General features: G+C 60.9%; 37 protein-coding genes (1 of these 37 running past the window's edge). 10 read left to right on the top strand and 27 right to left on the bottom strand.

Annotated elements, in window-relative coordinates; all coding sequences use genetic code 11:
* Positions 1 to 125: 125 nt before the first annotated feature.
* The 11 genes from HX824_RS23640 to HX824_RS23590 all read right to left on the bottom strand — a co-directional run bounded on the left by HX824_RS23640 (position 126) and on the right by HX824_RS23590 (position 11,186).
* Positions 126 to 1,103, bottom strand: a complete 978-nt coding sequence (locus tag HX824_RS23640) for a LysR family transcriptional regulator (protein ID WP_003211527.1) — start codon at positions 1,101 to 1,103, stop codon at positions 126 to 128.
* Positions 1,104 to 1,154: 51 nt separating this feature from the next.
* The gene (locus HX824_RS23635; protein ID WP_177055172.1) at positions 1,155 to 2,090 is read right to left on the bottom strand and encodes a peptidylprolyl isomerase; all 936 of its coding nucleotides are present in this window, start codon (positions 2,088 to 2,090) and stop codon (positions 1,155 to 1,157) included.
* Positions 2,087 to 2,575, bottom strand: coding sequence for a YbjN domain-containing protein (locus tag HX824_RS23630; RefSeq protein WP_087694073.1), 489 nt, complete (start codon positions 2,573 to 2,575; stop codon positions 2,087 to 2,089). The genes HX824_RS23635 and HX824_RS23630 overlap by 4 nt, the downstream gene beginning before the upstream one ends.
* 20 nt (positions 2,576 to 2,595) lie before the next feature.
* Positions 2,596 to 3,222 carry a DNA repair protein gene (locus HX824_RS23625; protein ID WP_177055170.1) on the bottom strand — a complete coding sequence of 209 codons (627 nt, stop codon included), beginning with the start codon at positions 3,220 to 3,222 and terminating at the stop codon, positions 2,596 to 2,598.
* 17 nt (positions 3,223 to 3,239) lie between these two features.
* Entirely contained in the window at positions 3,240 to 4,937 is a 1,698-nt protein-coding gene (locus HX824_RS23620) for a putative porin (RefSeq protein WP_177055168.1), read from the bottom strand.
* 41 nt (positions 4,938 to 4,978) lie between these two features.
* Positions 4,979 to 5,686: an energy transducer TonB gene (locus tag HX824_RS23615; protein ID WP_177035728.1), complete on the bottom strand. Its 708-nt coding sequence runs from the start codon at positions 5,684 to 5,686 to the stop codon at positions 4,979 to 4,981.
* 3 nt (positions 5,687 to 5,689) lie between these two features.
* Positions 5,690 to 6,115 carry a biopolymer transporter ExbD gene (locus tag HX824_RS23610; RefSeq protein ID WP_003211540.1) on the bottom strand — a complete coding sequence of 142 codons (426 nt, stop codon included), beginning with the start codon at positions 6,113 to 6,115 and terminating at the stop codon, positions 5,690 to 5,692.
* 11 nt (positions 6,116 to 6,126) lie between these two features.
* Positions 6,127 to 7,926 carry a DUF2341 domain-containing protein gene (locus HX824_RS23605; protein ID WP_177055166.1) on the bottom strand — a complete coding sequence of 600 codons (1,800 nt, stop codon included), beginning with the start codon at positions 7,924 to 7,926 and terminating at the stop codon, positions 6,127 to 6,129.
* 24 nt (positions 7,927 to 7,950) lie between these two features.
* Complete coding sequence (locus tag HX824_RS23600; protein WP_008430334.1) at positions 7,951 to 9,549, bottom strand: ShlB/FhaC/HecB family hemolysin secretion/activation protein; 1,599 nt, start codon at positions 9,547 to 9,549, stop codon at positions 7,951 to 7,953.
* A 59-nt stretch (positions 9,550 to 9,608) separates the two neighbouring features.
* Entirely contained in the window at positions 9,609 to 10,202 is a 594-nt protein-coding gene (locus HX824_RS23595; protein ID WP_087694077.1) for a transposase, read from the bottom strand.
* 519 nt (positions 10,203 to 10,721) lie between these two features.
* Positions 10,722 to 11,186, bottom strand: coding sequence for an Lrp/AsnC family transcriptional regulator (locus HX824_RS23590; RefSeq protein WP_032899475.1), 465 nt, complete (start codon positions 11,184 to 11,186; stop codon positions 10,722 to 10,724).
* A gap of 159 nt (positions 11,187 to 11,345) precedes the next feature.
* Here HX824_RS23590 and HX824_RS23585 point away from each other — a divergent pair, with 159 nt between their 5' ends.
* The 4 genes from HX824_RS23585 to dkgB all read left to right on the top strand — a co-directional run bounded on the left by HX824_RS23585 (position 11,346) and on the right by dkgB (position 17,677).
* Positions 11,346 to 13,172 (top strand): tyrosinase family protein, encoded by a 1,827-nt coding sequence (locus HX824_RS23585; protein ID WP_177055164.1) that lies wholly within the window; start codon positions 11,346 to 11,348, stop codon positions 13,170 to 13,172.
* Positions 13,169 to 14,905 carry a hypothetical protein gene (locus HX824_RS23580; RefSeq protein WP_177009740.1) on the top strand — a complete coding sequence of 579 codons (1,737 nt, stop codon included), beginning with the start codon at positions 13,169 to 13,171 and terminating at the stop codon, positions 14,903 to 14,905. The genes HX824_RS23585 and HX824_RS23580 overlap by 4 nt, the downstream gene beginning before the upstream one ends.
* A 65-nt stretch (positions 14,906 to 14,970) precedes the next feature.
* Positions 14,971 to 16,581 carry a hypothetical protein gene (locus tag HX824_RS23575; protein WP_177021669.1) on the top strand — a complete coding sequence of 537 codons (1,611 nt, stop codon included), beginning with the start codon at positions 14,971 to 14,973 and terminating at the stop codon, positions 16,579 to 16,581.
* 292 nt (positions 16,582 to 16,873) lie between these two features.
* On the top strand, positions 16,874 to 17,677 hold the full coding sequence (gene dkgB / locus HX824_RS23570; protein ID WP_003211554.1) for a 2,5-didehydrogluconate reductase DkgB: 804 nt from the start codon (positions 16,874 to 16,876) through the stop codon (positions 17,675 to 17,677).
* Here the strand turns inward: dkgB and HX824_RS23565 are convergent.
* The 6 genes from HX824_RS23565 to HX824_RS23540 all read right to left on the bottom strand — a co-directional run bounded on the left by HX824_RS23565 (position 17,674) and on the right by HX824_RS23540 (position 25,031).
* Positions 17,674 to 18,105, bottom strand: a complete 432-nt coding sequence (locus HX824_RS23565) for a chemotaxis protein CheY (RefSeq protein ID WP_177055162.1) — start codon at positions 18,103 to 18,105, stop codon at positions 17,674 to 17,676. The two genes, dkgB and HX824_RS23565, sit on opposite strands and share 4 nt — an antisense overlap.
* A 135-nt stretch (positions 18,106 to 18,240) precedes the next feature.
* Positions 18,241 to 21,876, bottom strand: a complete 3,636-nt coding sequence (locus tag HX824_RS23560) for a transporter substrate-binding domain-containing protein (protein ID WP_177055160.1) — start codon at positions 21,874 to 21,876, stop codon at positions 18,241 to 18,243.
* Position 21,877: 1 nt separating this feature from the next.
* On the bottom strand, positions 21,878 to 22,504 hold the full coding sequence (locus tag HX824_RS23555; protein ID WP_003211560.1) for a response regulator transcription factor: 627 nt from the start codon (positions 22,502 to 22,504) through the stop codon (positions 21,878 to 21,880).
* Positions 22,505 to 22,797: 293 nt separating this feature from the next.
* Positions 22,798 to 23,514, bottom strand: coding sequence for an MgtC/SapB family protein (locus HX824_RS23550; RefSeq protein WP_003211562.1), 717 nt, complete (start codon positions 23,512 to 23,514; stop codon positions 22,798 to 22,800).
* A gap of 560 nt (positions 23,515 to 24,074) precedes the next feature.
* Positions 24,075 to 24,677, bottom strand: a complete 603-nt coding sequence (locus tag HX824_RS23545) for a GNAT family N-acetyltransferase (RefSeq protein ID WP_177055158.1) — start codon at positions 24,675 to 24,677, stop codon at positions 24,075 to 24,077.
* A gap of 12 nt (positions 24,678 to 24,689) precedes the next feature.
* Positions 24,690 to 25,031 (bottom strand): FKBP-type peptidyl-prolyl cis-trans isomerase, encoded by a 342-nt coding sequence (locus HX824_RS23540; RefSeq protein WP_003211564.1) that lies wholly within the window; start codon positions 25,029 to 25,031, stop codon positions 24,690 to 24,692.
* A 234-nt stretch (positions 25,032 to 25,265) separates the two neighbouring features.
* Here HX824_RS23540 and HX824_RS23535 point away from each other — a divergent pair, with 234 nt between their 5' ends.
* The 3 genes from HX824_RS23535 to HX824_RS23525 all read left to right on the top strand — a co-directional run bounded on the left by HX824_RS23535 (position 25,266) and on the right by HX824_RS23525 (position 29,430).
* Positions 25,266 to 27,230, top strand: coding sequence for an FAD-dependent oxidoreductase (locus tag HX824_RS23535; protein ID WP_177055156.1), 1,965 nt, complete (start codon positions 25,266 to 25,268; stop codon positions 27,228 to 27,230).
* Between the two features lie 134 nt (positions 27,231 to 27,364).
* Complete coding sequence (locus HX824_RS23530; RefSeq protein ID WP_032899456.1) at positions 27,365 to 28,252, top strand: nitrilase family protein; 888 nt, start codon at positions 27,365 to 27,367, stop codon at positions 28,250 to 28,252.
* A 14-nt stretch (positions 28,253 to 28,266) separates the two neighbouring features.
* Positions 28,267 to 29,430 carry a hypothetical protein gene (locus HX824_RS23525; RefSeq protein ID WP_166742172.1) on the top strand — a complete coding sequence of 388 codons (1,164 nt, stop codon included), beginning with the start codon at positions 28,267 to 28,269 and terminating at the stop codon, positions 29,428 to 29,430.
* Positions 29,431 to 29,469: 39 nt separating this feature from the next.
* Here HX824_RS23525 and HX824_RS23520 read toward each other — a convergent pair whose 3' ends face one another.
* The 8 genes from HX824_RS23520 to HX824_RS23485 form a co-directional block, all read right to left on the bottom strand.
* Positions 29,470 to 30,090: a hypothetical protein gene (locus tag HX824_RS23520; RefSeq protein WP_023658938.1), complete on the bottom strand. Its 621-nt coding sequence runs from the start codon at positions 30,088 to 30,090 to the stop codon at positions 29,470 to 29,472.
* A gap of 232 nt (positions 30,091 to 30,322) precedes the next feature.
* The gene (locus HX824_RS23515) at positions 30,323 to 30,778 is read right to left on the bottom strand and encodes a RidA family protein (RefSeq protein ID WP_003211568.1); all 456 of its coding nucleotides are present in this window, start codon (positions 30,776 to 30,778) and stop codon (positions 30,323 to 30,325) included.
* Positions 30,775 to 31,659: a PhzF family phenazine biosynthesis protein gene (locus HX824_RS23510; RefSeq protein WP_177055154.1), complete on the bottom strand. Its 885-nt coding sequence runs from the start codon at positions 31,657 to 31,659 to the stop codon at positions 30,775 to 30,777. Before HX824_RS23510 ends, HX824_RS23515 begins: the two co-directional genes overlap by 4 nt.
* Positions 31,656 to 32,696, bottom strand: coding sequence for an ABC transporter substrate-binding protein (locus tag HX824_RS23505; protein WP_177055152.1), 1,041 nt, complete (start codon positions 32,694 to 32,696; stop codon positions 31,656 to 31,658). The genes HX824_RS23510 and HX824_RS23505 overlap by 4 nt, the downstream gene beginning before the upstream one ends.
* Before the next feature lie 25 nt (positions 32,697 to 32,721).
* Positions 32,722 to 33,486 carry an ABC transporter permease gene (locus HX824_RS23500; protein ID WP_177055150.1) on the bottom strand — a complete coding sequence of 255 codons (765 nt, stop codon included), beginning with the start codon at positions 33,484 to 33,486 and terminating at the stop codon, positions 32,722 to 32,724.
* On the bottom strand, positions 33,483 to 34,301 hold the full coding sequence (locus tag HX824_RS23495; protein WP_177055148.1) for an ABC transporter ATP-binding protein: 819 nt from the start codon (positions 34,299 to 34,301) through the stop codon (positions 33,483 to 33,485). Before HX824_RS23495 ends, HX824_RS23500 begins: the two co-directional genes overlap by 4 nt.
* 133 nt (positions 34,302 to 34,434) lie before the next feature.
* Complete coding sequence (locus tag HX824_RS23490; protein WP_003211578.1) at positions 34,435 to 35,238, bottom strand: AraC family transcriptional regulator; 804 nt, start codon at positions 35,236 to 35,238, stop codon at positions 34,435 to 34,437.
* A gap of 194 nt (positions 35,239 to 35,432) precedes the next feature.
* Positions 35,433 to 36,401, bottom strand: coding sequence for a hypothetical protein (locus HX824_RS23485; RefSeq protein ID WP_177009748.1), 969 nt, complete (start codon positions 36,399 to 36,401; stop codon positions 35,433 to 35,435).
* 175 nt (positions 36,402 to 36,576) lie between these two features.
* Between HX824_RS23485 and HX824_RS23480 the strand changes: the two genes are divergently transcribed.
* From HX824_RS23480 to HX824_RS23470, 3 genes are all read left to right on the top strand, one after another.
* A complete protein-coding gene (locus tag HX824_RS23480; RefSeq protein WP_003211582.1) occupies positions 36,577 to 38,073 on the top strand; it encodes a PAS domain S-box protein in 1,497 nt (498 codons plus the stop codon).
* A 132-nt stretch (positions 38,074 to 38,205) separates the two neighbouring features.
* The gene (locus HX824_RS23475; protein ID WP_003211583.1) at positions 38,206 to 38,457 is read left to right on the top strand and encodes a CsbD family protein; all 252 of its coding nucleotides are present in this window, start codon (positions 38,206 to 38,208) and stop codon (positions 38,455 to 38,457) included.
* Between the two features lie 11 nt (positions 38,458 to 38,468).
* Complete coding sequence (locus HX824_RS23470) at positions 38,469 to 38,738, top strand: DUF1652 domain-containing protein (protein WP_003211585.1); 270 nt, start codon at positions 38,469 to 38,471, stop codon at positions 38,736 to 38,738.
* A 90-nt stretch (positions 38,739 to 38,828) separates the two neighbouring features.
* Here the strand turns inward: HX824_RS23470 and HX824_RS23465 are convergent, their stop codons facing one another.
* A complete protein-coding gene (locus HX824_RS23465) occupies positions 38,829 to 40,022 on the bottom strand; it encodes an MFS transporter (protein WP_087694085.1) in 1,194 nt (397 codons plus the stop codon).
* A 155-nt stretch (positions 40,023 to 40,177) separates the two neighbouring features.
* Positions 40,178 to 40,452, bottom strand: the 3' portion of a protein-coding gene (locus HX824_RS23460; protein ID WP_003211589.1) for an RcnB family protein. Its footprint extends 34 nt past the window's final position; 275 of the gene's 309 nt are visible here — the last part of the coding sequence; its start codon lies off the right edge, out of view — the gene reads right to left on this strand; the stop codon is at positions 40,178 to 40,180.

The raw sequence follows: 40,452 nt of genomic DNA, 5'->3' as shown, positions 1-40,452 counted from the left end.
CCCACATTTGGACCGTGCCCGCTTTTGATTTGGCTTTTTGCTCTACAAGTCTCAAGCCGGCCGGTAGGCAGCTGTAAGAGCGGAACCATAGGTGGCCGTTACCGCAGCAACGGATATGTACTCAATCAATCAAACCACTCCCCCCGCTCAAGAAACGTATTCCGAATCATCTCCACCACCCACCCCACCTCCAGCGGATGCCGCACATCAGCACTCACCCCCATCCAGACCTGCCGCTGCATCCCCTCCAGAAACACCCCATCCAACGCCGTCAACCCACGATCAAAACAACTCATGTACCGCGGCAACAACCCAATACACGCACTGCACCGAATCATCTCCAGCATCAGCGGATACGCTTCCACCCGCACTACCCCCGCCAGCCGCTGCTCCACCAGGCTATTCCACGGCCGCAGCGCCTCCACCTGCCGGTCCGGCTGCCACTGCACCAACATATAATCCGCAAGGTCTTCAATGCTGTCCGGCCGCACCGCCAACCGCGAATACCGCTTGGCAATATGCGGCGAATAATCCAACCGCGCCAACACCTCCGGCGCCCCAATGGCAAAACTCGGCCCCGCCCCCGGCGAATCCATCCCCGACAACCACACCACCACATCCGCATCCAGCGCCTGCAACCCCAACTCGCTGTCGATGGAAATGATCTCCAACCGCACACTCGCATTGCGCCGCAACAGGGCAATCAGGTCCCGCCCCAGAATGTCATGCAGGATCGACTCGGCAACCGCCAGCCGAATCAACGGTTGCTCCAGCACCGGCAAGCGTCGCTCATGCGCCAGGGCAATCAACTGCGCCTGCAACTGCTGCCCTTCACGACTCAGGGCCAGGACATTGCCCTGATAGCTGAACAGCGAACGCCGCAGTTGCTCTTCCAGCTGCGCCAGGCGCTTGCGCAACTGCGTGGCCTTGATGTTGAGGCTGCGAGCCGCCTGCATGAAACACCCACAGCGGGCGCTGATCAGGAAATACTGCGCCACCTCGGGCTCGATGGCGGCCGCCAGGGCCAGCCAGGCCTCGCGGGATTCGGTCGACGCACGATAAGGCGCGACGCCGTGGGGTACAGCCGGTTCAACAAATACCATGGGAGACTCCCTGTCTTGTGAGTACTGTGCATCCAATGCGGTGATACGGTTTTACTCCAGTACCTTGTTCAGCTCGGCGCCGTCGATACTCAAGGTCGCGGTATTGAGCATGCCTTCCAGGTAGGCCTTGGCAATCTGCTCCTGGCGTTGCGCACGCAAGGCCTCGGTCAAGCGGCCACGCAGTTCATCCAGCGTGGCCGTGCGCGCCGGTTGTTGCCCAGTGAGTTTGAGCACGTGAAAACCCGCCGCACTCTGCACCGGCTCCGACACCCCGCCCGTCTTGAGCCGCGCCACCACACCGCGCATTTCAGGCACCAATTGCTGCAATGGCTGCATCCCGGAATCGCCACCGCGCCGGGCGCTGTCGGGGTCCTGGGAATAGTGGCTGGCCAGGGCGGCAAACTCGCCCGGCGAGGCCTGCGCCTTGCGGCTCAACTCCTGGGCCTGGCGGCGCACATTGTCGACGGTTTGCGGGTCGCTCACGGCCAGGAAAATCTGGCTGACCTGGTACAACGGCGGCGTCACCCATTGTGCCTTGCCGCTGTCATAGGCTTGCTGCAATTCAGCGGCGCTGGGGTAATCCGTCGGCACCTGGCTGACCGACAACATGTAGTCGCGAAACACGATCTGCTCGGTGGCGGCGCGGGTCTGTTGCTCCACCTCCGGGCGCTGGCGCCAGCCCTGGGCATCGGCCTGTTCAAGCACAGCCTTTTGCGCCAGGCGTGAACGCAGCCAGGTTTCCAGGGCGCTGCGGTTGCCACGCAACTGCTCGCGGGTTTCCGCCGGCAAGGCGGCCAACACCGACGCGAGTTCGGCGAGGTCGATCTGCTGGTTGCCCAGGCGCGCCACCGCCGGCCCGTCCTTCACGGCCAGCGGTGCAGGCTGCTGGGCTGCGACCGGGTCACTGCCCGGCCGCAGGCTCAACCCCACCGCGACCGCCAGCACCACCAGGGCGCCAGCGCCGACCACCAGGGTTGGTTTCTTCACAGGGCAGGCGCCTCTTCACGGGCATTGACGGCAGGCGCGGCGTCGGCCTGGGCTTGAAGCTGGGCGGCTTGCTGGCTGTATTCACGCAGGTAGACGATGAATTCCTGCAGCAGGCGGTCCCACAATTCCAGCTGATTGCGCAAGTACGGCGCACCCACGCCGGCGGCCACCACATCCATCTCCATCAGCAGGAACTCACCCTGCAACGACAACCGCGCAAAACGTCGGGAAGCGTTCCAGACCTGGGCCAGCCCCTCGGGCAATTCGCCCTGCACCCGCAGCGCGCAGCTGTAGGTGAAGTCCACGTAGCTGCCCTGCTCTGCCGCCGGGTTGCCGAAACGCACGGCGAAGCCGATGCCCTGGCTTGCGCTGAGCAATTGCACGATGCCGTTCTGCTCGGTCTGGTTGACCCGGTAGCCGGCTTCCTGCAGCAGCTCGGTCAAGGCTTGCGGGGTCACGCTGGTGATCAGTTGTACGTCGCTCATAGGGGTCTCTTCCTTGTCGATCAATGATTAGTGACGGTCTGTGGAGCATCGAACCGATTAAGGTAAAGGCCGTCACCAAAACCCTGGGCGAGTTCCTCGAACTTGACCCGGGTGCTGCTGGCGAACGGTTGGCGGATGCTCATCACGTCGGCCACGTCGATTTTTTCGTAGGCCGTCAGCAACTGCTGGGCCACGTCGTACATCTGTTGATTCTTGACTGAACATTGCTGCACTTGTGTGTCACGTTCCATGAGTTGCGCCTGCAAGCGTGCGCGCTCGGTTTCTTTGCCCCGGGCGATTACCAGCAAGTCTTCATAGGCTTTCTTGAACTTGCCCACCTGCTCATTGCTCGCGGCCACCTGGGCCTGGGCCTGGCTATGCAGGCTCTGTTGCTGGCCCACCAGTTGTTCGGCCACGCCACGGGTCTTTTCCAGTTCGGCGGTCAGTTGCTTGACCTGCGCCTGGGCCTGCTTGGCCTGGGTTTCGGCGGCGATGCGTGCGGCACTGGCCTGGGCCTGCTCGCTTTGCAGCGCCTGCAACTGCTGGGTGGTGCTGCGCAGCTGAGTGCGCAGGCGCTCCTCCATACCCTCAGCCGAAGCGCCGGTGGTAACGAGCAGTAGAAGCAGGCCGCAAATTCGCGTGTTCATGAGCTTTCTCCGGCGCATCAGAAGCGCGTGTTGAGTTCCAGTTGCATGACATCCACTTCAAACGGCGCGCCATACACTTCGGAGGCGCTGAGCCAACGGGCACTGGCGTAGATGTTCTTGTCGAGGCCGTAGTTGGCGCCGATGAAATAGCCCTTGGCGTTGGTGCCGCCGAGGTGGAACGAGGAGTCGTTGAAGCCGTCCGGCAAGGCATCCGGCTGGATGTATTTGTAGCCGGCCAGCACGTTCCAATCGCCCTTCTTGCGCATCTCCAGCGCACTGCCGAGGGTGAACTGCACCAGCAGCGCATTGCCGCCACTTTCAAACTGGCCGTCGCGGTTGAGGTTGTTGACGATCTGGCCTTCGCTGCGCTTGAGCATCTCGCCCTTGTCGTAGGCCAGGTTGTGGATGAAGTTGGTCTGGCTGCGCAGCTTGAGGTCTTCCGGCAGCTCGCTGTCCCACGCCAGGTTGAGGTCCAGCACATTGAACTTGGACGCCAGGCCGACGAATTGCGGTTGCGGGGTCAGGCCAGGCGTTGCCGGGTTGGGCGTGATGTCTCGCAGCAGGAACACGCTGTTGCCCTTCTGCATGAAGGCCAGGCGCGTGCCATCGGTATCGCACGCCGGCTGGCCGGCCCACGGCGAGCAAGGGCTGGAGCGTTCGCCCTGGATATCGCCGAAGTGGTAGTAGGCCATCGAGCCCTTCAGGCTGTTGCTGCGGTTGATCTTCCAGTCGGCGCCGATCTGCCCGCCGAACAGCCATTTGTTTTCGCTCTCGTCCTTGTCGAAGCCGTTGGTGGTGGCGGTGTCGGGGCTGTATTCCACCGGGAACGCGCCGAGGGTGCCGAACAGGCCCCAGTCGCTGTTGAGCTTGTGGTTGAAGATCGCCGCCACACCGTCGAAGTTGAGGTCCCCGGAATACATCATGTCGGTGGAATAGAACGGGTTGGCAAAACGTCCGGCGGTCAGGGTCATGTAGTCGGTGGTCTTCCAGGTGAGGTAGCCCTGGTCGAGCCAGATGTCTTTCTTGCCGAAGCCGCCGCCCAGGGTCTGGGTGGTGGACACCGGGTTGTTGTCGTTGCCGGTGCCGAGGCGGATGCCGGCGGTCCATTCCGGCGAGATAACGGCTTTCATGCCCAGGCGGGCGCGCAGGCGGAACAGGTTCTCGCGGTCTTCGCGGGTGTTGAGCAGCGGCGGCAATTTGGTGTTGGTGTTCTTGTTCACGTCGTAGGGGCCGCTGTCGTTGAGCTTGGCGTAATCGACGATTTCATTGCTGTTGTTGCCCGAGAAATAGCGCGACTCATCCCGCAGGCGAATATCGCCGTCGAAGCTGATGCGCGAGACCCACTCCGGGAACGTGTTGGGCTGGGCCCAGTTTTCCTGCTTGGCGGTGGCCATGACCTCGGCCTTGACCTGGTCGCGAATCTGGTCGCGCACCGCTGCCGGCACGTACTGCACCCGCACATCGCCGGGGGCCGCAGTTGGACCTGCCGCTACTGCCGTGGCGGTGCTGGCCTGACGTGCCTGCTGAGCCTCTTTTTCAGCCTGGGCGATCAGCCCGTCGGCCTGTTCCTGCTTGAGCACACCTTGCTGCACCAGCAGGCGGATCAGGTTGATCGTGGCGTTTTCCGAAGGCGCGGCGGCGGCCGTCGCCTGGCCGAACAGGGTCGCGATGACCATGCCGACCGCCAGGGTCAATCGATTCACGTGGGAAATCATCTGCACACAACTCCTGTAGAAAACTGCAAAAAAGGGTTCGATCAATCCGGGCGCCGGCCCTTGAGGGACAGGCGTACCGGCAGGGTCATTGAGGCGGGTGTGCGTTCCTTCAGCCGCGGTGTGGCACGCAATGCGGCCAGCACCTGGGCGTCGGTGTCGGCGTCGCCGCTGGACTTGGCCAGCTCCACGCGCGTCACCTCGCCGTCTGCGCTCAGCCACAGGTCGGCCTGCACCGTGTAGGCCTTCTTGCGCAGCTCCGGGTCTTCCCGCAGCAGGCGCTGGAACACCCCGGCCAGGTACTGCTTGAACGTCCCGGTGCCGAGCCCGCCACCACCGGAACCGGCCATGCCGCCGCCCTTGCCGGCACCGATGTTGAAACCGTCGGTACCGGACTGCGCGTCGCCGTCGATCTGCATCGGGTTGGCCAGGTCGTCCGCCGGTGAAGGCGGTGCTTCCTCCTCGGGCTTGACCTCGTCCGGGGTCGGCGTGGGCTCCGGCTCGGGGACTTTCTCCTGCACCTCGGGCTCCGGTTCCTTGGGTTTTTCCGGCGGCGGTGGTGGCGGTGGTGGCAACGGAATAATCGTCGGCACCTTGGGCGCTTCACGGCGCACGCCACTCATGTCATTGGCCCACTGCCAGAGAAACCAGGCAGCCACGGCGCCCAGCAGCAGGCCAATGCCCCACTTCAGCGGGCGCAATGGCGGCTTGTTCTTGAGGGGCGTCGGCGCGATCGGCATCTGTGCGGTCATGACTCAGCCCTGGCTCGGTTTGCCGGTGACCAGCCCGACCTGGGACAGCTCCAGGCGACGCAGCAGGTCGAGCACTTCGATGACCTTCTGGTACTGCACCATGGCGTCGCCGCGCACGATCACCGGGAAGTCCGGGTTCAGCGCTTTCTCGATGCGCAGGCGCTCTTCCAGCTCAGGCAAGGTCACCGGGTAAGCGTCGAGAAACACCTGGCCGCCATCGTTCACCGAGATGGCCTTGGTCTTGGCCTCGGACAGCGATACCGAAGCACTGGCCTTGGGCAGGTGGATCTGGATCCCCGAGACCTGGGCGGTGGCGGTGAGGATAAACATCACCAACACCACCATCAGCACGTCCACCAGGGGCGTGATGTTGATGCTGTCGACGGGGGCGTCATCGTCATCGTCGTGGGAGGCATTCACGGAAGCCATGCTGATTCTCCTCAGGCCGGGACGTGGGCGTGGTGGTCGCGACGGTGCGCCGCTTCACTGTGCTGGCTCTCGCCGTGCATCTCCGCCAGGCGGGTGATGAACTCGTCGACGAACACGCGCATGTCGGCGCTGACTTCCTTGTTGCGGGTAATCAGGCGGTTGTAGCCAAACAGCGCGGGGATCGCGACAAACAGGCCCATGGCCGTGGCCAGCAAGGCCGCCGCCATACCCGGGGCGATGGCGTTGATGTTCACGTCGCCGGCCATCGCCGTGCCGAGGAACACCACCATGATCCCCAGCACGGTGCCGAGCAGGCCGATATACGGGCCACCGGCAATCGCGTTGGAGAGGGTCGACAGCTTGGCGCCGAGTTGCTGGTTTTCCCGGGTACGCACGCCGTCCATGGAGCAGCGGATGGCTTCGATGGTGGCTGCCGAGACCGACGAGGTGTCGGCGCCCTGGGCGCGGCGAGTGCGGATTTCCTTGACCGCGACCCGGTACAGGCGCCACAGCGAGGAATGGGTCAGGCGCTCAGCCAGTAACGCGTCGTCGTAGTACATCTCCAGGCGCGTACCGATCTGTGCGAATTGCTCGCGGAAGATATCGTTGGCAGCACTCACGCGACTGACCTGGCGGTTCTTGCGGAGCATGATGAACCACGACTGGAACATCATCCCCACCAGCACCAGGATGATCACCCAGGCATCCACCGGCACCGCCTTGAGCAGGAACCCCAGGCTGCCGAAGCCGAAGCCCGACTGTTCTTCATCCACGCCATAGGCCACTAGTTTCGACTCGGCGCCCTGGGCCGTGGCATCGGCCAGCAACAGGGCTGCCGGGCGCGCGACCTTGGACAAGCGCAGTTCGTCCATGGCCCCGGTAAACGGCAGGTGCCCGCCGGCGGCTTCCGGCAAATCGGCACCGATGGCCAGTGGCGAATTGAACGCCGGCATCACCACTGCGAGGGTCGCGGTCTCACGGCCGTTGACGTACAGCGAGACCTTGTCGCCCTCGGCGGTGAACGCCAGGTGCTGCCATTGGCCGGGGTTCAGCGGCTGGGTCGAGACGGCGCGCTGGCCGTCGATTTCAATAAACGGCATGCCCTGGTTCAAGCCCAGCAACAGGCTGTGGGCGCCCTCGCGACGGGCCACCACCACTTGCTCGCCGCTGGCCTGGTCGACCCGCAACCAGGCGCTGAAAGTGAAGGCGCCGCCCGCTGCGTGTTGCAGCGACGGGCTGGCTGGCAGCAGCAACGGCTGGCCACTGAACTGCAAGGCCCGGCCGATCACGCCGTCGATGCTCGCACCGGTGGCGTTTACGGCAGTGTTGCCGTAGGCCGTGGTGTCCCGGGGCGGCGTGCCGTTGGCGCCGTCGAAGTGGTAGAGCGCGGTGTAGTTCGGGTCGAAGGTCAACTGGCCGTTGGCGGTGGCCGGCGCCTTCTGGTTGCCGTAGTACATCCACAGGTCCTGGCGCTGGCCGCCTTCGACCTTGGGCACATCGACCCAGATCAGCGCCATGCCCATCAGCGGGTCGAAGCTTTCGATCTGGTGGTTGAACACGGTCTTGTCATCGGCGCTGACAAAGCGCAGGTCGGCGCCGTCGTCCTTGACCCCGTCAAAGGTGAAGTTGCCGGTGTGCAGGCGCACCAGCAACGCAGTGCGGCCCAGGGCCTGGCTGATGGCTGCGCCCTGGGAGGTGGTGTCCACCGTGATCTGTTTACGGTAGTGCCAATCGTCCTGCCACCAGGCATGGGCGGTGGCCGGGAGCGCGAAGCCCAGGCAGATCAACAGGCTCAGAAATAGGCGTTGCATGTCAGGAGTCTCCGAAAAAAGGGGTCAGAAAGTCGCCTGCACACTGAAGTGCAGTCGCGAGTCCTGTTTCTGGGTATTTGGGCCTTCAAGCAGCGGGTAGCCCCAATCCAGGCTGCCGGACAACCACTTGCTCAAACTGGCGCGGGTGCCGAGGCCGACACTGGCCAGGCTGTATTCGTCTTCCTGCTCGGGCAGCGGGTCATGCAGGCGCAGGCGTGCGCCTTCGGCAAACGCGTAGAAGCGCCACTCCTGCACGTAGCTGCCGAGAAACTTGGCCAGGGACGGCGTGCGCAGCTCCTGGGACAACAGGTAGCCTTCGTCACCGGTGCGTTCGGCGGCGAGATACCCGCGTACCGACGTAGCGCCGCCAGCGGAATATTGCTCGTTGGACACCAGCGGCCCCGAGGCCAGCTGGAAGCCGGCCTTGGACGCCGACTGCCAGTCGTTGCCGAAGGTGTAGGTGTAATTCAGGTCACCCTTGAGCACCGCAAAACTCGGGCTGGCCTTGTCACGCTTGTACTGGAACTCCTCGGCGTCGCTGCCGTAGCCGAAGAACGCGCGGGTACCCACCACCAGGCTCAAGCCCAGCCCCAATTGCGACTGCTCGGTGTAGCGGTAGCCGTTGTAGCCAAAGGTCAGCGGTGCGTACTTCAGCGGGATATCGTCCGTACTGCCGCCAAACTTCATCTGCTCCTTGAAGTCCTTGAAGTCGACCCCGGCAGAGAACGAATTGGCCCAATTGCCACTGGCCGGCAGGCTGTAGATCGCCGACACGCCGTAGGAATGGCCCTTGCCCAACACGTTGCTGCCGCCGATGGTGGCGATGTTGCTGTCGGACTGATAACCGGAGAACTGCAGGCTCCAGCGATCAGTCAGCGGCGCGGTGTAGGAGCCCGACCAGACCTTGGCGTTGTCGCTGTCCTGGGGTGCGGTGAAGTACGTCAGGGAAATGCTGTGGCCCAGTTGCCAGAGGTTGTCGTAACCCAGGGTCGCGACGCTGCGCAGCTCCTTGGTGTCGGCGCTGTAGTCATTGTTCAGGCCGAGGCTGGCGTGCCAGGGGTTCTGGTCTTCCACCTGCAGGTCGACGTCCATGGTGCCGGGGCGCTGGCCTTCGCGGACCAGCGGCGTGACCTGCCGCCCGGCGCTGCGATTGAGGCCGGCGAGTTGGGTTTGCACGCTGGTGAAATCCGGAACCGCGCCCTCCTTCAAGCCGGGTACTTCGTCGCGGATTTCCACCGGCGAATAGTGCTTGGCGCCTACCACGCGGACGCGCCCGACCTTGGTTTCGCTGACCTGCAGGTAGACGATTCCGTCATCGACCTTCTGCTCCGGCAGTTCGACGAACACCGACTGATAGCCGCGTGCCTGATAGATCTTCTGCAAGGCATCCCGGGCGCCTTCGATGTCGGCGAGGGTCTTTTGCGGGCCGAGAAACGGGTACACCGCCTCTTCGATCGCACGAGCGTCGAGCACGGTGTTGCCGCGCACGAAGTACTCGTTGACGTCCACCAGCCGTGCCGGAGGCTCGGGCTGGGTGCCCTGCTCTTCGGCCTGTAGCGGTTGCGCCAGTGCACCCAGCGTCAGCCAGCACAGCGCCAGCGTTGATTTGAACAGATGCTCCACACCGCCCCCTGGTTTACTCAAGATGATTGCCGTCGCCGTTTGCCCGGCGTTTGGCCTGTTCAATTGCTGGATATCGAGGTGTTGCCGTGCCGGGCGAGCCAGGTGTGCAGCAGGGCGAAGTTCAGGGAGAACTCCGGCATGTGCAGCAAGGCGCCACAGAACACTTCACCGATGATTTTCTGGATCAACTGCACCGCCTGCGGGTTGTTCAGGAACGTGGCGATGTCGCGTTGCAGGAGGTTGATGCCCCAGACTTTCTGGTTCAGGTCGAGGCCGACGAACCAGCGGAACAGCAGGTTGTAGTTGAGTTGTTCGTGCAGTTGCTGTTCGTTGGGGACTGAGTACAGGAGTTGCAGCAGCAGGATCTGCAAGACGGTCTGGGGGGCGATCTGGGTGCCGGGTTGGGCCTGGAGCAGGTCGCGGTGGAGGTCGAGGATGTCGTCGATCTGCGGGCGCAACAAGACCAGCGAATGGCCTGCGGGGATGTAGCTGGAGACTTCCTTGAGCGCGCCTTGCCAGTCGTCCTGGGAGACGATCCATACCCACGGTGCGCCATAGCGGTAGACCGAGACCGGTTTTTTGCGTGCGGCTTCGACGATCTTTGACAGGCGCTGGTCGAGCTCCTGCATGCCGACTTTCGAGTAACGTTCCATAGTTCCCATTCGCCCCACTCCTGGCATCCTGCTTGCGGCTCTGACGTCGCCTTTTTTGGCGGTGTTGAGCGCGTTACATAGCCAAGACGGGGGTCGCTGGGGACTACCGAACTTTTGTCATAAAAGCTTCTTTTTTGGGGCGGGGTGAGGTGGGCATATCCGTTGCTGCGGTCAGGGCTGGTATTGGTTCCGCTCTTACAGCGGCTCACTTTTGGAGTGTTGTGAAGCAAAATCAAAAGTTAAAGCGGGCACGGTTCAAATGTGGGAGCTGGCTTGCCTGCGATGGCATCGCCTCGGTGTATCTGAAAAACCGAGTTGTCTGCATCGCAGGCAAGCCAGCTCCCACAGAAAAGCAGAACCACGGAGTGCGGGCATGCCGAGCCTAGGCGAGGCACCGAGTGGTGGAGCAGAGACCTTTTGGTTACTTTTGGCTGGGCCGGCATTCCGGGCGTTTGCCAAAAGTGACCCGCTGTAAGAGCGGAACCATAAGCGGCCGTTACCGAAGAAACGGATATGTACTCAAACCAAAGACCCCGGCAACGGCAACTCATAAGACTTCTTAACCGTCCTGACCACCAAAGTAGACGAATAAGTACGAATCGGAATATCCCGATAAATCTCTAAAAACCGATAGATATAATCAGTGTACTCAGTGGCATCCCGAAACTTCGCCACCATCACAAAATCAAACTCCCCGGTCAGCAGATAACAGTCCTGAATCTCCGGATGACTCGCCAGGATATGCTGCATCTTGCGGTCGATATCATTGCTGTCCCTATCAAGCTTGATCAGGAAGAACGCCGTAACCTGAATCCCAAGCTTGCGCTCATCCAGCACCGCCACCTTGGCCTTGATGATCCCGACACTCTCCAACCGCCTGATACGCCGGTAACAACTGGTTGAAGACAGCCCGACACTGTCACTCAACAACTCCAGACTCTGACTGCAATCCCTTTGCAATTTCCCCAGAATCTTCAAATCCATGGCATCTGTCATTTTTTCCATATCTTCCTTGAAAAAACTGCAATGAATCCACCGTAAACACCCACCAATTTGCACAAATCCTGCGCGGTGGCGCACTAACATCAATCCAGCTTAGCAGCCCAGCCAAATCAGGCACCGGGGCCGCATGAGAGGGATCTTATGATAGTCGCGAAACCGACATGGGCCACCGATATCCACGGCCTATTCAGCGCCCCCTACTGGATCCCCCAAGAGCAACGCGCCGCCGTCGCCGCCTCCTGGGTGGGCTGCATGAACGCCTACTTCGTATTCCTCGAAGACCCCGCCTCCGTCAAGACCTGGTCCGAAACCATCTACCAGCACCTGGCCTCCCGCAGCATGCCGCTGACCCTCGACCAGCAGCAGTTCTGGCCCATCGACGCGCTGGAAACCTTCAGGCTGTGGGTCAACCAGGGCTGGCGCCTCACTCCCGCCTCACCGTTCGACGAGGCAGAACGCATCCCCCCACCCGACCTGCCTCACCCGGTCAAACGCGTGCGCCAGGACATTCGCGCACTGACACAGGAACAACTGAACCTGTACCGCTCACGCCTCGATGACGTAATGCAGGTGGCCAACGCCGACAGCGGCTCCCCGTGGCAGCGTTACGCCTATATCCACACCAACTGGTGCCTGCATTACCAGGAAGCGTTTGCCCTGTGGCACCGGGCCTATCTGCTGTACCTGGAAGCGCTGATCGACTGCCCCATCCCCTACTGGGACTGGATGGCCGAAGACGCCAGTGTCGACGGCAGCCCCCAGGCCGGCTTGCCCCAGGCGTTTCTCGATGAAACCTACGTGCACCCGCACACCGGCGAGGTTCGCCCTAATCCGTTGCGCTACGCCGCTGCCAAGGACGGCTGTTCGAAGGTCTGTGAAAAGGCCGGGGTACCGGGTGTGGACTGCCGCTTCGTGCAACGCAACCCGCTGTTCTACACCCAGGGCGAGACGCAGCGCGTCGAACGCACCCAGTTGTACGGCATGAGCCGGATTTTCCAGCAACAGGTGGTCGATGCCCTGAAGTTCAACACCTTCAGCCAGCCCCAGGGCGTGCCAGGTTATCCCTGGGCGAACATCCCGGTGTTTGATCCCCCCCAGGAAGATGACCTGTACCCCAACCGCGCGCTGAATTTCGACGGGCTCTACGAGCAGCCCCACGACAACTATCACGGCTGGATCGGCGGCGACATGGCTGACAACGCCTACACCGCGTTCGACCCGGTGTTCAGCTCCTACCACGCCAATATCGACCGGATGCTGGAGGTCTGGATCCGCGCCCACCCGGCAGCGCAGTACACCACCCAGTGCCTGCTCCAGCCGTTTGCCGGCAGCGAGGCCGACGATGTCACCTTCACCAGTGCCGACGCCTGGCGCTACACCACCCTGGGGGACATGGCCCAGGACAGTCGGCATATCGGCTATGACTACGGTGTGCCCGTCGCCCCGCCCTTTGGCACCCGCCGCCCGGCCGCAAAAGCCTGCTGCCAGCAAAGTTCGACGCCGATGCAAGCGCAGGAACAAACCGCAAGCCTGGGCCCGTGGGTGGTGTTCGACCATGTGCGCTGCACCCACGACACCTACCTGATCGACGTATTCCTCAACCAGCCCGACGCCACGCCGCAGCAGGTGAGCGCCGACAATCCGCACTATGTCGGGCGCTTCAGTCGCATCGGCATGGGCCTGGTGGATGACAAGGGCCGCTGCATCACCCATGGCGTGTCACGCGCGCTGAATGCCGCGCGCACTGCTGCCGTATTGAACCTTCGCCCCACTGACACCACGCAGTTATCCGTGGTGGTGACCCATCTCGATAGTGCCCGGGTGTTGACGCCGCAAGAGTACGCGCCGCTGCCTGGCTTTATCGCCCAACTGGTGTGGGACGACCCGCGCCAAACCGTCGCCGGCCCTGCTCCCAGTGCCGGTTGCTGCTCCGTTTCCACCACAACAACACCTGGAGAATCGACATGAGCACACCCTTCAAACAATTCACCTCTCCCGCCGGGCAAGCTCCCAAGGACTACAACAAGCTGGGCCTGGAAAACCAGTTGCCGCAGTTTGAAACCGACTGGAACAACGACCTCACCGGCTGGACCCAGTCTGCGATCATCGGCAACCCGTGGTCGGGCCTCAATGACGCGCCGCGCTCGGGCTATTACAACCCACTGGTGGAAGGTTACGGCCCCACCACGCCGCCGGCGATTACCTGGGCGCCCTTCCCCAATCGGCTGTGGACGTTTTTCTACAACAACGGCACGGCGGTGATTCCACAGTTGGGCGGCAAGGCCATGTCCATGCAACAGGTGATGGAGCTGACCGACAACGGCCAGATTACGATCAACAACACCCTGTACATGCTCTACGACCCGAACAAGCAAGGCACCCTGCTGCAACTCCCCGTCACTCGCTGCCCGAGCATCGACTGGCAAGGCAAGTACAAGGATTTCTCGCCTTCGGGCCCCCGTGGCTGGCTTGACGAATATTGCGAGTGGTCCATCGTGCGCGATGCCGACGGCAACATGCGCAAGATCACCTTCACTTGCGAAAACCCGGCGTATTTCCTGGCCATGTGGCGCATCGATCCGACTGCTGTACTGGGGCTGTATCGCGACTACATCGACCCGCAGGTGCAACTCGAAGACCTGTACCTGCGCTACACCGCCGACTGCCCGACCGGTAAGGCCGGCGATCCGGTCATCGACCCCACCACCGGTCAACCGGCCTACGACACCGTCAACAAATGGAACGCCGGCACCGCCTGTGTGCCAGGCCAATACGGCGGTGCGATGCACCTGACCTCCGGCCCCAACACCCTGAGCGCCGAGGTGTACCTGGCTGCCGCGGCGACCATCCTGCGGCCATTGAGCAGCAGCCAGAATTCCCAGGCGTTGATCTGCTGCGCGCAATACGGGCAGAACTACCGCAACTCCGATCCGCATATCGGTTTCTCGGCCAACAGCGTGGCAGTGAATAACCGGCTCTCCCTGACCAACCCCATCGGCCTGTACCTGCAACAACCCACCGACTTCTCGGCGTGGAAAGGCCCCCAGGGCCAGGACGTCAGCCAGTACTGGAAAATCACCCGTGGCACCGCCAAGTCCGCCGCCAACGGCTCCGACCAGATTCTGCAAGCGGTGTTTGAAGTGCCGGTCAGCGCCGGGTTCTCGATCAACGACATCACCATCAGCGGCCAGCCGATCGACTACGTGTGGGTGATTGCCCAGCAGTTGCTGGTGGGCCTGAGTGTGACAACCACGCCCATCAGCCCGACGCCGGATTCCTGCCCGTGCGTGACGGACCGGGTCAACGGCGTGCAACCCTGGCCGGTACAGCTGCTGCCGCTGGACCTGTTCTACGGGCAGTCACCCACCGACCTGCCGGCCTGGCTGGCACCCGGCACCAGCGGGCAGTTTGCCCTGGTGGTGCAAGGCGCCGACCTCAAGACCACCGCCGAGACGGCGCGGGTGCAATTCTCCAATCCTGGGGTGACGGCGCAGGTCACAAAGTTCCTGCCGGATGCCTCGGCCATCCCCGGGCAAACCAACTCCGGTGGCACCCAGGGCTACCTGCTGACCATCACCGTAAGCCCCACTGCCGCACCGGGGCTGGTGACAGTGCGCGCCCTCAACCCGGTCGAAGCCGATAACCCCAGCGCGGCGGAACACCCGTGGGAATCCGGATTGGCGCTGGTGCCTGGCGCCTGACTGATACAGCCCATCAGCCGCACCCACCCAGGGTGCGGCTTTACCTGCTTGCAAGGAGCGCGATGATGTCCAGGTTACGCTTGAGTGTTTTATCGCTGCTGACCAGTGTGGTGCTGAGCCTGTTCGCCATGCAGGCCGCCTACGCATCCCCCACTTCCGACGCCGACGCTTGCGTGCAGCAACAGTTGGTGTTCAACCCGAAAAGCGGCGGCTTCCTGCCGATCAACAACTTCAACGCCACCGGCCAGAGCTTCATGAATTGCTTTGGCTGGCAGTTGTTCATTGCCCTGAACTGGCCGGTGAATCCCGGTTGGCCAGCCACGCCTGCCCTCGCGGGTGAGCCGGACATGAACAGTACCCTGGCGCAATTCGGCGTACCGACTGCCTCCGGGCAGCCGATGAGCGTGGCGCCGGTATGGGCCAGCTACAAGGATGCCAACGATATCTTCCTGCCCGGCGCGCCCGCGCCCACCGGCTGGGGCGTGCAAACCCTGGTGCCGTCCAATTGCAGCACCCAGGGCAGCCTCAGGGCGATGTCGGTGGGGGCGCGCAAGTTCATGACCGCCACCTCCGAAAGCGCGATCAACGCGCGGCATGGGTTTCACCTGTCCAGCGGCACCCTGGCCTCGATTCCGGACCCGATCATGGAAGCCTCCGGCGGCTGGCTGACGGACCAGTCGCAGAACCTGGTGTTTTTTGAACGCAAGGTCGGCAAGGCCGAGTTCGACTACATCGTCAGCAAAGGGCTGTACGACGCGGCCAACCAGCTGAAAGTCGCGCAGAACCTCGACAACCAGAACCCCGGCGGGCTGTCCTTGCCCATCGGTGAACCCATGCGCTCGCTGCCGCCCAACCCGGTGCCGCAGGAGCAACTGGGAGCTCTGGAGGTCAAGGCAGCATGGCGAATCCTCACCGGCAAACCCGAGCTCTACGGACGTTACCTGACCACCGTCGCCTGGCTCAAAAACCCGGCCACCTTGCAGTGCACCCAGCAGGTGGTGGGCCTGGTGGGCCTGCATATCATCAACAAGACCCAGGCCTCGCCCAACTTCATCTGGACCACCTTCGAGCAAGTGGACAACGTGCCGGAACCCAACCAGGTGCCGCCACAACAAACGCCGCCCGACAGCTTTGCCTTCAACAACCCGAACTGCGGCACCGGCCCCGAATGCACGCCGAACGTGGCGCGTATCCAGTGCAAGCAGCAGCATCCGGACCGCGACTGCACCGAGCCGTTTCCACGGGACCAACCCGTGCAGACCACCCGGGAACATCCGCTGCCCACTGAACTGCAGGCGCTTAACGGCGCGGTGCAGGCCAATTTTGCCCAGCAGAGCCAGGGCAAGTCGGTGTTCCAGTACTACAAACTGATCAACGTACTCTGGACCCTCACCCCCAACCCGCCCACCCAGCCGGAACCGGGTGTCAGTGCGCAAGTGCCGCTGTCCTACGGGCCGTTTATCAGCCAGGGCAACGTACCGGTGGCCAACACCACCCTGGAGACCTACGTCCAGGGCGATAACTGCAATGCCTGTCATCAGTACGCGACCATCGCCGGCAGCTCGACCCTGGCCTCGGACTTTTCGTTCCTGTTCAACAGTGCCGATTCGGCCAGCAAGAAAAGCCTGGTCAAGCGCGTAAAAGCCTTCCAGACCCTCAAGGACGGTTCACCCTGAACTCGACTGTTCAGACCGCTGCTCAAGGTTTCTCGGTGCTGTAAGGCCTTGAGCATTTGGTCCTTGCGCTAGCTCCTGCTGGTAAAAAGAGGCGCCCCTTATCAAGTAACGCCCGAAATGTCCGACAGCCCCCGCATCTACCCGGTAAGACCGCTCTCGAGGGATATCGTGTGGCCACCCACCGGCCACTCATGACTTTTGGTAAAGAGTCCTTTTCGGATTCAGCGGTTTTTCCGAAGGAACGAGAGGCCGATACTCGACTCCATTGTTCACATCACTTCAGGAGTCACTCATGTCCATTCCCGCATTCGGCCTCGGCACGTTCCGCCTGCAAGGCCAGGTCGTCATCGACTCCGTCAGCACCGGCCTGGAGCTGGGCTATCGCGTCATCGACACCGCACAAATCTACGAAAACGAAGCCGACGTCGGCCAGGCCATCGCCGACAGCGGCATCCCACGGGACGAGCTGTTCATCACCAGCAAGATCTGGATCGCCAACTTCGCCGAAGGCCAGCTGATTCCCAGCCTCAAGGAAAGCCTGCGCAAACTCCAGACCGACTACCTGGACCTGACCCTGATACACTGGCCATCGCCGGAAGACCAGGTACCGGTCGCCGAGTTCATGGGCCAGTTGCTGGAAGCCAAGCGCCAGGGCCTGACCCGCCAGATCGGTATTTCCAACTTCACCGTCGACCTGATGAAGCAGGCAATTGCCGCCGTCGGTGCCGAGCACATCGCGACCAACCAGGTGGAACTGCACCCGTACCTGCAAAACCGCACCGTGGCGGAGTTTGCCAAGGCCCATGGCATCCAGATCACTTCCTACATGACCCTGGCCTACGGCGAAGTGCTGAAGGACCCGGTGATCCAGCAGATCGCCGAACGTCATCAGGCAACCCCGGCGCAAGTGACCCTGGCGTGGGCCATGCAACTGGGCTACGCGGTGATCCCGTCCTCGACCAAGCGCGCCAACCTGGCCAGCAACCTCAAGGCTCTGGACCTGACCCTGAGTGACGCTGACATGGCGCAGATCGCCGCCCTGGAGCGTGGCCATCGGCTGACCAGCCCCAAAGGCATCGCGCCGAACTGGGACTAAGCCGCAGGGCTGCCGGACAACTCCCGCAGCCACGGCAACACCCGCAACCCGTCGGTGGCTGACGGCGGGTCGATGATGTCCATGAAGTGTTCAAGGTTGATGCTGTCCGGCGTACCCGGCAGGCGCACCAGCAGGGTTGGTGCGGCGGACGGCGTGCCCAGTTCGCGGATATCGTAGACCAGCACATGGCGAATCTGCGGGTGCTGTTCCTGGAAGGCAAGCACCCCGCCGTCGCTGTCTGCCAGCCCGGCGTTGATGATCAGCACATCGAACGGCCTGGCCGGAATCGCCGTGAGGATCCGCACTTCTTCGAACGTCTGCACCGGAACGATGCGGTAGTAGCCCAGTTGGTTGAGCATTTTTTCGATGTACAGTCGTTGCAGATGCTGTTCATCGGCGATCAGGAGGGTCAGTGCTTTGTTTGGCATGGCGAACACCTGAGCAAGAAGCGCTCGTGAAGGACTGGACGCACTATTTTCCAGACATATTCCGAAGACTAAATAAGGCTTGTTCCACCTTCACGTAGGAGTTGTCCCAAACAGCTCAATACCCCTCCGCACCGGTCAAGTCTGATTGCAATACCCCGACAGCGCGTGGTGCAGGTGCGCGAGCGCTTCATCCATGCCATCGACGGCACTGGCCAATTCGTCGCGGGCCTGACGTTCACAAACGCTTTCCAATACCTCGCAGCAAACCATCAGTGCATGGGCCTTGACCATCTTTGCCCCGCCCTTGGTGCGATGGGCCAGGTCATGCAGGCCGGCAAAGTCTGCCTTGCGTTGCAGGTTCACCAGCTGCCCATGGTCTGCCTCAAGGCTGTCGAGCAAGGGCGCCAGCAGCTCCTTCACCGCGTCGATATCCCCGCCGGTCAGTTTCTCAAGGTGGCTCAAGTCAAAGCCTGCCGCTAGCTCATCCGTGGTGCCGGGCGCCACCGAAGGTGTGGCCGTGCGCCGCGCCAGGGCCGCATGCAAATCCTCAAGCCCGGTGGGTTTGAACAGGCAGCCATCCATGCCCGCCTGCCGGCAGCGCTCGGCTTCCTCGGGCTGGGCGTTGGCGGTAAACCCCAGCAACAGGCACGGCGCCAGGCCACGCTCGCCCTCAAGGGTGCGGATATCCCGCGCCAACTCATAACCGTCCTTGAACGGCATATTGCAGTCGGTAATCACCCCGTCAAAATGCCCGGACAGCCACAACTCAAGCCCCTCGACACCATCTTCGGCGGTGGTGATCCGGTGTCCCAGGAAGCTCAGTTGCCGGGCCAGCAGCAGCCGGTTGGCCGGGTAGTCATCCACCACCAGAATGTTCAGCGCGTGGGCCGGCGGAGTTTCCACGGCAACCGGTACGGGCGGCATCAGCGTGGTGTCGGCGACTGCCAGCTCCAGGGTGACATCCACCCGAGTGCCCTGCCCCAGCAGGCTGCTCAATTGCAATTGTCCCCCCATCATCTCGCACAGGTTGCGGCTGATGACCAGGCCCAGGCCCGAACCGCTGCGCGCCGATTGCGCAGTGTTGCTGCCCTGGATAAACGGGTTGAACAGGCGCTTCTGGTCTTCGACACTGATGCCAATGCCGGTGTCTTCCACCCACAGCCTGAGGTTCAAGTAGCCGCTGGCAATCGCCGACGAGCCGGACGCGCCAAGCCGCACCCGGCCGTGAGGGGTGAACTTGATCGCGTTGCTCAAAAGGTTCGACACCACTTGCTTGAAGCGCATCGGGTCCACCAGCACGTACCGATCAATCAGCGGGTCGAGCTCCACCTGCAGTACCAGGCCCCTGGCCCGCGCCAGCCCCTCGAAAACCCGCGCCACCGACGCCAGCAACTCGTGCAGGTTCGAAGGCTCGAGGGTCAGGGACAGGTGGCCCGATTCTATACGCGCGATATCGAGGATATCGCCGATCAATTCCAGCATGCCCCGTGACGCATCAGCGGCCACCTCCAGCGCATCGCGGTCGGCCCGGTTCTGCTCGGCGGCTTTCAGGGCCAGTTCGATCATGCCGATCACGGCGTTCATGGGCGTGCGGATTTCATGGCTCATGGTCGCGAGAAACGTGGTCTTGGCGCGGTTGGCCGCGTCGGCATCCTCCTTGGCCTCCTGCAACTGGCCGAGCAGTTGCTGCCTTTCGCTGACATCCACCCAGCCGGCGATCATGCCCACCACCTGCTCATTACCGTCGCGGTACGGCAGCATCCAGTGGTAGATGGTCAGGACCGCACCGCCCGGCACCTTGAGCACGCGGTCCTGGATCTGTGGCTCGCCCCGCTCCATCAAGCGCAGGTAATCCTGATGAAAAGACTCGGCCTGGGGGCGATTGCCGGTGTCGGTCTCGACCACGGTTTTACCGGTCACGTCCTCCAGCTTGAAACCGAACACATCAAGGTAAGCGCTATTGCACGCCATCAGCCGGCCCAGGCGATCACGCACATAAATCGGATGGGGCGTGCCGTCGATCAGCACGCCCATAAAGCGCATCTGATCACTCAGTGCCCGTTCGGCCTCGACGCGCTTGCGTATCAGCTGACGCAGATAAATCGCCCAGCCGAGGGTGATCAGCAACAGCAGCGCCGCCAGGCTGAAACCTTGAATAATCGCATTGCGGTGCCGCGCCCAGTAGCTGTCTTCAACCAATACCTCGCTACGCCAGTGGCCAGCCAATTCGTCCATTTCCTGGGGCGTAATACTCAGCAGCGCCTTGTCGAGGATCGAATACAACTCCAGTTGGCTGCGGTTGACGCCAAAGGCTATGCGGGCCGGCTCGGACCCTACCGTGCTGGTGATCCGCAACCGGTCACGGTACTCGCGGGCAATCATGTAGCGGGCGCTGATCAAGGTATTGACGGCGGCATCGGCACCGCCATCGGCCACCAGCTCCATGCCGTGCTCGGGGTTCTCGACGTCCACGAACTTGATGCTCGGATAGTCCTGGGCGATGCCCTCCTGCAGGCTATTGCTGCCAATCAGCGCCAGGCGCTTGCCGGCCATGTCTTCCAGGGTAAGGGGGCTGCCGTCATCAATGCGACTGACCAACACAAACGGATTGGTCAGGTAAGGCCGGGTAATGCGTACCTTGTCCGTGCGCTCGACGCTGGGGGTGACCACCGCGATCATGTCTGCACCACCGGTGTTGACCCTGTCGATTTGCCGGAGCATCGAGGTGCCGGGAATGAAGTCAAACTTCAATCCCGTGCGCAAGCTGATGCGGGCCAGCACCTCGGCGCTCAACCCTTCGAACGCGCCCTGCTTGTCGATAAATGAAACCGGCAGGAACTTGTCGAGTACCGCGACCTTGATCCTCGGGTTCTTGTCCAGCCAACGCTGTTCACTGGCACTCAAGCGCAACCGGTCCGCCCCCAGGAACCCAAGGTTGCCGGCACTCCAGCGCCGCAGGATTTCCATCTGCTCGCTGACCGGGATCACCGCCAGTGCCGCGTTGATGATCGGCAGCAAGCGCGCGTTGTCCCGGGAAAATGCAAACGCGAAGGGATTGACCTCAAGTGACGAGAAGTCGGCCATGCGGACGTTGTTCAGGTGGTTCCTGTTGATCAGGTAGTTGGTGCTGATTGCATCGCCGAGGTAAACATCTGCATGGCCGAACGCAACCGCGCCGATGGCCTCGAAGGTTGAAGGGAACAGCTGGATCCGGGCATTGGGGTAAAACGCCTGCACCGCGTCAGGCTGCATGTAGTGATAAAACATCGCCACACGTTTATCGGCCAGGTCGCTGCTCAGGCCCTGGCTGTCACCCGTGCGGGTGACCAGGGTCGGTTGATCCATGGCATAGGAGCGCGAGAGTACCAGCTGCGGGTCTGCCGCCTCGTAGCCGTTGGCAGATCCCACAAAATCCACCTCGCCACGCTTGAGCGCGGTGATGACTTCATCGCGATTGTCGTAGCGGCGCACTTCTATCGTGATGTTCAGCGCATCGGCGATCAGCGACGCGTAATCCGCCGTAATCCCCTCGAGTTCATCGCTGGTGCTCAACTCGAATGGTGCGTAGTCGGGCCCAGAGATCCCCATCAACAACCGGCGCCGTTCGCGCAGCCAGCTCCACTGCGTTTCATGCAGCCGTACGGCGGGCGTTTCAATGACGGAATGCCCCAACAGATACAGGGTGCGCGGCTCGCCAAGCGCCAGGCCTTGTGTGCAGAGCGCGCCCAGCAGCACACTTGCGCTGAGCCACAAGACCCGAAAGTTGATCATTTCAGATCAGATGATTGCGCTGGGCGAACTTGGACAAATGCACCACCGACGACATCCGCAGCTTCTCCTTCAGTCGGGTTTTATAAGTGCTGATGGTCTTGTGGCTGAGCAACATGTCCTCGGCAATTTCCTTGTTACCCAACCCCAGCGCCAGCTTCTGCAGTACGGTCAGCTCGCGGTCGGAAAGCTCTGCCACCAGGTCCTGCTCGGTGGATTGCAAATCGTCGCGGCGCACCGAGCTGGTGGGCAGGCTCGGAAAGCAGCTGTAGTTGGACATCACGGCCTTGATCGCTTTTTGCAGCTCATCCAGCTCGCCGGTCTTGGCGACAAACCCCATCGCGCCGGCACGCATGCAGCGGGTGGAAAAAAACACCGCCAGGTAGGACGTCAGCACCAGGATCTTGCACGGCAGGCCCAGCGCCTTGATCCGGCTGATCACCTCCAGGCCACCCAGCTTCGGCATCGCCAGGTCGAGGATGATCAGTTCGGGGCGTTCCTCCCGGGCAATCTGCATGGCATCGGCGCCGTTGCCGGCCTCGAAGATCGTGTCGAAGCCTTCCTGCTTCAGCAGATAGCGGACGGTTGCGCGGATAAATGGATGGTCATCCACGATTAAAGCTTTGCTCATAAGGCTCCCCTGGGAGGATTCAGTACCGTTACACATCACACGGGACCTATCTACCTGTGAGAAATGACAGTTCCGACGAACGGAACTGAACAGTCCTACAAGCAGCAGTCGGGTCCCTCCATTTGAACAGCGCATAACACTAGGTAGGCGGCACCTGCGTGCCTGGCTAGTCGCAAGCGCGCAACCTTACCAATGGAACGGCGTAACAACTGAAGGGATAGTCCCAGCTGAATGTAGGAATTTTCCTCACCATAAGCATAGTAAAGAGCCGGTCCCGGGGGCGCCAAGGCGGCCTAGTCGGTGGTACTCGGACTCCAGAACGCTTGCACCACAAGGGCTGAAGTGGAAATACGCGCCACCAGCGCATCCAGTTCGTCACCGTCTACCGAGGTCACGGCCAGCGTCGCCTCGATTTCCACCTCTTCAGGACCAAAGGGACGTACGTCCACATCACTGGCCGGGTAGTTGCAGCGAGCAAGTTCGGCTTCGAGCAAGGCCAATACCGCCTTCTGCTGGGTACGCCGGGCCACCACATACAGAATGTTGGTCACCTCGGCCGACACCACGTCCAGTGGCTGGCGGTTGATGTTATTGACGATCGGGCGCAGCAGCGTGTTGGCCGCCAGCACAAACAGCGTACCGAGCAGCGCTTCGAGGATCAGGTCGGCACCGGCACAGGCACCCACCGCCGCCGACGCCCAGAGCGTGGCCGCAGTATTCAGGCCGCGCACGTTGCCTTCTTCACGCATGATCACACCGGCACCGAGAAAACCGATGCCCGAGACCACATAGGCCACGACCCGCACCGCCCCTTCGGCGCCGCCCAGGCGGTTGGCCATGTCGACGAAAATCGCCGCTCCCACCGCCACCAGCACGTTGGTGCGCAGCCCCGCCGTGCGCTGGCGGTACTGACGCTCAAACCCGATCAGGCCACCGAGAATGAAGGCCGCGGTGAGGCTGACCAGCGTGTCGATCAGCGAGTTGAGGTTGATGTTGTTGATTGCTTGCATAGGCGTCTTCCCTATTCATGACCAGCCAAACTTACGCGAGGAAACCTTCGGCCAGGTACGACCATCCTGGGCCGTGATTGAGTCACGGGCACGACAGGACAGGCCCGCCCGTCGCAAACGACAGGCGCGTCCGCAGTACCGTGATGCAAGGCATCCCGTACTGTTAAGCGTCGATGAGAGGGAATTCGGAATCGGGCCAGGACTGGCCGCCATCGAAATGCCGCTTCTCGCTTCTGGGCGAGACAACGGCATCGGAAAAATGCGCGTTATCTTGCCAAGTATGTGCCGGTTATCGAGACCGGCCGACGACTGTCACTCGAACAAGTACCCACTGAGGGTCTCCGCTATTGATGAAAACGCGCGAAGCTTACGCTCCGAATTAATGAGAGTAAACCGTAGGAAAATTTACCCGATGGGTTTGGGCAGGTTCTTCAGGGAGGGTTCAGGTACGCACCACTGCGCAGCTCTCCCCCCCGTAGCAGCTGTCGGCCGCACTGCGATCATCAAGCCAGACACTCCACCGAGTCGCCGAACGCAGCCTCTCCCAGGCTCGACAGCTGCTACGCAGAAGACGGTCGATCACGCTCCACCAGCGCCAAATACTCATTGATCACCCCACCCGCCAACGCCTTCACCTGAATGGAAACCCGATTCACCTGCCGCCCCATCTCGATGCCATCCCGAGTCCGCACCTGAACATACCCAAGCCGGGGCCAGAACCGCTCAGCCTTGACGTTCCCCACCACCACCGTCAACCGCAACCAGCGTGCGCCCAGGCTCACTACCCAATCCTGGAAATCGGCATGCAACTGCCGCGCAAAACCGCTGCCATGCAACGGCGTGGCCACCAACAGCAACCCGATATGCCAAACCCCGACCGCCAACAGATCCGACGCCACATTCACCACCGCAACCAACTGCCCTTCGGCATTGCGGTAGCCAATCCAATACATCCGCGTGTAGCTCCAGGTGTCGGGCAGTTCAAGAGTCAACTCATCCCGAGCCTCCGTGGGTGTGGCTGGCTCACCGTTGACCGCGAGAAAATATTCCGGGGCTGCTTCGAAAAAGCGCTGCAACTCGGCTTCATCCTCAAGGGTCAGCTCAACCACCCGAATGCCCGCTATCGAACTGCGCGGCAACTCCCCTGCTTCAACAACATCCATGTTCACCGCCCCTCAATCATCCCGCGTCAGTACTTCCAGCAACTCAATCTCAAACCGCAAATTACTGTTGGGCGTGATATGCGCCCCCATCGAGCGCTCGCCGTAGGCCAGGTGCGCCGGCACAAACAACGTGCGAATGCCGCCAACTTTCATGCCCATCAGCCCCTGGTCCCAGCCCTTGATGACGCGACCGGTGCCGATCACGCATTGAAACGGCTTGCCGCGTTCCCATGAGGAGTCGAACACCGTGCCGTCTTCCAGAGTGCCGGTGTATTGCGTGGTGATCAGGGCGCCTTTGACCACGGTTTTGCCGTCGCCGAGGCGGATGTCGGTGATTTCCAGTTCGGTGCTCATTTTTTCTCGTTTTGTGTAATGCGCGGATCGCGCCAAATGGGCGTTTTCCCAGAGTCAAACGCATTTGGCAAGCCCACATACCTCGTTTTCTCCAATAGCCTGCCAGTTCGAATGCACCAACCTACAAAAAATCACGAAAACGTACGTAAAAAAAATACAAACCACCTATTTATCTTCTTCGATACAACGAGCAGCCTAACTATCCAGAAACATAGAACATCAAGGATGACTTGTATGACCATAGGATCAGACTTCAATTACCCGGCTGATATTGCTGCCCGCGCTTCCAGAGAAAAGAGATCTACCAGAAATAAATGGCGGGGCCGTTTTCCTGGCCCACCAGACTTATGCTTCGATTATCGAGCCTTAGTGGAGCAAAAAGGCGGAATTGCAAAGGCGCCTCATTTGGACCACAAAATATGTATCATCGGGGCAGGCATCACAGGCCTTACTGCAGCAAGAGAACTGTATCGCTGCGGCTTTAAAGACATATCCCTGATCGAGAAATCCAAAAGAATCGGAGGCAGACACCTTACCGTTCTTGGTGGACAGCGCTCCAACAATACAGGACGACCGCCCTTTGAAATGGGCGCGATGCGTATGCCCTTTTTTAATCGATCTGATGAAAACCCCACTGAAGGCCGATCCATGATGGCCTATTACACCAAAGCGTTTGATCTTGTTCATTCAAACTTCCCAAATCCGGGAAGCCCGTGGGTCACATCAACCGGGATCTACTTACGCGAAGGGAGTATAGATAATAGTAGTCAGCCCACCATGCTGATCTGGAAAAACAAAGATGGTATAACGCCTCCACCTGGCGAGACCCTGAGTGCAGTGTCTGCAAAATGGCGAAACTTTGCGAACCGTATGACTCAGAAAGTTGCGGAATTATACGGAAGCGAGCAATGGGAATTATTTTGGACCAGAGTAGTTGAAAAATACGAAAGTATCTCGTTTAGGGATTTAGTGAAAATGCCGGTTATTGAGTCTTGGCACAAGGAACGCCCCGGTGACTTCGGTGGCATGGGCATGACGACGCAAGAGTCGGCTGTGTTCTATGCAATTGGAATAGGCGATGGCAGTTGGGGAGCATTTTATGACATTTGCTCGCTTTATCCCCTGCGGACTGCGATTTTTGGTTTCAGCAGTCACCTCCAGCTAATTCATGGCCGGGTCAAACTGGATGGCGAGGCAGTCGACTCGCCGCACCTGAGAAGTCCGGCCGTTTTTGACTCTCGGGGACTAGAGTTTAATAAGCCCAGCTACAAAGGTCTCGGGGCCTTGGCAGAATGTCTGCTCTTTATGAGTACTCCTGAAATAAGCGACTCCGTGTATGACCTCAGCCTCAAGAAGACGGATGGATTACTGACTGACTCTCCAGTAAAAAAACTGGAAAAGCTGAGAAATGGGAAAACGCGCGTTTATTATCATTGGAATGCTAGTAACCCCAAAAAAACTGAAGTCTGCCATGCCGACTTCGACTCGGTCATCATCACGCTCCCCTCCTGGATAATCGAAACACAAATACTGCTTGAGGGTTTCGATGAAGAGATGCTCCCTTACGACACGATAAATGCCTATAAAACTGCTCACTGGGAAACCAGCTGCAAAGTGTACGCCCCGTTAAAAAAAACCTTCCTGTCCAAAAACACGAAGATCCCGCAAGCCATCGTTACCGACAGTTTCATACATGATGTATATACCTATCGCTATAACGAGCATCACACCTACGACTGCATACTCTTGAGCTACACCTGGGAAGATGACGCAACAAAATTATCTTCACTAAGTGACAAAGAGTTAATAACCAAGTGCATAGAAGAGCTGGATAGAATCCTGGTTAAATCCACTAACATCCAAGAAAAAATCTCTCCATACATCGGCCACGAGCAGGCCATCGTGCAACGCTGGATGAATGACCAAAACTCATTGGGATGCGCAAAACTGTACAGACCAGGGACCTACTATGAGGCTGTCAGCTTAATGAAATACAATAAGGACTACTCATTCAAGTCTGGACTTTACCTCTGCGGCGAATCTTTTTCAGTAGATGCCGGATGGACAGAGCCTTGTTTCAGGGGCGCAATAGATACCGTCATAAATATCTGCAATAGAACTGGCGCCCTCTTCAATGGAGGATTCTCAATGCAAGACTATCCAGAATACAAAACAGAGTATTCACCCCCAGCAAAATAAACACACCATGCAAAAGCCTTGGCAGAAGCAAACTACATTGCTATCGGACGCGTCCGACTTTCATTTAAACATCAGGTCGCCTCTTATAAACATCCAGCCACTTCTGGCTGAATAAAAATAAGAGGTCACCCGCAATGAGCGATCCAACAAGTCCTGTTCGCATAGCTGTCGTACAGTTTGATCCCCAGGTCGGAATGGAAAACCGGGAGCGCAACCTGCGTCATAGCCTTGAGCTGGCGACGGAAGCAGTGAGCGGCGGTGCCAATCTGATCGTGCTGCCAGAGCTCTCTAACTGTGGCTATTTCTTCTCCAGCCGTCAGGACGCGTTTGATCATGCCGAGGCCATTCCGGGTGGGCCAAGTGTGCAGGCCTGGACAGATTTTGCCTGTAAACATCAGGTGTACCTGGTGGCAGGCCTCAGCGAAATTTCCGCTATGCAGCTGTTCAATACGGCTGTATTGCTGGGGCCGGATGGCTTTATTGGCAAGTACCGCAAGGCCCATCTGTGGAATCTGGAGAAGCTCTGGTTCACTCCCGGCGATACAGGATTCCCCGTTTTCGAAACACCCATAGGCCGTATTGGCCTGTTGATCTGCTGGGACATTTGGTTTCCCGAGGTGCCACGCATCCTCAGCCAGCAAGGCGCCGATATTATTTGCAGCCTCAACAACTGGGTGTGGACCCCGCCGCCGTTGTTCGACGACGCGGGGAAGTGCATGGCGTCGTATCTCACGATGACCGCCGCCCACGTCAATAACGTGTTTATCGCTGCCGCCAGTCGTATCGGCGAGGAGCGCGATGCGCGTTACCTGGGATGTTCGCTGATTGCCGGTACCAATGGATGGCCCATCGGTACCGTGGCGTCGGCGAATCGGCAGGAGATCCTGTTCGCCGATGTCGATCTCACCAGTGCCCGCAGCGCGCCTATCTGGAACAGTCTTAACGACTTGCAGCGGGACCGGCGTGCTGATCTTTACGACCAGATGCTCGGGTACACCCAGCACCCTGCCCTGCCACGCTGATCGGAGGGTGCATCATGGAAAGCCTCTTTGAAAAGCCGCGTGCAGGGCGCTCCCGGGCCGATAACACCGTCATAGTTCTGGGTCTTGCCAGTGCTTTGCTGATCCTATGGATAGCCCTTATTTACCCTTGGCCGGGATATGCCGATATGGTGACCAGCCTTCCACATCCCAGTGCGTGGCTGCGCTGGGTGTTGGGGGATATCAGCGAGGTCGCGTTCTACAAACACGAACTGGCGTCACTGGGCCTGCTGGGCGGTGCGTATCTGGCGTGGTGGGCCAGCCGCACGGGCAAGTCCTGGCAGGGCTTTGCTATCTCGTACGGCACAGGGCTGTGGCCGTGGCTGATAACCAGCTCCTTACTCGGCTTGCTGCTAAGCAACGCGTTATGGGGCTGGACGGTGACCGCTGACACTTGGCAACCGACGTTTGCAGCGTTTGTTTCACTGCCGGCGGCAATGGTGCTGATGTTCGGAGGTGGCTGGAAAGTGACGCTCAACGGCGCCGTACTGGGAGGTTTACTGGTCACGCCGATGTGTTTGTTGATCGTTAATTACGTCTGCATACCGCTGGGCTTGCCGGTGGTGATCGGAAATGTGCTTGGGATGGCGGTTGGCAGTGTGATTGCCTTTGTATTGTGCCGTCACGTGCCGGTCCTGGTACGAAGCGATTACACAGCGCCGCAAAGGCCCGCCCCGCTGAAGCCACCGACTTATGGTGTGGTGTGGAGCGTGCGTAGGGTATTGGCTGACTTTTCCGAAGCGCCGTTCTTCGGCAATGAGCTGGCCAGCCTTGGCTTGCTGGCGGGTGTGTTACTGGCTTACGCGCTGAACCCGATGAGCCCGGCCTATGGATCCGGCCTGATACTGCACCTGATCGGCGCGCAAGCGCTGACATCAGCGCTTGGCGTGGTGATCTGGCGACATCAGTGGATAAAACGAGGCTGGTATCCCACGTATGTCCCGCTGGTATCGGTAGTCCCGGCAGCCGTATTGACCCATGGCGGCAGCTGGATGGTGATGGGGTCCAGTGCGTTGCTCGGCGCGCTGATGGCGCCGCCACTGGCCTGCGCGATTGCAGGACGGTTACCACCGCACTTTCATCCTTATATCGGCAACGTAATCTCAATGGCGCTGAGCACGTTGGCGGTAGTGCCATTGGTGGGATGGTTAGCCGTTTAGCTCCGCTCTCCTACGCCGGGCAAAGGACTGCCCGAGCACTTAAAGCCAATGCCAGAACCGGCTCCAGAACCCACGCCCCAGATCATTCTTGCAGCCCGCATATTGCGCCGCATACATCTGCGAACGCGCCTGAACCTTGCCTGCCACCGGCATCAGCCAGGCTTTGCTCGCGTAGGTACGCTGCCGGTAACCGCCCCAGCCTTCGTGGTAATTCAGGTACTGGCCGTAGGCATCGTATTTGTATACGCCGTTGATGGTGTAGGTCTTGTCCATGTACCAGCCGACAAAGTCGATGGCGTCGTCAAAGTCCTGCCGGCTGGCGCCGTAGCGTCCGGTGCTTTTCTGGTAGTCGCTCCACACTTCATCCTTGGCCTGGGCGTAGCCGGAGGCCGTAGACACACGACCCCAGGGGATGATCCACAGCAGGTACTTGCGTGGGGTCTTGGCGTCCTGCCGGAAGCCCGATTCCTGATACATGATCGCGAACGGCACCTGGATCGGCACGCCCCAGCGCGCCTGGGTCACCTTGGCGGCGTCGTACCAATCGTCTTTTTCGCGGAAGATGCCGCAGATGTCGTTGGGGGTGCGGGGTGGCGAGGTGCCGCATCCCGCCAATAAGGCGGTGAGCAGCAACAGCCCTGCGGTTTTTCCTGCGTTCAAAAGCTCACCGTCTCGTCGTGAGAATAAAAGGCGGGCAGTTTACTCGTTCGCCGGGGTTCCTGCAGAGGTGAAAGCAACACGAATCCTGTGGCGAGGGAGCTTGCTCCCGCTGGAGCGCGAAGCGCTCCCGGACCGGTTGACGCGGTATGCCCGAGGCACTGCGATCATCGGTTTTGGGGCGGCTGCGCAGCCCAGCGGGAGCAAGCTCCCTCGCCACATTTTGGTGGGTGGTTCAGGCAGTGACGACCGCCGTCAGTTCCAGTTCCAGCAGGCCGTTGCTGGGTAATCCCGCCACGCCCACCGCCGAACGCGCATGCCGGCCGTGCTCGCCAAACAGCTCAATCAACAGTTGCGACGCGCCGTCGACCACCTTGGAGAAGCCCTGGAAACCTTCCCCGCCAAACACAAACCCGCGAACGAACAGGATGCGCTCGACGTTCTCCAGCCCTACCGCCTGGTCCAGCACGCTCAAGGCCCGCAGCACACAGGTCCGCCCTGCTTCGTTGACCAACTCCGTAGAGGTCTGATCCGTCACCGGCCCGGTAATCACGCTGTCACCCTGCCGACAAACCTGCCCGCTGACATACGCCACGCCTCCATGAATCGTCACTGGCACGTAGTCTCCCTTGGGGCTCGGCGCCTCGGGTAATTCCAGCCCGAGGGCTTGCAGTTTTTCGCGCACGCTCATGCCGGTTCCTCGACAAATTCCACATGCCCACCCAGCCAGCAGCCTTGCACCTGCCCCACTGCATCCCGGCGAAACCGCAGGGAGATTTGCGAAGGTCGGCCCATGGCCCGGCCCTGGCGGATGTGCACCGGGCGATCATCTGCCGTCACCAGGCCATTCTCCAACAAGCCAAACGCCAACGCGGCAGCCGCGATGCCGGTGGCGGCGTCTTCCGGGTAACCCGAGGACTTGGGAAACTGCCGCGCATCAAACTGTCGCCCGTCCAGATCCGATGGCGCATAGGGGTACAAACCGGTGGAGCCGATGCGCTCGCACAGTTGCTGCATCCGCCGGTAATCCGGTTTCAGGCTATCCAGTACCGCCACGCTTTTCAGCGCGATCAGGGTTTTCACCCGGCTGGTGCAAGCGTTCTGGATCGGCAGCGGTGCCAGTTCGTTGGAAGTGATGCCGAGCACCGACAGAATCTCGGCCTCGACTTCGGCATCGTTCAACGCCTCGACCTGGCCCTTGGGCTGGCTGATTTCCACCTGGATATCCGGGGTGCCCGCAGCGGTGATCCGCGCATCCACCGGACCGCTCAGGGTCGATAACGTCAGGCGGTCCTTGTGCAGCATGCCCAACCGATCCAGCAGCCACACCGCTCCCACGGTGGCGTGGCCGCACATTTCCATCTCGTGGTTGGGCACCCAGAAGCGCAAGGCAAAATCGAACTCGCTGCCAACCGGTGCGGCGAACACGAAGCCGCACTCATGGCCATAGTCGCGGGCGACTTGCTGCATGTCGGCATCGCTCATGCCATCGGCGACGGCCACGGTTGGCGCGGGGTTGCCGCCACGGGCGGTGGCGGGAAAAACATTGACCAGGTGAACCTCGGGCGTCATTTCGCCTCTCCCTGAAGGGTGGAAACAGTCGGCGCCACGGCGTCGACGATGGAGTTGGTGTAGACCTGCTGCGGGTCGAGTTCGACCGGGTCGCTCTCCACAGCGTTCATGAAGCGGATGTTTTTCTCAACGCCGTCTTTCTCGATGCGCGGCGTGGCCGGGTAGGACGGCAGCGAAGCGGTCCAGGCAGCATTGAAGATGGCGGCGTCGGTGTGGGCGAAATACGGGCGCACCGACTCGCGGGCCTTGTCCGGGTCGCTGGCAATCAGGTGTTCGGCACGCCACAGGGCGCGGACCATTTTTTCGGCCGTGACCTTGTTGCTGGCCAGCCAGTCTTCACGGGCAATCATCGCAGTGAAGAGGAAGCCGTCCAGGGGTTTGTATTCGCCCTTGGCCAGGTCCATCAACACAAAGCCGCCTTGCTTCTCGGCGGTGTTGATGGTGGGTGGCGACAGCGAGAAGCCGTTGATGCTGCCCTGGGAAAACGCTGCGAGCATGTTTGGCGCGCCGCCGATGGGCATGATGGTGAAGTCTTTGTCCGGGTTGAGCCCCGCATCCTTGGCCAGGTAGCGCACCAGCATGTCGGTGGTGCTGCCAGGGCCGGTGACGCCGATCTTCAAGCCCTTGAGGGCCTGGGCACGGGCGGCCAGGGATGAGGTGGCCGACACGCCGGCCTTTTGCGCCGAGGCACCGTCGATCACCACGGTGCTGCCGAACTGGGTTTGCACGGCGGCGAACGCCTGGACATTCTGGCCTTTGGTGCGGGCGCGCACCGCGACGGCGGGCAGGCCGACGTACGCATCCGCATCACGCCCCAGCACGGCGGTGAGTGCTGCCGAGCCGCCTTTCTGGAATACGATGACGTCCACATTCAGGCCTTCATCGGCGAAGTAGCCTTGCTTCTGCGCGACGTAAATCGGCACATAGAGGAAGCCTTCGCTGGGGAACGCCAGGGTGACTTTGGTCAGGTCCCGGGCCTGCGCGGCGGGCAGGCATGAGGCGAGTAAAACGCTGGCGATGAACAGTGGTTTGAGCATGATCAAGCTCCGCAAAAATAAGGGGTTAAACCGCAACTTCACGTTCCGCTTCGTTGGCCTTCCACGGCATCAACTTGCGTTCTGCCAGCTTCACCGCCGTGTTCAGGATCAGCGCGAGGGCGATGATGCCCACCAGTGCGGCAAATACACCGGCGGTATCGAACTGCGAGGCTGCATCCGAGAGCAGGTAGCCCAGGCCCCGGTTGGCGGCGATGATCTCGCCCACCAGCGCGCCGATCAGCGCATAGGGCACCGACAGGCGCAGGCCGGTGAATACCCAGGTGAAAGCGGACGGGATGACCACCATGGTCAACAGGTCGCGCTCCTTGGCGCCCATCAGGCGCAGGATGGTCAGTTGCTCGCGGGACACGTTGCGCACGCCGCTGTAGGTGTTGAGGAACACCAGGAAGAACACCACGGCCGCGGTCAGGATGACTTTCATCGGCAAGCCGATGCCGAACCAGAGGATGAACAGCGGCGCCAGCGCGACTTTCGGCAAACTGTAGAAGGCGGTCAGGAACGGGTCGAGAATATCCGCCAGCAGCTTGGCGCGGCCCAGCACCAAACCGGCGATCAAGCCTGCGAGGGAGCCGAAGAAAAAGCCCAGCACGGCTTCCAGGGTGGTGATGCCGGCGTGATAGAAGAACACCCCGTTCATGAGGATTTTCCACAGGCTTTGCGCCACCGCCGAAGGCCGGCTGATGAAAAATTCCACGCCGAACCAGCGGGACACACACTCCCAGAGCACCAGCAGGAAAATCAGGAACAGCAAGCGATAGACCTGGATCATACGACCTCCAGCGAGTGAGCCAATGAGGCGGGATCGGCAGCACCGGCGACGTCGGGCGCCAGGCGTTTCCAGAGGGCGGCGCAGAGTTCCACGTAGCGTGGGTCGGAGCGCAATTGCACCAGGTTGCGTTCACCGCCCAAGGGAATATCGAGCACATGATCGATGGTGCCTGGGCGACCGGCGAACACCACGCAGCGGTCCGCCAGCGCGATGGCTTCATCGACATCGTGGGTGACGAACAGCACGGTCTTGTTGAGCTTGCGGCACAGGCGCAAGAGTTCGGTCTGCAGGGTCAGGCGCATCTGCGCATCAAGGGCGCCGAAGGGTTCGTCCATCAGCAGGGTTTCCGGGTCGCTGGCCATCAAGCGCGCCATGGCCGCGCGTTTGCGCATGCCGCCGGAAAGCTGGTTGGGGTAGCTTTCGCCAAAACCGGTGAGGCCCACCAGCGCCATCAGCTCCTCAACGCGGCTGTCGATTTGAGACTTGGGCATGCGGCGGATTTGCAGCGGCACGGCGATGTTGCCGGCCACGGTGCGCCACGGCAGCAAGTGGTCGGCCTGGGTCATGTAGCCGACACGGGTGTTGACGCCCTTGACCTCGGCGCCGTCGTAATGCACCTGGCCCTCCGTGGGGCCGAAGAGCCCGGCGGTCATGTTGAGCAAGGTGGACTTGCCGCACCCCGAAGGGCCGACCAGGGTGATGATTTCGCCCCGCTGAACTTCAAGCGATACGTTGCGTACGGCCACAAACTGGCGGCCCTCGACTTTGAAGCTTTTTTGCACCCCTGCGAAGCTGATAAAGGGTTTTGCACTCACCGCCCCTCCTCGTCCGGTAGGCCGGACTTGTTTGTTGTTGACGGGGTGAGGATGAACGGATGACGGATTTGCGGCGCACGGGATCGGGCCGGATCATGCGCGGGATCGGGACATCAAAAAAGTTGAGGCGGTATCAGCCGCGGCGCCACTCATCCGGCGACACGCCCAGCACCCGGCGAAACACATGGGCCAGGTGTGACGGTGACTCATAGCCGACGTTATTGGCGATCTCCAGCACCGACATGCGGGTGTGCCGCAACAACGTCTGCGCGCGCTCCAGGCGCAGGCGCTGGACGTACGCCAGCACCGTCTCGCCGGTGTGCAGCGCGAACAGCCGGGTCAGATGGCGGCGCGACATGTGAAACGTCTCGGCGATTTCATCCAGCCCCGGCGCATGTTCGAGGTTGCCTTCCACGTACGCCTTGACGTCACGCACCAGCATGGCGCCGTGGCGCTCGGTAGATGAGCGTTGCAGACTCGGCTGGCTGAGGGAAATCGCCAGGCATTCGAGCAGCAGCAGGTGATCGGCCTGGGCCACCTGGCGGCGGCGGTCGATGTACAGGTCGGGTTGGCTGAAGGCTTTTTTTGCCAGGAGCAGATGGTGCAACGGCGCGGAGGTTTGCCAGATGCCCAGGGTGGGCACGCGCAGCAAGCGGTTGGCGTCACCGGACAGGTCACGCAAGGCGTAGTGCATGTAGTCGGGGTCGACGTAGAACGCCACGTGGCCCTGGCTGGCGGTGAGTGACGAGGAGGAATGGCTGGATTGCGGCGGCACCAGTACGAACTGGCGGTCGATCACCGAGGTGGTGCGCCCGCTTTCCTCATCCTTGAAACGCAACAGGCCGTGCTCGGGCACCATCAGCATGAATTCGTCGTGGGCATGGGCCCCGGTTTCATAGGCGCCGTTGGAGTTGAAGACGCTGTAGATGTCGCGCATCGCCAGGCACTGCCAGTGGATGTTGGAGTGCTGACACTAGCATGTTTGGTGCCAGCGAAGCATTGTGGCGAGGGAGCTTGCTCCCGCTGGACCGGGCTGGCGCTCCAGTGCGTAGCGCGCCCCTCTTTTTTGGGGCCGCTTCGCAGCCCAGCGGGAGCAAGCTCCCTCGCCACATAAATCACCTCAGGTCATGATCAGGCCAACGGTACACGACGGGTGGAAATCGCCAGGCGACCCACGCCGAAGCTCAACGCTGCGCCCAGCAGCAACATCAATAAGGTGCTCCACGCAGCACGGGACAGTTGCTTGGCCGCGACTTCACCGGCTTCACGGGCTTTCTGTTCAGCCTGTTGCTTCAGTTCGTCAACCTTCTGCACGGCCTGCTGGTAGGCCTGGGCGTAGTTGTCGACAATCTGAGTGGCCTCAGCCTGGCTCTTGCCGGTACGGGCCGCAACAATATTGACCAGTGCCTGCTTGTCCGCCGCGTTCAACGCCGGCTCACCGGAAGCCTTGACCCGCTCGAACCACTGCTTCAATTCATCACCAGCCTGGGCTGGGTTGGTCGCGGCATCGTTGGCCGACTGCTTGCCGTCCGCAGCCGCCTGATCGGCTTTTTGCTCAACGTTGGCCGGGTCCAGTTCAGGTTTGCCGCTCTGCTTGAGCAGTGTGTCGAGCTGACCTTGCAGGCTGTTCCAGTCCAGCTTGATGCCCTGCTCATTCAGTTGCTGCTTGACGCTGTCGCTGATACCCGGCGCCACGGCGGCGATCCCGCTGCCGGCAGCCGACAGGCCCTTGCCGACGACATTGCCCGCCGCTCCCACAACGCTGGTGGCCAGCGCGGCCAGCAGCCAGGTGGTGAGCAAGGTGGTGATGGTCCAGCTCAGCACGCCGTGCAGGCCGCCGCGATCCGGCGCGGTGCGCCCGGCCACGAATGCACCGGCACCGATTGCCAGCAGCGTCGAGACAAACAGCCAGATCCCGGCACCAGTGCCGAAACCGCTCAGCGGGTTACCCGCGGCCATCGGGTCTACCGCGCTGGCGCCAATCGCGGTGCCAAGTACGCTCAATACCAGATAGGTCACCAGGGCAATTGCACTACCGGCCAATACCGAGCCCCAGGACACACGAAACAGCGAACGGTTGGTTTCATAGACAGTGGTCATGTTAAATCCTTTGAACAGTGGGTAGGTGACCAGTTTGGCGAGGCACCTGCCCTGCGGTCTCGACACAATTGCACTAGGCGCACTGGTGCATTCGCACCCCGCGCCGGGCACTTTCTCTGCACTATCCTGAGCCTCAGGTGTCGTACTTCCCATGCGACTTACCCCAGGAGAAACCATGAGCCAGGCCGTCCTCGCCAAAGAAACCAACCGCCGCCAACTGCAGCAGATCATCTCCGGCTTGTCCGATGGGGTGATCCTCGCCGAGGCCGACCAGACCATACTCTGGGCCAATGAAGCCGCGCTGCTGATGCATGGCGTGGATAAAGTCGAAGACCTGGGTGCCAACACCAAGGAATACGCCGCGCGCTTTGCCTTGCGGTATCGCAACAACCACCCGTTGGTGCTGGAGAATTATCCTCTGAGCCGGGTGGCAGACGGTGAAGAGTTCAGCGATGTGGTGGTGGAAGTCACCCCCACCGGCGACGAGGAAAAAGTCTGGGTGCATCGCCTGCGCAGCCTGGTGCTCGACGACGCGTCGGGCGAGCCGGAATTGCTGGTGTTGATCCTGAGCGACGCCACCGAATGGGCCAGCGCCGAACAGCGCTTCGAAAAGACCTTCAATGCCAACCCGGCGCCGGCGGTGATTTGCCGCCTGAGCGACCTGCGCTACATCAAGGTCAACCAGGGCTTCCTGGAGATGACCGGCTACAACCGCGACCAGGTGATCGGCCACTCGGTGTATGAACTGGACGTGCTGGAACAGGCCGAAAACAAGGACCTGGCCGTCAAGCGCCTGGGCGAAGGCGCGACCATTCCACAGATGCAAGCCGAACTGAAACTGCCCGAAGGCGGCAGCAAACTGGTGATCGTGGCCGGCCAGCCGCTGGACATGAATGAGGAAGACTGCATGCTGTTTTCCTTCACCGACCTGGAGCCTCGCCGCAAGGCCGAAACCGCCCTGCGTCAGAGCGAGGAACGCTTCGCCAAGTCGTTCCGCCTGACGCCGGTGCCGACCCTGGTGTGCAACGCCGCCAACCGCCAGGTGGTGGATATCAACGAAGCCTTCATGACCATCACCGGCTATACCAGTGAAGAACTGATCGGCAAATCCATCGAAGACATCGACTTTATCGACAGCCCCCAGGCCTGCACGCAACTGTTCACCACCCTGGAAAAAGCCGGCAACCTCGACGGCCTCGACCTGAAGATTCGCAAGAAAGGCAATGAGCTGATCGACTGTGTGCTGTCTGCCGACACCGTCAGTATCCAGGATGTGCCCTGCTACCTGCTGGTGCTGATGAACATCACCGAACGCAAGCGCTCCGAGCTGGAACTGGTGGCCGCGATCGAGGAAGTGATGCAGGACGCCTCATGGTTCAGCCAGACGCTGATTGAAAAACTGGCCAACGCCAAGAGCGTCAACAGCCCCAATGTACCGAACATTTCCTTTACCGACCTGACCGCCCGCGAGCGCGACGTACTGGGGTTGATTTGCGAAGGCCTGGCCGACAAGGAAATCGCTTCGCGCCTGAAACTGGCACCCAACACCGTGCGTAACCATGTGGCCACGGTGTACTCCAAACTGGGGGTGCATAGCCGTAGTGCAGCCATCGTGTGGGCCCGTGAGCGCGGGCTGTTTGCCGGTGAGTTGCGGGTTAAAAAGCCGAAATAGAGTGCAAATGCACTAGTGCGACCGGTGCAAATTCGCCTTATTGCGCGGGGGTGCACCGCTTAACCTTGAAGGGTGGGCACAGGGCTTCGGGTCCTGTGCCGTTGAGATGTCATGCCCTTTAAGGAATCCATCATGAAAAGCGAACAAGTCAAAGGCGCCGTCGAAAAAGTGGCCGGCAAGGCTCAAGGTTTTCTGGGTGATCTGACCGGTGACGAACGTCTCCAGGCCGAGGGTGTCGCTCGCCAGGCCGCTGGCCAGTTGCAGCAAACCTACGGTGACGCGCTGGACACCGTTGGCGATTTCGCCAAGCAAAAACCCCTGGCAACGGTTGCGATCGTCGCCGGTGTCGGCCTGCTGCTGGGCCTGTTGCTGCGTCGTCGCTGAGGAGAACCCTGATGTTTACGCTCTCCCAACTGCGCAACTGCATCGAAGAGGCCCTGTCGCCCCTGACCTGCGAATTCACCCTGTGTCGTGACGCGTCGTTGACGCTCAAGGTCTTCGACGCCGAAAGCGGCCGGGTGGATTTGGTGGTCACCGGGATCAGCGTCAACAAGCTGCAGACCCCGCAGGAAGTGGAAAAGATGGTCGACGAGTTGCGGTACGAATTGCAGAGCAACACCGTCGGTAAACTCAGGCTGGATGACCTGCCGCTGCGCCCTTTGTAGGAGCGGGCTTGCTCGCGAAAAACGCCCGGGCACCGCGTTCATTCAGGCGTGGCGCGTTATCGTTAACGACCTTCGCGAGCAAGCGTGCTCCTACAGTATGTCGCGGGCTTTCAACGACGCCCCGATAAAATAGAACACCCCTCCCCCGACAATGAACGCTGCCAACATGTAGAACATGTAGTGGGCCGGCAGGTTGGCCAGCACCAGCCCGCACAGCACCGGCCCCAGGGCAGCACCGAGGTTGGAGAGGTTTTGCGCCCCGTAGTACATGCCCCGCAGGTTGTCCGGGGCGATGCGGTCGATGAACATGTACTCGGCCGGAAACACCACGATTTCGCCCACGGTGAAAATCGCCATCGCCAGGATCCACCACCACACGTTGCTCGCCAGGGCAAAGCCAATCACCCCCAGCATGAACATGCCCAGGCCGAAGATCAGCCACTGGCTCAGGTAGCGGTGGGAAATGCGCCGGCCAATCGCGTATTGCAGGGCAATCACCAACACCGCGTTGGTGGTGAGTACCGCGCTGATGATGGTGTAGGTGTATTCGGCGGTAGTGGTGGTCACCAGGTACTGCGACAGGTACGCGGTGAACTGGCCGAACACCACGGCACTGAGCAGGCCGCCGACGGTGAAGCACACCAGTCGGTGATCCCGCAGTAATACACGCCCCACCGCGAGGAACGACACCGGCTTTTGCGTGGTGTCTACCGTGGCCAGCGTGCGGTCGCCCCAACGCCAGTACAGCAGGAAAAAACCGAAGCCCAGGACCGCCGACAGGATAAACGGCAAGCTGATATCGAGCTTGGCCACCATCGCGCCAAAAAACGGCCCTACGGCATAGCCGATATTGGTCAGGGTGTACTTGATGGAAAACGCTTCGCTGCGCTCATCTTCCGGCAACAGGCTGGCAAACCCGGACTTGATCGCGATGTCGATCACCGCGTACGCCAGGTTGATCAGGATCAGGCAGCTGTAGAACGACCAGATTTCCCGGGCCAGCACCGTGCCGATAAACCCCAGGGCAAACACCACACTCAAGCTGAGCAATAGCCTATAGCTGTCGATGCGGTCTACCAGGAAACCGCCGTAGACACTCAGCAGCGAGCCGACGATCAGCGAGCTGCCGATCACCAGGCCGACCTGGCTGATGTCGAGGGCAAAGTGGTTGGTGAGGTAGATCACCAGGTACGGAAAGGTGATGGCCTTGGCCAGGGTGAGGATCAGCGTGGCCGACAACAACAGGTTCACGGTACGCGGGTAATTTCTTATTGTGGCAAGCATCCTGCTCTCATTTCTGGTCAAGGTAATGGGGCCATTGCAGCCCCCAAGCGGATGTACCTTAACGCAAGATGAGACGAAATAAATGCTGATTTATGCATTTATGCAAAAATCAAATCCAGCGGGATAAAGCGTGATCACCCATCCCGCCGAACGCTTTATTTTTTAACGGGGGTGATGTCGAGAATCGTACCGTTGGTGGTTTTGAGCAACACGTACTTGTCGTTTACACGGGCCCACTGGCTGTCTTCTTCCGGCTGCTTCAGACCACGTTTCTTCCAGTCGGCAATGGCCGACTCCTTACGCATCAGAATGTCTGGCGCACGGTCTCCCGTCTTGAGGTCGCGGGTATTGATATTCGAAGGCTGCACGGTTTTTTGCGGGGTATCTGCGGCCTGGACGGTGAGACTCGCGGCAGAGAGGCTCGCGGCAA

Origin of the sequence: Pseudomonas sp. D4002, from assembly GCF_013385665.1 — a bacterium.
Classification (GTDB): Bacteria; Pseudomonadota; Gammaproteobacteria; order Pseudomonadales; family Pseudomonadaceae; genus Aquipseudomonas.
Note: the sequence above shows the minus strand (reverse complement) of the source record. Positions and strands in the feature narration are given on the sequence as shown.

What these genes read in the sequence shown, in the direction of transcription:
- HX824_RS23550 (WP_003211562.1), bottom strand. Translation starts at nt 23,514, where the DNA reads ATGCAAGCAATCAACAACATCAACCTCAACTCGCTGATCGACACGCTG.
- HX824_RS23545 (WP_177055158.1), bottom strand. Translation starts at nt 24,677, where the DNA reads ATGGATGTTGTTGAAGCAGGGGAGTTGCCGCGCAGTTCGATAGCGGGC.
- HX824_RS23485 (WP_177009748.1), bottom strand. Translation starts at nt 36,401, where the DNA reads ATGACCACTGTCTATGAAACCAACCGTTCGCTGTTTCGTGTGTCCTGG.
- HX824_RS23465 (WP_087694085.1), bottom strand. Translation starts at nt 40,022, where the DNA reads ATGCTTGCCACAATAAGAAATTACCCGCGTACCGTGAACCTGTTGTTG.
- HX824_RS23585 (WP_177055164.1), top strand. Translation starts at nt 11,346, where the DNA reads ATGATAGTCGCGAAACCGACATGGGCCACCGATATCCACGGCCTATTC.
- dkgB (WP_003211554.1), top strand. Translation starts at nt 16,874, where the DNA reads ATGTCCATTCCCGCATTCGGCCTCGGCACGTTCCGCCTGCAAGGCCAG.
- HX824_RS23490 (WP_003211578.1), bottom strand. Translation starts at nt 35,238, where the DNA reads ATGCGCGACATCTACAGCGTCTTCAACTCCAACGGCGCCTATGAAACC.
- HX824_RS23535 (WP_177055156.1), top strand. Translation starts at nt 25,266, where the DNA reads ATGACCATAGGATCAGACTTCAATTACCCGGCTGATATTGCTGCCCGC.
- HX824_RS23530 (WP_032899456.1), top strand. Translation starts at nt 27,365, where the DNA reads ATGAGCGATCCAACAAGTCCTGTTCGCATAGCTGTCGTACAGTTTGAT.
- HX824_RS23610 (WP_003211540.1), bottom strand. Translation starts at nt 6,115, where the DNA reads ATGGCTTCCGTGAATGCCTCCCACGACGATGACGATGACGCCCCCGTC.
- HX824_RS23620 (WP_177055168.1), bottom strand. Translation starts at nt 4,937, where the DNA reads ATGATTTCCCACGTGAATCGATTGACCCTGGCGGTCGGCATGGTCATC.
- HX824_RS23615 (WP_177035728.1), bottom strand. Translation starts at nt 5,686, where the DNA reads ATGACCGCACAGATGCCGATCGCGCCGACGCCCCTCAAGAACAAGCCG.
- HX824_RS23510 (WP_177055154.1), bottom strand. Translation starts at nt 31,659, where the DNA reads ATGACGCCCGAGGTTCACCTGGTCAATGTTTTTCCCGCCACCGCCCGT.
- HX824_RS23500 (WP_177055150.1), bottom strand. Translation starts at nt 33,486, where the DNA reads ATGATCCAGGTCTATCGCTTGCTGTTCCTGATTTTCCTGCTGGTGCTC.
- HX824_RS23575 (WP_177021669.1), top strand. Translation starts at nt 14,971, where the DNA reads ATGTCCAGGTTACGCTTGAGTGTTTTATCGCTGCTGACCAGTGTGGTG.
- HX824_RS23640 (WP_003211527.1), bottom strand. Translation starts at nt 1,103, where the DNA reads ATGGTATTTGTTGAACCGGCTGTACCCCACGGCGTCGCGCCTTATCGT.
- HX824_RS23480 (WP_003211582.1), top strand. Translation starts at nt 36,577, where the DNA reads ATGAGCCAGGCCGTCCTCGCCAAAGAAACCAACCGCCGCCAACTGCAG.
- HX824_RS23505 (WP_177055152.1), bottom strand. Translation starts at nt 32,696, where the DNA reads ATGCTCAAACCACTGTTCATCGCCAGCGTTTTACTCGCCTCATGCCTG.
- HX824_RS23555 (WP_003211560.1), bottom strand. Translation starts at nt 22,504, where the DNA reads ATGAGCAAAGCTTTAATCGTGGATGACCATCCATTTATCCGCGCAACC.
- HX824_RS23580 (WP_177009740.1), top strand. Translation starts at nt 13,169, where the DNA reads ATGAGCACACCCTTCAAACAATTCACCTCTCCCGCCGGGCAAGCTCCC.
- HX824_RS23630 (WP_087694073.1), bottom strand. Translation starts at nt 2,575, where the DNA reads ATGAGCGACGTACAACTGATCACCAGCGTGACCCCGCAAGCCTTGACC.
- HX824_RS23525 (WP_166742172.1), top strand. Translation starts at nt 28,267, where the DNA reads ATGGAAAGCCTCTTTGAAAAGCCGCGTGCAGGGCGCTCCCGGGCCGAT.
- HX824_RS23470 (WP_003211585.1), top strand. Translation starts at nt 38,469, where the DNA reads ATGTTTACGCTCTCCCAACTGCGCAACTGCATCGAAGAGGCCCTGTCG.
- HX824_RS23560 (WP_177055160.1), bottom strand. Translation starts at nt 21,876, where the DNA reads ATGATCAACTTTCGGGTCTTGTGGCTCAGCGCAAGTGTGCTGCTGGGC.
- HX824_RS23515 (WP_003211568.1), bottom strand. Translation starts at nt 30,778, where the DNA reads ATGAGCGTGCGCGAAAAACTGCAAGCCCTCGGGCTGGAATTACCCGAG.
- HX824_RS23605 (WP_177055166.1), bottom strand. Translation starts at nt 7,926, where the DNA reads ATGCAACGCCTATTTCTGAGCCTGTTGATCTGCCTGGGCTTCGCGCTC.
- HX824_RS23590 (WP_032899475.1), bottom strand. Translation starts at nt 11,186, where the DNA reads ATGGATTTGAAGATTCTGGGGAAATTGCAAAGGGATTGCAGTCAGAGT.
- HX824_RS23565 (WP_177055162.1), bottom strand. Translation starts at nt 18,105, where the DNA reads ATGCCAAACAAAGCACTGACCCTCCTGATCGCCGATGAACAGCATCTG.
- HX824_RS23475 (WP_003211583.1), top strand. Translation starts at nt 38,206, where the DNA reads ATGAAAAGCGAACAAGTCAAAGGCGCCGTCGAAAAAGTGGCCGGCAAG.
- HX824_RS23625 (WP_177055170.1), bottom strand. Translation starts at nt 3,222, where the DNA reads ATGAACACGCGAATTTGCGGCCTGCTTCTACTGCTCGTTACCACCGGC.
- HX824_RS23595 (WP_087694077.1), bottom strand. Translation starts at nt 10,202, where the DNA reads ATGGAACGTTACTCGAAAGTCGGCATGCAGGAGCTCGACCAGCGCCTG.
- HX824_RS23540 (WP_003211564.1), bottom strand. Translation starts at nt 25,031, where the DNA reads ATGAGCACCGAACTGGAAATCACCGACATCCGCCTCGGCGACGGCAAA.